Source organism: Streptomyces sp. ASQP_92 (assembly GCF_025399895.1).
GTDB lineage: Bacteria > Actinomycetota > Actinomycetes > Streptomycetales > Streptomycetaceae > Streptomyces.
Map to the genome: position 1 here is coordinate 115028 of NZ_JAODUA010000006.1, position 55117 is coordinate 170144.

Annotated in this window: 55 protein-coding genes and 4 tRNA genes (1 of these 59 only partly in view); 18 read left to right on the forward strand and 41 right to left on the reverse strand. The window is 70.7% G+C overall.

All coding sequences use genetic code 11. The features are described from left to right. Positions 1-869: the 5' portion of an aminopeptidase P family protein gene (locus tag N4G70_RS16415; protein WP_261713397.1), read on the reverse strand. The gene continues 601 nt to the left of window position 1, outside the view; the window shows 869 of its 1470 coding nt (coding positions 1-869); its start codon is at positions 867-869; the stop codon falls past the left edge of the window. Positions 870-955: 86 nt separating this feature from the next. Then, complete coding sequence (locus N4G70_RS16420; RefSeq protein WP_261713565.1) at positions 956-2443, reverse strand: PP2C family protein-serine/threonine phosphatase; 1488 nt, start codon at positions 2441-2443, stop codon at positions 956-958. 441 nt (positions 2444-2884) lie between these two features. Between N4G70_RS16420 and N4G70_RS16425 the strand changes: the two genes are divergently transcribed. Together N4G70_RS16425 and N4G70_RS16430 are read left to right on the forward strand one after the other, a co-directional pair. Beyond that, positions 2885-3547 (forward strand): bifunctional DNA primase/polymerase, encoded by a 663-nt coding sequence (locus tag N4G70_RS16425; RefSeq protein ID WP_261713398.1) that lies wholly within the window; start codon positions 2885-2887, stop codon positions 3545-3547. 200 nt (positions 3548-3747) lie between these two features. Further along, complete coding sequence (locus tag N4G70_RS16430; RefSeq protein WP_261713399.1) at positions 3748-4290, forward strand: hypothetical protein; 543 nt, start codon at positions 3748-3750, stop codon at positions 4288-4290. A gap of 194 nt (positions 4291-4484) precedes the next feature. On the opposite strand, the gene N4G70_RS16435 is transcribed toward N4G70_RS16430, so the two are convergent. From N4G70_RS16435 to N4G70_RS16445, 3 genes are all read right to left on the reverse strand, one after another. Beyond that, positions 4485-5450, reverse strand: coding sequence for a DUF5926 family protein (locus N4G70_RS16435; RefSeq protein ID WP_261713400.1), 966 nt, complete (start codon positions 5448-5450; stop codon positions 4485-4487). 162 nt (positions 5451-5612) lie between these two features. Continuing rightward, entirely contained in the window at positions 5613-6218 is a 606-nt protein-coding gene (locus tag N4G70_RS16440) for an ATP-binding protein (RefSeq protein WP_261713401.1), read from the reverse strand. A 53-nt stretch (positions 6219-6271) separates the two neighbouring features. Further along, positions 6272-7099 (reverse strand): glycerophosphodiester phosphodiesterase, encoded by an 828-nt coding sequence (locus N4G70_RS16445; RefSeq protein WP_120727964.1) that lies wholly within the window; start codon positions 7097-7099, stop codon positions 6272-6274. 258 nt (positions 7100-7357) lie between these two features. On the opposite strand from N4G70_RS16445, the gene N4G70_RS16450 reads away from it, so the two are divergent. Together N4G70_RS16450 and N4G70_RS16455 are read left to right on the forward strand one after the other, a co-directional pair. Beyond that, positions 7358-8908, forward strand: coding sequence for a S1C family serine protease (locus tag N4G70_RS16450; RefSeq protein ID WP_261713402.1), 1551 nt, complete (start codon positions 7358-7360; stop codon positions 8906-8908). A gap of 50 nt (positions 8909-8958) precedes the next feature. Continuing rightward, positions 8959-9048, forward strand: a tRNA-Ser gene (locus N4G70_RS16455). 131 nt (positions 9049-9179) lie between these two features. On the opposite strand, the gene N4G70_RS16460 is transcribed toward N4G70_RS16455, so the two are convergent. The 17 genes from N4G70_RS16460 to N4G70_RS16540 form a co-directional block, all read right to left on the reverse strand. Further along, positions 9180-10586 carry a site-specific integrase gene (locus N4G70_RS16460; protein ID WP_261713403.1) on the reverse strand — a complete coding sequence of 469 codons (1407 nt, stop codon included), beginning with the start codon at positions 10584-10586 and terminating at the stop codon, positions 9180-9182. A gap of 66 nt (positions 10587-10652) precedes the next feature. Next, complete coding sequence (locus N4G70_RS16465; RefSeq protein WP_261713404.1) at positions 10653-10841, reverse strand: AlpA family transcriptional regulator; 189 nt, start codon at positions 10839-10841, stop codon at positions 10653-10655. Between the two features lie 157 nt (positions 10842-10998). Next, positions 10999-12258, reverse strand: coding sequence for a DUF3631 domain-containing protein (locus N4G70_RS16470; protein ID WP_261713405.1), 1260 nt, complete (start codon positions 12256-12258; stop codon positions 10999-11001). Further along, entirely contained in the window at positions 12255-12620 is a 366-nt protein-coding gene (locus N4G70_RS16475; protein WP_261713406.1) for a hypothetical protein, read from the reverse strand. The genes N4G70_RS16470 and N4G70_RS16475 overlap by 4 nt, the downstream gene beginning before the upstream one ends. After that, on the reverse strand, positions 12617-13537 hold the full coding sequence (locus N4G70_RS16480; protein WP_261713407.1) for a bifunctional DNA primase/polymerase: 921 nt from the start codon (positions 13535-13537) through the stop codon (positions 12617-12619). Before N4G70_RS16480 ends, N4G70_RS16475 begins: the two co-directional genes overlap by 4 nt. 86 nt (positions 13538-13623) lie before the next feature. Further along, entirely contained in the window at positions 13624-14904 is a 1281-nt protein-coding gene (locus N4G70_RS16485; protein WP_261713408.1) for a DNA cytosine methyltransferase, read from the reverse strand. Positions 14905-14991: 87 nt separating this feature from the next. Next, complete coding sequence (gene ssb, locus N4G70_RS16490; RefSeq protein WP_120723338.1) at positions 14992-15447, reverse strand: single-stranded DNA-binding protein; 456 nt, start codon at positions 15445-15447, stop codon at positions 14992-14994. A gap of 10 nt (positions 15448-15457) precedes the next feature. Beyond that, positions 15458-15943 carry a hypothetical protein gene (locus N4G70_RS16495; protein WP_399035692.1) on the reverse strand — a complete coding sequence of 162 codons (486 nt, stop codon included), beginning with the start codon at positions 15941-15943 and terminating at the stop codon, positions 15458-15460. Between the two features lie 22 nt (positions 15944-15965). Further along, positions 15966-16157: a hypothetical protein gene (locus N4G70_RS16500; protein WP_120723336.1), complete on the reverse strand. Its 192-nt coding sequence runs from the start codon at positions 16155-16157 to the stop codon at positions 15966-15968. 212 nt (positions 16158-16369) lie between these two features. Next, positions 16370-18505 carry a hypothetical protein gene (locus tag N4G70_RS16505; protein WP_261713409.1) on the reverse strand — a complete coding sequence of 712 codons (2136 nt, stop codon included), beginning with the start codon at positions 18503-18505 and terminating at the stop codon, positions 16370-16372. Between the two features lies 1 nt (position 18506). Next, positions 18507-20102 (reverse strand): hypothetical protein, encoded by a 1596-nt coding sequence (locus tag N4G70_RS16510; protein ID WP_261713410.1) that lies wholly within the window; start codon positions 20100-20102, stop codon positions 18507-18509. Between the two features lie 88 nt (positions 20103-20190). Beyond that, a complete protein-coding gene (locus N4G70_RS16515; protein WP_162952610.1) occupies positions 20191-20514 on the reverse strand; it encodes a hypothetical protein in 324 nt (107 codons plus the stop codon). 26 nt (positions 20515-20540) lie between these two features. Continuing rightward, positions 20541-20930 carry an RRQRL motif-containing zinc-binding protein gene (locus tag N4G70_RS16520; protein ID WP_261713411.1) on the reverse strand — a complete coding sequence of 130 codons (390 nt, stop codon included), beginning with the start codon at positions 20928-20930 and terminating at the stop codon, positions 20541-20543. Further along, the gene (locus N4G70_RS16525; protein WP_261713412.1) at positions 20930-21937 is read right to left on the reverse strand and encodes a DUF2637 domain-containing protein; all 1008 of its coding nucleotides are present in this window, start codon (positions 21935-21937) and stop codon (positions 20930-20932) included. Before N4G70_RS16525 ends, N4G70_RS16520 begins: the two co-directional genes overlap by 1 nt. Then, positions 21934-22467: a hypothetical protein gene (locus N4G70_RS16530; protein ID WP_261713413.1), complete on the reverse strand. Its 534-nt coding sequence runs from the start codon at positions 22465-22467 to the stop codon at positions 21934-21936. The genes N4G70_RS16525 and N4G70_RS16530 overlap by 4 nt, the downstream gene beginning before the upstream one ends. Further along, positions 22464-22796, reverse strand: coding sequence for a hypothetical protein (locus N4G70_RS16535; protein WP_261713414.1), 333 nt, complete (start codon positions 22794-22796; stop codon positions 22464-22466). The genes N4G70_RS16530 and N4G70_RS16535 overlap by 4 nt, the downstream gene beginning before the upstream one ends. Continuing rightward, positions 22793-23059 carry a DUF6284 family protein gene (locus N4G70_RS16540; protein WP_261713415.1) on the reverse strand — a complete coding sequence of 89 codons (267 nt, stop codon included), beginning with the start codon at positions 23057-23059 and terminating at the stop codon, positions 22793-22795. The genes N4G70_RS16535 and N4G70_RS16540 overlap by 4 nt, the downstream gene beginning before the upstream one ends. A gap of 915 nt (positions 23060-23974) precedes the next feature. Between N4G70_RS16540 and N4G70_RS16545 the strand changes: the two genes are divergently transcribed. Both N4G70_RS16545 and N4G70_RS16550 read left to right on the forward strand, forming a co-directional pair. Continuing rightward, positions 23975-24745 carry an XRE family transcriptional regulator gene (locus tag N4G70_RS16545; protein ID WP_261713416.1) on the forward strand — a complete coding sequence of 257 codons (771 nt, stop codon included), beginning with the start codon at positions 23975-23977 and terminating at the stop codon, positions 24743-24745. After that, positions 24742-25215, forward strand: coding sequence for an NUDIX hydrolase (locus N4G70_RS16550; protein WP_261713417.1), 474 nt, complete (start codon positions 24742-24744; stop codon positions 25213-25215). Before N4G70_RS16545 ends, N4G70_RS16550 begins: the two co-directional genes overlap by 4 nt. On the opposite strand, the gene N4G70_RS16555 is transcribed toward N4G70_RS16550, so the two are convergent. Next, the gene (locus tag N4G70_RS16555; RefSeq protein WP_261713418.1) at positions 25203-25772 is read right to left on the reverse strand and encodes an HD domain-containing protein; all 570 of its coding nucleotides are present in this window, start codon (positions 25770-25772) and stop codon (positions 25203-25205) included. The genes N4G70_RS16550 and N4G70_RS16555 overlap by 13 nt on opposite strands. Before the next feature lie 11 nt (positions 25773-25783). Next, complete coding sequence (locus N4G70_RS16560; RefSeq protein WP_261713419.1) at positions 25784-26230, reverse strand: GntR family transcriptional regulator; 447 nt, start codon at positions 26228-26230, stop codon at positions 25784-25786. A gap of 1029 nt (positions 26231-27259) precedes the next feature. Between N4G70_RS16560 and N4G70_RS16565 the strand changes: the two genes are divergently transcribed. Then, a tRNA-OTHER gene (locus tag N4G70_RS16565) sits at positions 27260-27374 on the forward strand. A 128-nt stretch (positions 27375-27502) separates the two neighbouring features. Here the strand turns inward: N4G70_RS16565 and N4G70_RS16570 are convergent. Next, on the reverse strand, positions 27503-28366 hold the full coding sequence (locus N4G70_RS16570; RefSeq protein ID WP_261713420.1) for a bifunctional DNA primase/polymerase: 864 nt from the start codon (positions 28364-28366) through the stop codon (positions 27503-27505). An 802-nt stretch (positions 28367-29168) separates the two neighbouring features. On the opposite strand from N4G70_RS16570, the gene N4G70_RS16575 reads away from it, so the two are divergent. From N4G70_RS16575 to N4G70_RS16615, 9 genes are all read left to right on the forward strand, one after another. Next, positions 29169-29480 (forward strand): hypothetical protein, encoded by a 312-nt coding sequence (locus tag N4G70_RS16575; protein ID WP_261713421.1) that lies wholly within the window; start codon positions 29169-29171, stop codon positions 29478-29480. Between the two features lie 240 nt (positions 29481-29720). After that, entirely contained in the window at positions 29721-30884 is a 1164-nt protein-coding gene (locus tag N4G70_RS16580; RefSeq protein WP_261713422.1) for an acyl-CoA dehydrogenase family protein, read from the forward strand. A 5-nt stretch (positions 30885-30889) separates the two neighbouring features. After that, a complete protein-coding gene (locus N4G70_RS16585) occupies positions 30890-31903 on the forward strand; it encodes a bifunctional MaoC family dehydratase N-terminal/OB-fold nucleic acid binding domain-containing protein (protein ID WP_261713423.1) in 1014 nt (337 codons plus the stop codon). Further along, positions 31903-32982 carry an acyl-CoA dehydrogenase family protein gene (locus N4G70_RS16590; protein WP_261713424.1) on the forward strand — a complete coding sequence of 360 codons (1080 nt, stop codon included), beginning with the start codon at positions 31903-31905 and terminating at the stop codon, positions 32980-32982. Before N4G70_RS16585 ends, N4G70_RS16590 begins: the two co-directional genes overlap by 1 nt. Then, complete coding sequence (locus N4G70_RS16595) at positions 32979-33389, forward strand: MaoC family dehydratase (protein ID WP_261713425.1); 411 nt, start codon at positions 32979-32981, stop codon at positions 33387-33389. The genes N4G70_RS16590 and N4G70_RS16595 overlap by 4 nt, the downstream gene beginning before the upstream one ends. Next, positions 33386-34552, forward strand: coding sequence for a lipid-transfer protein (locus N4G70_RS16600; RefSeq protein WP_261713426.1), 1167 nt, complete (start codon positions 33386-33388; stop codon positions 34550-34552). The genes N4G70_RS16595 and N4G70_RS16600 overlap by 4 nt, the downstream gene beginning before the upstream one ends. Before the next feature lie 396 nt (positions 34553-34948). Beyond that, positions 34949-35917 carry a DUF1906 domain-containing protein gene (locus N4G70_RS16605; protein ID WP_261713427.1) on the forward strand — a complete coding sequence of 323 codons (969 nt, stop codon included), beginning with the start codon at positions 34949-34951 and terminating at the stop codon, positions 35915-35917. A gap of 142 nt (positions 35918-36059) precedes the next feature. Then, positions 36060-36605, forward strand: coding sequence for a SigE family RNA polymerase sigma factor (locus tag N4G70_RS16610; RefSeq protein ID WP_120722351.1), 546 nt, complete (start codon positions 36060-36062; stop codon positions 36603-36605). A 173-nt stretch (positions 36606-36778) separates the two neighbouring features. Continuing rightward, positions 36779-38437 carry a long-chain fatty acid--CoA ligase gene (locus tag N4G70_RS16615; protein ID WP_261713428.1) on the forward strand — a complete coding sequence of 553 codons (1659 nt, stop codon included), beginning with the start codon at positions 36779-36781 and terminating at the stop codon, positions 38435-38437. Between the two features lie 357 nt (positions 38438-38794). Here N4G70_RS16615 and N4G70_RS16620 read toward each other — a convergent pair whose 3' ends face one another. Together N4G70_RS16620 and N4G70_RS16625 are read right to left on the reverse strand one after the other, a co-directional pair. After that, entirely contained in the window at positions 38795-43069 is a 4275-nt protein-coding gene (locus tag N4G70_RS16620) for a PAS domain-containing protein (RefSeq protein ID WP_261713429.1), read from the reverse strand. Positions 43070-43220: 151 nt separating this feature from the next. After that, a complete protein-coding gene (locus N4G70_RS16625) occupies positions 43221-43658 on the reverse strand; it encodes a subtilase-type protease inhibitor (RefSeq protein WP_261713430.1) in 438 nt (145 codons plus the stop codon). A 203-nt stretch (positions 43659-43861) separates the two neighbouring features. On the opposite strand from N4G70_RS16625, the gene N4G70_RS16630 reads away from it, so the two are divergent. Next, a tRNA-Ser gene (locus N4G70_RS16630) sits at positions 43862-43955 on the forward strand. Positions 43956-44172: 217 nt separating this feature from the next. Next, positions 44173-44245 (forward strand) — tRNA-Arg (locus N4G70_RS16635). Positions 44246-44325: 80 nt separating this feature from the next. Here the strand turns inward: N4G70_RS16635 and N4G70_RS16640 are convergent. From N4G70_RS16640 to N4G70_RS16705, 14 genes are all read right to left on the reverse strand, one after another. Beyond that, complete coding sequence (locus tag N4G70_RS16640; protein ID WP_261713431.1) at positions 44326-45609, reverse strand: site-specific integrase; 1284 nt, start codon at positions 45607-45609, stop codon at positions 44326-44328. After that, entirely contained in the window at positions 45609-45806 is a 198-nt protein-coding gene (locus N4G70_RS16645) for a helix-turn-helix domain-containing protein (protein WP_261713432.1), read from the reverse strand. Before N4G70_RS16645 ends, N4G70_RS16640 begins: the two co-directional genes overlap by 1 nt. A gap of 184 nt (positions 45807-45990) precedes the next feature. Next, positions 45991-47154: a DUF3631 domain-containing protein gene (locus tag N4G70_RS16650; RefSeq protein WP_261713433.1), complete on the reverse strand. Its 1164-nt coding sequence runs from the start codon at positions 47152-47154 to the stop codon at positions 45991-45993. Continuing rightward, positions 47151-47507, reverse strand: coding sequence for a hypothetical protein (locus N4G70_RS16655; protein ID WP_261713434.1), 357 nt, complete (start codon positions 47505-47507; stop codon positions 47151-47153). Before N4G70_RS16655 ends, N4G70_RS16650 begins: the two co-directional genes overlap by 4 nt. Beyond that, positions 47504-48421 carry a bifunctional DNA primase/polymerase gene (locus N4G70_RS16660; RefSeq protein WP_261713435.1) on the reverse strand — a complete coding sequence of 306 codons (918 nt, stop codon included), beginning with the start codon at positions 48419-48421 and terminating at the stop codon, positions 47504-47506. The genes N4G70_RS16655 and N4G70_RS16660 overlap by 4 nt, the downstream gene beginning before the upstream one ends. An 88-nt stretch (positions 48422-48509) precedes the next feature. Continuing rightward, the gene (locus N4G70_RS16665; protein WP_261713436.1) at positions 48510-48893 is read right to left on the reverse strand and encodes a hypothetical protein; all 384 of its coding nucleotides are present in this window, start codon (positions 48891-48893) and stop codon (positions 48510-48512) included. 20 nt (positions 48894-48913) lie between these two features. Then, entirely contained in the window at positions 48914-49177 is a 264-nt protein-coding gene (locus N4G70_RS16670; RefSeq protein ID WP_261713437.1) for a hypothetical protein, read from the reverse strand. A 16-nt stretch (positions 49178-49193) separates the two neighbouring features. Further along, positions 49194-49649, reverse strand: a complete 456-nt coding sequence (locus N4G70_RS16675; protein WP_261713438.1) for a hypothetical protein — start codon at positions 49647-49649, stop codon at positions 49194-49196. Between the two features lie 205 nt (positions 49650-49854). Next, positions 49855-51972 carry an FtsK/SpoIIIE domain-containing protein gene (locus tag N4G70_RS16680; protein ID WP_399035715.1) on the reverse strand — a complete coding sequence of 706 codons (2118 nt, stop codon included), beginning with the start codon at positions 51970-51972 and terminating at the stop codon, positions 49855-49857. Between the two features lie 57 nt (positions 51973-52029). Beyond that, positions 52030-52581, reverse strand: coding sequence for a hypothetical protein (locus tag N4G70_RS16685; protein WP_261713439.1), 552 nt, complete (start codon positions 52579-52581; stop codon positions 52030-52032). Between the two features lie 24 nt (positions 52582-52605). Beyond that, positions 52606-52989, reverse strand: a complete 384-nt coding sequence (locus tag N4G70_RS16690) for an RRQRL motif-containing zinc-binding protein (protein WP_261713440.1) — start codon at positions 52987-52989, stop codon at positions 52606-52608. Then, positions 52989-53846, reverse strand: coding sequence for a DUF2637 domain-containing protein (locus tag N4G70_RS16695; RefSeq protein ID WP_261713441.1), 858 nt, complete (start codon positions 53844-53846; stop codon positions 52989-52991). The genes N4G70_RS16690 and N4G70_RS16695 overlap by 1 nt, the downstream gene beginning before the upstream one ends. Beyond that, entirely contained in the window at positions 53843-54460 is a 618-nt protein-coding gene (locus N4G70_RS16700) for a hypothetical protein (RefSeq protein WP_261713442.1), read from the reverse strand. The genes N4G70_RS16695 and N4G70_RS16700 overlap by 4 nt, the downstream gene beginning before the upstream one ends. Then, positions 54457-54726 (reverse strand): DUF6284 family protein, encoded by a 270-nt coding sequence (locus tag N4G70_RS16705; RefSeq protein WP_261713443.1) that lies wholly within the window; start codon positions 54724-54726, stop codon positions 54457-54459. The genes N4G70_RS16700 and N4G70_RS16705 overlap by 4 nt, the downstream gene beginning before the upstream one ends. Between the last annotated feature and the right edge of the window lie 391 nt (positions 54727-55117).

Consider the following 55117-nt stretch of genomic DNA (forward strand, 5'->3'; position numbering starts at 1 on the left):
CGGACCCAGTGCAGCGTGGTGGCGTGCGGGCCCGCGGCGCAGATCGAGCCGTAGCCGATGTCGTTGCCCTCGACGCGGGCGCGCAGGAAGAACGTTCCTTCGATGTAGCGCTCGCTGGTCGCCTCGGCCTTGTCGAGCACCTTGACGACGTCCTCGAAGCCGCGCGCGGTCGCGTCGCACGCCTTCTGGAGCTCGGCGATCTCGAACGCGTCCTTCACCAGGCGCGCCTCGGAGAGGTACACCCGCAGCTCTTCGTCGCGCTCGGCGGTGACCTTGTCGGTCAGCGCGGCCTCGATGGAGGCGTCGTGGCCCCGTACGCACCGGACCGGGCCGGTGGCCTCCGTGAGGGCCGCGGCCAGCTCGCGGACGTCCTTGGCGGGCAGTCCGAGCAGCTGCTCGGCCTCGGCCAGGGAGTGGCGGCGGCCGACCCACAGCTCGCCGGTGCCGGACAGCCAGAACTCGCCGTTCTCGCGGTTGGAGCGCGGCAGCAGATAGAGCGTCGCCTCGTGGCCCTCGCCCGTGGGCTCCAGGACGAGTACGCCGTCCTCCGTCTGGTCGCCGGTCAGATACGCGTACTCGGTGGACGCGCGGAAGCTGTACTCGGTGTCGTTGGAGCGGGTCCTGAGGTTGCCCGCGGGGATCACCAGACGCTCGCCCGGGAAGCGCCTGGAGAGCGCGGCGCGGCGGTCGGCGGTGTGGCCGGCCTGCGCGATCGGCTCCAGGCCGCGCAGCTCGGTGTCGGCCCAGCCGGTCTTCATGTTCTCCGCCAGCTCGTCGGAGACGCCCGGGTACAGGCCGTTCTTCCGCTGCTGGATCGGCTTCTCGTCGGTGGTCTCTTCCGGGGTCGCCGGGCTGAGCTCCTCAGACACGTCTGCTCCTTGATACGACACTGGGCCGTCCTCCATCGTACGGGCGTACGGAAGGGGGTCCAGGGTCGTAGTGCCTCTTACCTCGGCTAGGCGAAGCGGGCGGCGAGCATCACCACGTCCTCGGCGCCGTCCGCCGCGTCGAGGCCGTCGGGCAGCACGGTGCGCAGCACATGGTCGAGCACGGCGTCCGGGTCGTCCCGCAGCGACCTCGGCACGCTCGCGGCCGCCGCGTGCAGCCGGGCGAAGGCGCGGTCCATGGGGTCGCCGGTGCGGTGCAGCAGGCCGTCCGTGTACAGCAGCACCGTTTCTCCTGGCTCGGGCGCGATCTCCACGCTCGGCGCCTCCCAGCAGGCCAGCATGCCCAGCGGCGCCGAGAGCGAGGTCTCCACGAACTCGGTGCGCCGGTCCCCGATGATCAGTGGCGGGGCGTGCCCGGCGCCGGCGAGCACGATGGTGCGCCGGGCGGGCTCGCAGTAGGCGAACAGGGCGGTGGCCGAGCGGGCGGGCTCGGTCAGGCGCAGCAGCAGTTCGAGGTCGGAGAGGACGGCGACGGGGTCCTCGCCCTCCATGACGGCGTACGCCCGCAGGCTCGCGCGCAGCCGGCCCATCGCGGCCACGGCGCTCGGCCCCGCGCCGGTGACGGAGCCGACCGCGAGTCCGAGCGCCCCCTCGGGCAGGGGCAGCGCGTCGTACCAGTCGCCGCCGCCGCGCGGTGTCGTGCGGTGGCGGGCGGCGAGCTGGACCCGGGCGACCCGGGGCAGCCGGCTGGGCAGCAGTTCCTCGGCGACGGTGGCCACATGGGTACGGGCCCGGTCCAGTTCGACCAGGCGCGCCAGGTGTTCGCTCGCGTACCGCATGTAGAGACCGACCAGGTGCCGCTGGCGTTCGACGGGTTCCGCGCTCTCGTCGTAGAGCCAGACGGCGGCGCCCAGTCGACCGGCGCCCTCGGTGGTCAGGGGCAGCGCGTAGCTGGCGGCGTAGCCGAGGCGGGCGGCGACCTCGCGGTGGCGGGGGTCGATTCCGTCCGGGTCGGCCATGAGGTCGGGGCCGCCGTCCCCGTCGGGCAGGCCGTCCAGGATCCTGCCGTACGCGGTGGCGCTGCGCGGCACGGTCTCGATGTGGCCGAGGTCGGCGTGGGCGAGCCCCAGGCCGGTGGTGTTGGCGGGGCCCAGGCCGTCGGCGGGTTCCAGGACGACCAGGCCCCTGCGGGCCCCGACCAGGGCGGCGCCCGCCTTGAGGAGCTCGTTCAGGGCCGCTTCGAGGGCGGTGGTGCGGGCGAGGCGTTCGGTGAGTTCGTGCAGCGTGGTGAGGTCGGAGACCCAACCGGCGAGGCGGTCCTGGAGCACTGCTCCGGGCGGGGTGTGGGCGCTGGGTGAGGGCAGAGGCGCATGAGTGTGCGCGGGAGACGGAACGGCTGGATCGATTCCAGCCACTTTCGGCAGGTGAGGGGCGCTCATAGCAGCCGGCTTTCCGACTGGACGATTCTGCTCAATAGCATCGCAAACCCCCATGTCATTCTGCGCCGCCATCAATGCATCCACATGTACACGCACAAGTGAGGGGATGTCCAGCATTGTCATAGCGGGACTATTGGTGTCCGTGGGGCTTCCAACTTGGCCGAAAAATGGCCCTGGTGACGCAGGACTGGGGTCGACTGAAGCCGTTCAACTGCGCGTCGTTTCAACCGCGTTGGGTACGTAATCGGTGTGGTCCGGGGCAGTTGAGGATGCCCCGGAACCTTGTGGCCGGGCTCAGCGTCTTAGGAGCCGAGCGACCAGGCCGCGCCCCCGAGCGGCGGGGTTTTTGCACACAGGACGGCAAGCGCCACGTACGCGCCACCCTTCGCCATGCTTTAAATGGTTACGGGCAGTGGCCGTCGCAACTCGTGGTGACCGCCCATGTTCGGGCCTGGCGGATTTCTCCTCCCGCAGGCCCACAGAGCACGTACGCGCAGTGAAGAGATGCACACCTGTTGTGATGTGGACTCGGCGTTCAACGGAAAGGAACGAGCGCCCATGCGCGAGATCCTCGGAAGGCGACGCAGGTTCCGGCTCCGGCGCAGTGAAAGGGCTGCTCAGCTCGGCGCCGCGCTGACCTGTGCGACCCGATGGAAATGGCCCGTGCTCCCCGGTGTGGGACTGGCCGCGGACGGCCGCGGCTGTGCCTGTCCCGACCCTGAATGTGTGGTGCCCGGGGCGCACCCCTTCGACCCCGTCCTGCTCGCGGCGACCACCGACGAGCGCATGATCCGCTGGTGGTGGACGAACCGGCCCACCGCGCCGGTCCTGCTCGCCACCGGTGCCGGCGCGCCCTGCGCGATCAGCCTTCCGGCCGCCGCCGGAGCCCGGGCGCTCGCCGCCCTCGACTCCATGGGCGTACGGCTCGGCCCGGTCGTGGCGAGCCCCACCCGGTGGTCGCTCCTGGTGGCTCCGTACTCGATGGAGCGCCTGGGCGAGCTGCTCTACTCCAAGGACTGGGTGCCCAGTTCGCTGCGTTTCCACAGCGAGGGCGGATATCTGGTGCTGCCCCCGTCGCGGACCGGCAAGGGGAAGCTCCGCTGGGAGCGTCCCCCGCTGGGGGCCGCCGGGCCCTGGCTGCCGGATGTGGAGGCGGTGGTGGACGCGCTGGTCGAGGCGAGCACCAGCGCACCGGACGGCGGGAGCCGGCTGGCGTACTGAGAGCGGGGCGGGCCCGGGAGGCGTGTGAGCCGGGACGCCCAATGAGCGAGAAGGCGGTCCGGTTCCCGGGCCGCCTTCACTCTTTCGGGTGCGAGCGGGCCCTGGTTGTACGGGAATTGGGCGCGCGCATCGCGGGGCGCCCGGTTTCCGTGGATATCTTCGGCCCACCATCAGGAATTCCAGGGCAGGCGGGTCCCTCCATGAATCTCCAGCACCTCCGCATGGCCGGGCTCACCGCCGTCGTCGTGGGCACCGTTCTGCTGCCGCTGGCCGCCTCCGCCGGAGTCGCCGGGGGGCCCGAGAAGAACGGCGCCACGGATGACGCAAAAAGCCCCCTCGCGCAAGCCCCCGTACGGGTGAACAAGCCACTGGGCCGGTCCGTGCAGGACGCGGCCGCACAGTGCGGCCCCGAACTGGTCTCCCCCGAAGGGGTCGAGGCGCAGACCTGTGTGCTGGGCCGGGGGCGCGACACCTGGGCGCGTACCTACTACCGCAACGCCACCGGGCAGGAGCTGCGCGCGGTGCTGACGCTGATGGGCCCGGGCGGGCGGACCATCGAGACGAACTGCCAGGTCGAGGCCGACGACCAGCCCAATTCCTGTGAGACCCCGCGCGAGGCTTTCCCGGGCCGGCCCACGGAGGCGGGGGCGTATTCGGCGGTGTCGGAGTTCTCGGAGGCGGGAGAGGACTCACCGCTGCTCCTGCGTTCCGGAAGCAACTCGACGGAACCGGCGGCTCGTTGACCGAGCCCGCACATGGAAGGGCCCGGTCGCTGGCGACGGGGGATGCACCAGCGACCGGGCTCTTAGAACCGTAACAAGAGATCGGTCGTTCGCAAATTCGATCTCGGTAATTCGGACACCGATTTACCTGTGAGTACGGGGAGTTGTGACAGGAGTCACCTGGCGGCGGCCCCCCGTCGCACCCGCCGTCACTCTCAGCTGAGGGTCACTTGGCGGTTGGTGAGGCCGCCGCGCGCCCGGCGCTCCTCCGCCGTGAGGGGCTCCTCGACGGCGAGCGCCGCGGCGAGTCGCTCGGCGAACTCGGCGGCCGGCTTCTCGCACTCCTCGGCGCCCATCCCGGCCGGCAGGTCCCACACCGGCACGGTCAGGCCGTGGGCCCGGAAGGAGCCGACGAGACGGGTGCCCTCGCCGAGCGAGGACGTACCGGCCGCGTGCAGCCGCGCCAGCGCGTCGAGCAGCTTCTCCTCGGGGTGCGGCATGACCCACCGCAGGTGGTTCTTCTCCGGGGTCTCGCACCAGTACGAGGAGTCGACCGACGTCAGCCGCACGGTCGGGATCGCGGCCGCGTTGGCGCGCTCCAGGGAGGCTGCCACCTCGGTCGCGGCGCTCTCCGCGTCCGGCACCCAGAACTCGAAGCCGCTGTGCACCTCGGGCTCGAACGCGGCGTCCGGGTCGAGCAGGTCCTGAAGGCGTACGCCGTCGGACTCGGCGCGCTGGGCCGCGACCGGCGAGCCGGGCTCGGCGACCAGGGCGCGCCGCAAAGTGTCGGCGAGGTCGCGGCTGAGGTCGCCGGAGGGCGTGTCGTTCTGGAGGCCGAGCAGCACGGACCCGTCCTCGCGGCGCAGCGCGGGCCACGCCATCGGCAGCACGGTCGCCAGCGTCACGGACGGCACGCCCTCGGGCAGCCCGTCCTTCAGGGTCAGCGGGACGGTCGCGGCCGGGACCAGTTCGCGCAGCGCGACCCAGTCGCACTCGCCGGCCAGGCCCTCGAAGGGGCGCTGGACCAGCTCGGTCACGGCGTGCGAGGCGGCACGGCCGTGACAGGCCTTGTAACGGCGGCCGGAGCCGCAGGGGCAGGGCTCACGAGCCCCGACGACCGGGATTTCCCCGTCGCTGATCTGCGGCTTGGCGGCCTTCGCCTGGGGACGCTTCTTGGCCATGGTGGGGCTCACTCCCGACTGCGGTGGTGCGGTGTCGCTGTGTCGGGCGCGAGCCTAGCCGCACGGACCGGCCCGGGGCGGCTCCACTGTTCTCCCGGGCCCGGGACGTGCGCCCGAATCCTCGGTGCGGGCCGCGTCCGTCCGGGGCGGGCCCGCGGCTCCTCAGTCCATGTCGTCGAACGCGTCCGCGAACTCCAGGCCGGCCGCCGGGCCCGCAACGCGCGTAGCGAAATCGTCGCGACGGGGCCCCGCGATGAGGATCACCCACACGGTGACCTCGCCGGACGCGCTGTCCCGGACGCCCCAGTCCTGGGCGAGGGCGCTGATGATGTTCAGCCCCCGGCCGCCGCGCGCGGTCACCGAAGGTGTCGCGGGGACGGGCCTGGTCGGGCCGCCTCCGTCGGTCACCTCGACCGTCAGTCGTCCTGCCTTGTCGACGCGCCAGGCCGCCCGGATGTCGCCATCGCCTATGTCGGACCGCCCCAGCGGCCTGCCGTGCCGGCAGGCATTGCTGAGCAGTTCGGACAGGATCAGAACGGCATCGTCCACGACCGGCTCGGACACCCCGCTGCCGAGCAACTGCTCGCGCATCCGGTGTCTTGCCTTGCCCACGCCCGCAGGGCCATGGGGTACGGCCATGCTCGACGACGTGGGCACCTCCTGTGCCACCACCAACGCCACCCCCGAGACCTCCTTCGCCCCACGCCACGGTGTGGATGCCCCAATGGACTGGACCGGAAACCGGCCAACCATGGACGGGAGACGCATTCGTCACGGTCGAATACGGAGCGAACGCGCCGGTGCACTCCCTGTAACGGCCGTTAAATGCGGCCCAGTTGGGACAACACCTGTTTCGGGCGGTTGGTGATGATTGCCTCCACTCCGAGGCTTACGCACAGGTCCACGTCCTCGGGTTCGTTCACCGTCCAGACGTGCACACGGTGTCCCGCACGGTGCAACCGCTCGATGTACGCGGGGTGGTTGCGCACGATCCGCATGCCCGGGCCCGCGATCCGCGCCCCCGCGGGCAGCCGGCCGTCGCGCAGGCGCGGCGAGAGGAACTGCATCAGGTAGACGGTCGGGATGTCGGGTGCGGCCGCCGCCACCCGGTGCAGGGAGCGCGCGGAGAAACTCATGATGCGCACCGGGGAGGTTTCACCGGCCGGCGGCGGCTCAGTGAGGCCGAACCTCTTGAGGAGGTGCAGCAGACGCTCCTCGACCTGGCCGGCCCAGCGGGTGGGGTGCTTGGTCTCGATGGCCAGCTCGACCCGCCGCCCCGCGTCCGCGACGAGTTCGAGCAGCCGCTCCAGGGTCAGTACGGACGTGAACTCGCGGTCCCCCCAGTCCGGGCTCTCCTCGCTGTCCTTCCACGAGCCGAAGTCGAGCGCGGCGAGGTCGGAGAGTTCCAGGGTGGACACGGCGCCGCGTCCGTTGGAGGTGCGGTTCACCCGCCGGTCGTGGACGCAGACGAGCTGTCCGTCGGCGGTGAGGCGGACATCGCATTCCAGGGCGTCGGCCCCGTCCTCGATCGCCTTCACATACGCGGCGAGCGTGTGCTCGGGGGCGTCCTCGGAGGCTCCTCGGTGGGCCACCACCTGGACGGGGGCGCGGTCTGGGCTGTGCGGGCTGTGCTGCCGTGCTTGGGTCACCGCGCCATCGTGCCACCGCCGGTGCACAGGTTGGCGCACGAATACACAGCTCCTGCTTACAGTGGCCTGACGTGCGGTGGGAAAAGCTGAGCGGAGTCATCCACACGTGCGGGGTCCGATGTCGGACCCCAGGCGCACCATGGTGGTCACCGAGTCCCGCGCCGGTACCCGGTGGCGACGCCGAGCACCGCCCGCACCGCCGACACCCCGCCCGCAAGACCGTCCCCAAGACCGACTGGAAACCGAGGAGAGCAAGCTGTGAGCACCGAGAACGAGGGCACCGCGGTCCCGGCCGTCCCGCCTGCCCCGTCGTCTGCACCTGCTGCACCTCCCGCGCCCGCCGCACCCCCCGCCCCCGCGCCCGCCGAGGCGGAGCAGACCCAGGCCCACGGTGCCGTCCCGCACCCTGAAGGCTCGGCTCCGCACCCCGGCCCCGACCCGGCCACCGAGCCGATGCCCGCGACCCCGGGCACCCCGGCCCCGGCTTCGCCCCCGGCTCAGCAGGCGTACGGGGCGCACGAGTCGACGCCCTCGCAGGGCGGCGCGGGCTGGCCGCCTCCCCCGCCCACGCTCCCCTCCTACGGAGGCGGCGGCGCGGGACACGGAGGCGAGCCGTGGGGCGCCCCGCAGCCCCCGGCCCCGCGCAAGCGGGCCGGCGGACTGATCGCCGCCGTGGTCGCGGCCGCCCTGGTGGCCGGCGGGATCGGCGGCGCCATCGGTTACTTCGCCGCGGACCGCGAGGACAACGGCTCGGGCTCCACCACCGTCGCCTCCTCCAACACCCCCAAGGACTTCAAGCGCGACCCGGGCACGGTGGCGGGCGTGGCCGCCAACTCGCTGCCCAGCGTGGTGACGATCGAGGCCCAGGGCAACGACGGCGAGGGCGGCACGGGCACCGGCTTCATCTACGACAAGGAAGGCCACATCCTCACGAACAACCACGTGGTGGCCTCCGCGGCGAGCGGCGGCGGCAAGCTGTCCGCGACGTTCTCCAACGGCAAGAAGTACGACGCCGAGGTGGTGGGCCGCGCGCAGGGTTACGACGTGGCGGTCATCAAGCTGAAGAACGCCCCGGCGAACCTGAAGCCGCTCGCGCTCGGGGACTCCGACAAGGTGGCGGTCGGCGACTCGACCATCGCGATCGGCGCCCCCTTCGGCCTCTCCAACACCGTCACCACCGGCATCATCAGCGCCAAGAACCGCCCGGTGGCCTCCAGCGACGGCCAGAACTCCAAGGCCTCGTACATGAGCGCCCTCCAGACCGACGCCTCCATCAACCCGGGCAACTCGGGTGGCCCGCTGATCAATTCGGCCGGCGCGGTCATCGGTATCAACTCGGCGATCCAGTCGGCGGGCACCGGTGGCATGGGCCAGTCCCAGGCGGGCTCGATCGGCCTCGGCTTCGCCATCCCGATCAACCAGGCGAAGAACGTCGCGGAGCAGCTCATCAAGACCGGCCAGCCGGTCTACCCGGTGATCGGCGCCTCCGTCGGCATCCAGCAGGGCGGGCCGGGGGGCGGCGGCCCCGGAGGCGGTGGCGCCGGCGCGATCGACGGCGCGCAGATCTCCCAGCAGGGCAACGCGAGCCAGCAGCCGATCACCCCGGGCGGCCCGGCGGACAAGGCCGGCCTGAAGCCGGGCGACGTCATCACCAAGTTCGGGGACATGCCGATCGACAGCGGCCCGACGCTGATCAGCGAGATCTGGACGCACAAGCCGGGCGACCAGGTCCCCCTCACCTTCAAGCGCGACGGCAAGGAGTCCACGGTCACGATCACCCTGGGCGAACGCAAGGGCGACAGCAACTGACCGGTTGCCGGTAGGCTGTAGCCGCTTCCGCCGCTGGTCGGCGGGGCGTGGGTGGGTTGCCCGAGCGGCCTAAGGGAACGGTCTTGAAAACCGTCGTGGCAGCGATGTCACCGTGGGTTCAAATCCCACACCCACCGCCAGGTCAGCGTTAGCGCTGGTCAGAGGGCGTGATCCCGGTCCGGGGTCCCGCCCTCTTCTCTTGGCCTGTCTCACCCTGATTCGGGGGTGTACCGCCTCTGACCAGCGCGTGTGGGCCATGCGTGGGCCAGGATCACACTCCTTCCGCCTCCTCCAGACCCTTCTGAATCAGGCTGTTGGCATGGGCGGAACTGCCCTTCAGGAGCTTGGCGTAGAAGCGGTAGAGCACTGCGACGCTGTGGCCGGCGCGGTAGGCGACCTCCACCGGGTCCACGCCCTGTTTGATCCATAGAGAGACGGCGGCATGCCGAAGGCAGTACGGCACGGCGGCCATCTCTGACTTCACCTCGGCAGGGGTGAGCGCCGCCTCCCGAGCGACGTCCCAGACGGCGCAATACTCGTTCGAGGTGACTCGGCCGCCGCGCGCCGCCCAGAACAGCCTCCCGTCCGGGGCGACGCCGCGCGCGACGTGCGCTCGGACCATCCGGACGTAGACCGGGGGGATCGGGACGGCCCGGACTGCGTTGCGAGCACGGTGCTTGAGCCCGCGCTCATCGTGGGACTTCCCGCAGTCCGTCCATCCGGCGCCGACTTCTGGATGGCTCTCGGAGACCAGCACTTCGCCCCAAGCATCCGGCTCGTTCTCGGCAGGTAGCGTGAAGTCGTCCATCCGGAGCGACACGGCCTCGCCGGGGCGGGTGGCCAGATAGTAGATCGCGCCGAAGAACGTCTCCAGGTGCTTGCCGCGCGGGCCCTGCTCCGCGATGGAGTTGAGCAGCCGACGCGTGAGCTGTGGACCCGGGACGTACCGGAAGTCGACCTCGTCGGACGTGGCCGGAGCGGTCCAGTCGACTGCGAGGAATGGGTGGCGGTTGAGCAGCGCGCGTTCCTCGACCGCGTACCGAAAGGCGTTGCTGAGGACCATCCGCTTGCGGTTGGCCGTGTTCTCAGCGGCCGGCGCGCCATTGAGCTTCTTCGACAGAGCGGCGAACGCGGAACGGATGTGCTCCGGCTTAGCCGCCTCGCTGACCTTCAGGGAGTTGGTCGCGACCCAGTCGAGAGCCTTCCGCATGTCTTCGGGCAGAGCGTCGGTCTCGCAGCGCGGCAACCAGTCACCTCCATCGGGCTTCACGGCCCGGAACGCCCACTGGTAGAGCGCAGCGCGCAGAGTTCGAGGATCCGGCTGCCCGGCGGTAGTACGGACGAATACGGGCGTCACGACTGCCAGTGATTCGGCGATGCTCGCGCGGTGTTTTCCTGCTGCCCCCGGCCACTTCATCAGGGCGTACGCCTTTGCGTGCTCGTACCAGGTCGGCATCGCGAGTGCGGCAAGTTCCTTCTCGGGGAGGCCGGTCTCTTCGTCGAACCGTTGGCCTTCCCGCAGCGCAGCCATGAGTTCGGATCGCCGTCCGTCGGCTTGCGGCTTTGTTTGGTAGCTCTTGGACTGCGATTTGGTCCCGACCTTCCATCGCAGTTCCCATGGTTTCGGACGCCCGGAGCGGCGACGGATGGACCAAAAGATGACGTCGTACGTGAGCATGGCTCTCCAGGGCAACACGGAGCCCGCCCCGGCGGATTGCGGGGCGGGCTAGGGGAGGCGGCGGGATCAGGCGGCGTTCTGCTCGCAGGCCTCCCACCATGCGTCCAGGTCGGCACGGCTGACGCGCAGTTGGCCGTTGGGGAGCTTGCGGAGGCGGGGGGCTTGGCCGCGGGTGCGCATCCGGTAGAAGGCGGCGCGGCTCATGTCGATCTCTTCGAGGACTTCAGCGAGTTTGAGCATCTTGGAGCGAGCCATCGTTGCTTCTCCTCGTTCTCTTCCTTCTGGGGGATCCGCAACATCCGCCACGCCGCAACATTGCTGGTCAGCGGCTTGAATCTGTGGCGGATAGCGAATGTGTGGCGGATAGATGCCGCCGCGCGGGCGGCGCGGCGGCATCGGTGCGCGGCCGAGGTCAGCCGACGATCCGCATGAGGGGCGCGGGGGCGTCCGTGTCGGGCGTATCCGCCACACGACACGTATCCGCCACAGATTCACTCCCCGCGACCTGGGATGTTGCGGCGTGGCGGATGTTGCGGATTTCCTGGGGCCGGGAGCAGTAGCGGCTCCAGGCGTCTTCCAGGTCTTCCGCGTAGTACCCCTTGGGGGTGGTGCTGCCGACCCGGATGCCCCGGGGCTTGATCCGGGTGTCGTCGGGCTTCACGTACTGGCTCAAGAGCCTGGACAGTCCACGGGCCGTGAGGGGCTTGGTGCTCTGTCCGTCCTCGCTCATGTCGGACCACGGCGCGTCGTCCAGGGAGAGCAGGACTTCGAGGATGGCCGCGGTCGGCATCCGGTCCACGCCGCAGAACACGCGGTCGCGCAAGTCGGTCAACAGCTTCACCCCAAGCGAGGCTTCATCACCTTCGCTCGCGGCTTTGACGAGGGCGAGGCACGCGGCGCGGCCCCGGTCGGGCCAGTGCCCGCCGGCCGCGTCGGCGACCGCCAGGAGGGGCTCCCACACGTCGGCGGGCCGGTCGGTGACGCCTTCGGGCATCTCCGGCCAGGCTTCGGCGACTTGCTTTTGCAGGGTTGCGGTCCATTCCGCGAGCCGGTCACGCAGCGCGTGGCCTTCCTTCTCGTGGATGCGGCGCCGGTAGGGCTCGCATTTCTCGTTGGGCGCCTTCTTGCGCATGCGGATGATGACTGAGCGCGTGAGGATCGTGTCCGGGAGCGAGCCGAGTCCGGCCATGGCCACGGCGCAGAACGAAGGGAAGAACCCTGCCTTCTGGTCGTTTCCGTCGCCGATGCAGCGCAGTGACTTCGCGCCGCGCCGGTAGCCAGAGTTGAGGAACCCTCGGACCTCTTCGTTCCCACCCGCCTTGGGGCCGAAAACGGTGTCGATCTCGTCGAAGAGGAGCGTGGGCGTTCCCTCGTCGGCAGACACGAGCCGGAACAGGGCATTGGCTGAGGCGTTGACGGTGGTCGCGGCGCGCGGGGTGAGGGTTTCCACGATTTCCAACGCGCGGGACTTGCCCGACCCGGGTTCCGGGGAGAGGAAGGCGAGGCGGGCGGTGCCGTCCAGCGCGTCCATGAGGTGCGCGTGCGCGTCCCACAACGTGACGGCGGTGTAGGCGTGTTCAGTGGGGAAGACGTTGAAGCGCCGATGGAACGCTTCGACCTCATCGAGCAGGGCGGCCCCGTCGATGGGCGCGGCCGGCGTGGTGTCGTTCATGCGGCGGTCCGCCTTTCCGAGGTGTCGCGCAGGGAGCACACGGTGCGGTGGTGGGCGTGGTCCTCGATCAGCGCTCGAACTTCCTGCGCGCCGTGTGCAGTGCGGTCGCGTCCGCACGCGCAGGTGGAACGCGCAGCGGGGGTGTGGCGGAAGGGCATCTTCACATCGAGGACGTCGCCCGCCCACGCCGTGGCCGCGGGGCTGGCCTCCTGCTCGGCGAGGACGGTGAAGGGAAGGACTGAAAGGACGCCTTCGGCGTCGTCCTTCGGCCGCACGATCGGTCCGGGCGCGGGAGCGGTGGCGGCGGGCTCGCGGCCGGTCGTGGCCGGGAGAGGCAATCCAGGGGAGCAGGGGGTGGTCATGCCGCCTCCCTGGGGGTGGCGTGGGTGAGGATCCAGTCCATGGCGCTGCGGATCGTGGTGGCGCACTCGGCAGCCGGCAGTCCCGTGGACTCCCCCGCCGCCTGGATTGCCTCTTCCACGGTGGCCCGGCTGATGTTCCCCCAGGCCACAAACCGCGCCACCTTGCACGCGCTCTTGTGCAAAGTGCTGTTGCGCGAGTGGTCTCCCGCCGCACGGATGACCGCGCACTCGCGCTCCAGAGCGGTCTGCGCGGCCTTCGTTCCGTCACACACCTGCGTCATGACGGTATGGGGGCCGGGCTTGGCCCGCTCGCGCAACTCGTCTGCCAGCCAGCCGGGCAGCGGGGCGACGGGCGATTCGTCGGTGACGGTGTAGTCGCCGTGGGCGGTGGCACTGCTGGGGGCGACGACGTAGCCGCCCCAGCCGCGGGTGTCGACGTGGCGCCCCAGCCGGTTCACCGAGCAGCCCAGCCGGACCCCTTCAGGGGCGGTGAAGTACAGGTGGTGGCCCCCGCTGGGGGTCCGCACCTGGTAGGTGGCAGGCAGGGTCTGACCGGCGCGCTCGCAGAGCGCCAAAAGGCTTTCGGCGCCGCCAGGCGCTCCTTCTTGCTCTTCCGCCTTGAGCATGTCGAGGTCGACGACCAGAAGCCCAGCCGGGCCGGTCGCGATTCCGATGTTGTACGGCTGCGTTGTCCACGCAGCGGTGATCAGGTCGGGGTCGGTGGTGGCGCGCTGTTCGGGCTTACGGTGCCCGCCGGCGCACCGGCCGGTGCCGGGGCAGGATCGTTCGGCGTGCCCGGCGGGCCGCTTATCGCCGGGGCGGAGGGGGAACACCGGCCAGCCGCGGCGGGCCGTTTCCAGGGCCCAGGCGAGGAGAGCGAGATTGCACTCTCGCGGATTGAGGGTGGGTTGCGTCATGCTGGATGCCTCCAACAGGTCTGTTGTGGACTGGTTGGCAAGGGCGGCCCGTGACTTTGGCGAGACGGGGGCCGCCCTTGGCGTGTCTAGGCGATGTCCAGGGCGAGTTGGGACATGGCGGGTTCGCCCGCGACGGGCGTGAGGGTGGCGAGCAGGGCGCGGTAGGCGAGTGCGGCTTGGTGGATGACGACGCCGTTGCCGAGGATTTTGAGCTGGTCGGCGCGGGACAGGCCCAGGTCAGGGCCGGTGACCCAGCCGGGTTCGGCGCCCATCATCCATTCCACGAAGGCCGGGGACAGGCGCCGGTTGCCCTTGGTTCCCGCTTCGGTCGGCTCGGGCGCGGGGCGCCCCAGCACTGCCTCCCAGCGGCGGATGGCGGGCCCGTAGTCGGTGCCGTTGGTCGCCACCCACTGCCCGTCCAGACGGACGGCTTGGCCGGGCAGGTAGTAGGTTCCGGCCCGGTCTCGCTGGTTCGGGCCGCCGTGCGGCCCGTCCGACGCCTTCGGGGTCGGCAGCAGGTTCACCACCACCTCGTTCAGCGGGCGGGAGTTGCGGCCCAGGAGGTTGGAGGCGCCGGATTTCCAGTCGCGGGCTGCGGGGGTGGGCAGCAGCGTGACGGCGGTGCGCAGGTTCATGCCGCCCCGGCGTTTGGGGGAGGTGCCGGGGCCGCCGGTGCCGTCGGCTGCGGCCGGGGTGGGCAGCAGGGTCATGCGGCCGTCGGGGGCAGCAAGAACACCACTTCGTCCTCCAGCGTGGGCCCGTGCCCGCCGGCCTTGCGCTTGTCCGGGTGCTGCGGGCCGCCGTTGCGCCCCAACTGTGAGGTGGGGGTCTTCAGCAGCGGGATAGGCGACCGCGAACCAGCGGTCGCGGCGGTGGCAGGCGCCGACTTCGGGATCTCCAGCGCGTAGGCACATCCACCGTGCGTCATACCCGAGCGCGGCCAGGTCCGCGGCAACGACGTCGAGTCCCCGGCTGCGCAGGGCGGCGACGTTTTCCAAGAAGACGAGTCGGGGTCGTAGGTAGCGAATGGCTCCGTGGGCGATGGTTTTCCACAGTCCTGAGCGGTCACCGGCGATCCCTCCGCGAGGTCCGGCATTGGAGATGTCCTGGCAGGGAAACCCGGCGGTCAGCGCCGCCGGACGTCCCATCGAGGCCGACAGCGCGGCCCAGTCGACGGTCGTGATGTCACCCAGTTTGCGGGTGCGAGGCAGGCGGGCGGCCAGCAGCCGGGAGGCCGCCGGGTCCTTCTCGCCGACCACGGCCGTGGGAAGGCCCGTAACGGCTTCCACGGCCAGGTCCAGCGCACTGGAGCCGGTGCACAAGCTGACATTGCCGCCCTCGATCGGCAGGACATGGTGTTGGGTCATGCGGGAGTGCCTCCAACAGGTCTGTTGTGGACTGGTTGGCAAGGGCGGCCCGTGACTTTGGCGAGACGGGGGCCGCCCTTGGCGCAGCTAGAAGGGGGGTTCGTCGCTCTCCTGCTTGGCGCCCGACGCGGCGGTGTTCCACGCGTCGTCACCCACGGCGGGGGCGCTCTGCGCGGGGCGCTTGGCGTTGATGGTCACGGTGGTAAACCGGATGCTCGCGCCGATCTCGTCGACTTCCAGCACGAGCATCGACCGCTTCTCGCCCTGATCCGTCGTCCAGTCGTGCTGACGGATCCGGCCGTTGGCCACGACCCGCGATCCCTTGGCCAGCGACTCCGCTGCATGTTCGGCGAGCTGACGCCAGGCGGCGCAGCGGAAGAACGTGGCGGTGCCGTCCGTCCACTTCCCCGACTCCTTGTCGTACGTGCGCGGGGTGGCGGCGATGGTGAACTTCGCGAGCGCCGCACCGGACGGCGTGAACTTCAGTTCCGGGTCGGCGGTCAGGTTGCCGATCACGGTGATCGGGGTCTCTCCAAACGACATCGCATGCTCCTCAGTGGTGGTTGATGGTGCCGTTGGCGCGGCTGAACAGGCCGGTCGCGGTGACGTTCTGCGTGATCTGCGTGGGTCCCGTACCGCGGCGCCGCGCGCCGCCGATCAGGGCAGGGACGCCGATGACGGCGGCGACAAGGAAGGCGCCGGCCGCCCACAGGGCGTGGCTCATGGCGATCAGTCCCGGGGCTGCGTAGGAAAGCCCGATCCCGCCCGCGGCGATACCGAAGCCGACGGTCGGGGCGAGCAGGGCGGTGGTCTTGGCCCACGCCGGAACCGGTTGCGATGCAGCCGGGGCGGGCGGCGGGGTGTGCGCGGGGGGCTGGACGTAGGCGAGGGTGCGCTGCCCGCCGGGCAGGGTTACGAGCTGCACCCCGGGCGGAATCTCGCCCGGCAGCATCACCGCCCGCGCGGGGCCGGGCTGGTAGGCGAGCGGGTCGGGGTTCAGCGCGGCGGTGGTGATCTCGTACGCACGGTCATAGGGCACAAGGTGCTCCCTTCAACAGCGGTCAAGCCGCGTGGTTGAGGGCGGTGACGACGGCTTCGCACATCGAGCGGATGGGTCCGGCGGCGCCGGTGGCGGCGGTGAAGAACCCGAACAGGAACAGCACGACCGCGGCGAACGGGCCGACCGTGCGGTCGCGCAGGAACACGAAGGTGAGTACGCCGAAGAGGGCAACGGCGGACAGGGTGACGATCACGAACGGCCTCCCAGGGAATGGCCGGCGGGCGGCACGTGAACCGGGGTGCTGCCCGCCGATGGCTTGTCGTGTTGCTTGTCGTCTGGCTTGTCGCTTGTCTTGTCGTCTCGCTTGTCTTGTCGCTTGTCGCCTCCCAGGTCACAAGCCGTTTCCGGCCCCCGCGACAACCCCACTGGTGGGGTTCGTGCTGGGCGGGAGACAAGCGACAAGCGCTAGCTCGGGATGGGGGGTTCGGGGGCGTGGTCGCGGTGGACGTAGCGGGCTTTGGTGCCCTCGCCGACGCGTACCGCGGTGCCGTCCTCGGTCCATGCCTTGAGCCAGCCGACGACGGTCTGCCGGGTCGTGCCGTACTCATCGGCGAGTGCGCGGGCGATGGCGGAAGCTCCCGTACCGTCCGGCCCGGCGGCGAACAGGGCCGCGAGCGCGGCCCGCTGGGCGGGGCTGTCCTGCTCCGACTCGCCGCGCAGCGCGGACAGGTTCAGCCCCGACGTGGCCGGGGATGCGGACGGGTCGGGTGCGGTGGCGAACTGGGCGTCGATCTCCTCGCGGAAGCGCCGCAACAGCTCATCCTCGCGCGCCGCCCCGGCTTGTCCGGGCTTCCGGACGCCGCGCAGCGCGGACAGGTTCAGCCCACCACCCTCGCCGCCCGGCTCCGCAGTCGGATCGGACAGGATTCCGGCGTCGGCGGGCAGGGACCGCATCCACGCAGTGCGCTCCGCATCCCAGCGCCGGGCATACGCAGCGCCTGCCGCCCTCGCGGACACGTCATCCAGGCGCGGGTGGCGGTCGGAAGTGGCCACGGTGATATCGCGGATCTGGGAGGGCTTGATCCGCCATGCCTTGAACAGCGCTCCCGGTGATTCGGGGGTGCCCATGAAGCCGGCGCCCTTGAACGGGGCCTGGTCCACGCGCAGACCCTTGCGGCCGGGGAACATCTTGGAGAGGTCCATACCCTCGGTCTCGCCACCAGTCAGGGCGACGCGGACCTTGGCCTCGCGGCGGATAAGGAGGTTGCCGAGCACGCTGCCGGTTGCCCCGAGTGCTGTGATGACGGTGCGGCCGCCCATGGCACGCTGCATCCGGATGAACTCGTAGATCTTCTTGGCGAGTTCCTTCAACTGCCGGTCGGTGCTGACCAGGATTTCTGCGCCTTCGTCGATGACCAGCATGATCTGAGGAATTTTCGCGCTGACCGGCAAAAGGTCGGTGTCCTCGCGGGCCATGAGGTCCTGGTAGGCGCGCTTGCGGTGCAGCCCGATCGCGATGGCCGCGTTGAGCATCAGCATCGCTTCCTCGAACGTCCCCGCCAGCCAGTCGATACCGGGCCGGACCGGCTTCCCGTCCTGGCCGGTCAACTCCCCGTTCAGGGCGGGCAGCACCCAGGGCAGGCCCGCGGATCCGGCGTTCAGGTCGATGACGAACGTCAGCATGTCCTCGGCGCGGGCGAACCCGCCGAGGATGGTGTGGAGCATGTTCGTCTTGCCCGACCCTGTGGGCCCGACCACCAGCGCACACTGCTCGCGCAGGTAGGCGCGGACTTCTTCGCCGTTGGTGCGAAAGCCCCACGGGATGCCGGTGTGGACGGAGAGGGGGCTGTAGTCGTCGGGGTAGGTGCGCGGTTCCGCGAGGACGTTGGTGGTGGTCACGTCCAGGATGGCGCGGCCCTGGTGGATGCCGGGGCCAAGCGCTGCGGTGCAGCCGTGCGGCAGCTTCGCATCTGCGGAGAGCTGCGGGCCGAACTGGGCGATCCGGTCGTAGGTCACGCCGCCGCGGGGCTCCAGGTCGAGGGAGTAGCCGTTGCCCGTCTCCCACAACTCGACCGCGAGTACGCGCACGGTGACGCTGGCAATCCGCTGGATCCGCTCGATCCATTCCGCAGCGATCGCTCGGCGCTCCGCTGACAGTTCGAGGGCGATCTGCCGTTCGGCGGCGGCGATGGCTTCGTCTTCGCGGGCTTCCTCGTACAGGGCGACAGAGCGGGCACCGGCGCCGATCCCCACCCCGATGGTGGCGAGCGACCCGAGTGCGGCCCAGGACAGAGGGCCGGTGGTCATGGCCCAGGTGGTCCAGCCTGCGCCGACAAGCCAGGACGAGGCTTTGAAGGCGAGAGTGCGGCCGGCGTTGCGGACCTTGAGCCCGGCGACGGTGTGGCCGAGCGCGCCGGCCGCGCCGACTGCGAGGGCCCAGGCGGGCGGCATGCCGGTTGCGGCGCCGGTGGTGGCGATGGCGAGGGCTCCGGTGGTGGCGGACAGGGCGCCGGTCACGGGTCCGTGACCGGCGCTCCAGTCCAGCACCGGGCCACTGTCCGCCTGCTTCCTCTTCTTGTTCACGGCAGTGGTGGCGCTCATGTCAGACGTTCCAGCCCTTCTCGGCTTCGGGGCCGTTGCGGGGGTCTTCGTGGCGGGCGATGTCCTGTTCGTGGGCCTGGCGGAACAGCGGACCCATGTCCTCGGCGACTGCGACGGCGGCCATAAGGGCGCCGAAGATGTCGTTGAAGCCGTCCGCGACTTCCTTCTCCAGCGGAAACTCACTGTCGGAGCGCTCCGCGAGGATCTTCATCACGTTCGCCACCGACGTGATGGCAGCGGGCAGGCTCTCGACCATGGCCAGGATCTCCATGGCGTTCTCGGGGTCGTAGGACTGGGCGGCCTGCTCCATCTCGGCCGCGTGCTCTTCGAACCGGAATCCAGACACGATCTCTCCTCCACTGTTCGTCGACGGGCTGTCGGTGTTGTCCGGGACGGGACCGGCTGGGCGCTCGACCTGGTCCCCGAGGCCATCGGTCACGTCCTTGGCGGCCTCTTCGTCGGCCTCCGCTTCGGCGACTGCCAGGTCGTCGCGGATGATGTCGTCGCGCAGGAAGCGCCGCGCGGCGGCTTCCTCGGTCATCCGCCGGTAGAGGCGGCGTCCGGGGTGGATGAGCCAGGGCAGGCCCAACTTCCGGCCGATCGGGCTGGTCAGGCACCCCAACAGGCCCAGGGGCAGGGCCAGAAGCGCGGCCAGGATGCGGCGCCCGTTGAAGCGGGCCGCCGAGCGGCGCAGCGCCTTCCTGGCCGCCTGACGTGCCGGCGCTTTACGGACAGCGGAGCGCTGACCTGCCACGGTCTTGCCGGTGCTGGCGTCGCGGCGGGCGCGCTGCTTCGCGATCGCCGTATCCCGGACCGCACGCGCCTTACGGCCCGCGCCACCGAGCATCCGGCCCGCCAGACTGCCACCCCGACCACGCGAAGTACCCGCGCCGGGGCGGGTGTTTCCGCCGGTGTGGCGAGCGTTGGGCTTCGGAGCGTTGCGGCGGGCATCCGCGACGGCGCGGCGGGCCGCAGTGGTCTGCGCCCGCCTCTCGCCCCGCGACCCACCGGCCGCCTTCTGGGTTCCGCGCAGCGCCTTGACCTGCGACGCCTTCCGTAGCGCGCCACCGTCCGCCCCAGGCCTGTTCTTCAGTCCGGCGGTCTTGTTCAGGGACACCGGACCGCGGTGCTTACCCGCTCCGGAACGCCCCAGCCCACCGGCGCTGTAGCTGCCGCGCTTCTGACTCGGCACGCGGCCGGCGCCGGCTGCCGTACGACGCCCAGCCGAACCGGGCCCGCGACCGGCAGTGTTGATGCCGGCCGTGCGGCTTCGGGCGGCGGCGGTGCGGGCCGCAGTGCGGCGTGCGGCCTGCTTGGGCCGGGGGTTGCGGCTGCGGTAGGAGGCAATGGTGCCCAGCACGGCGGCGCCGGTTGCGGCGACCGCCGCGGCGATGGGACCACCAGCGAGCCCGGCGGCGGCGACCATGCTCACGGTCGTGTTCGCCCCGGACAAGGCCAGCGGCACCACGGGCCAGCCGCCAGGGGTGTGCTCGATGTCCGATGTGGACTTGGCGGCTGCGTCGGGGGCCGGTGCGGGGCCGGGCGGAGTGTCGGGAGCGGCGGGGGCCACTACCGGTTCGGTACTCAAGTCAGTCATGCTGAACGCACTCCTTCGCGGGAGTAAGCAGGACCCGGACGCCGCCGGCCAAAGCTTGCGTCCGGGTCCTGGCAGCGGAACATGCAGGTCAGGGCCGGTAGTTCAGTTCGTGACTGGGGTGGGATGCCGCGGCTTCCTGCCAGCGGCGCCGCTCGACCGGATCGACGTGGGTGACACGGACCTTGTAGGTGCAGCCGTCGGCCGTGCAGCGGTAGACGGTGGTGGTGAACCGGGACGTCACGGCCTCTACCAGGCTTCCGACGCCGAAACCCACGGCCAGACCGCACGGCAGAGCGAGCAGCATCGGGACGCTGTAGGCGTTCATCAGGCGCAGTTCGACCAGCGCGGCGGCGGCCAGCATGACGCCGGTCGTGGCAACGCGAATGATGGTGTGTTTGGCGGTGCTGTGCACGATCACTCCTTCAATCGACGGGGAGTTCAGAAGGTGCGCGGGCGGTCGGTGTCGGCGCAGAGCACGCACATGCCGAGCGAGACAGGGATGCAGTAGTCGTAGACCACGCCGCACGCGGGGCAGGTGCGGCGGGCGAGCATCGCCAGCGCGAGAGCGCCCCACTTGCGCGACGTCATCGGCCGGACCGGCTTCGCCTGGTCGACGCGGTAGAGGAACGCCACACTCACCCCCGCCCTCCGACGGCGGGACGTGCGCATGAGCTGGGCCGCGACTTCCTGCCCGCCGGGCCGCAGCCCCCGGGCCCGGAGCTGTCGGCGGGTGGCGTAGCCGTCCGGGGCGAACTTCCACGGGAAGGTCGGTATGCCGTAGCGGGCTCCGGACGGGTCGTAGCAGCGCGCGTACGCGGCGGTGCCCATCAGCGGCTCGCGATCGCGAGTTCAGCGCCGCCGGTGCTGGGGTCGCGGTGTTCGGCGTAGCGGGTGGAGACCCAGCCGACCGACCAGCCGCACAGCTCCGCCGCCTGCCGCACCGGCAGGGATGCCTCGTAGGCCGCAGTCACGATCCGGCGGGCTTCATCCTCTTCGAGCTTGGTTTGCGCGGGACCGCGTTCAAGCAGTTCATCGCGTTCACGGGCCGCGCGCTCCTGGCGTTCACGCCGTTCACGCTCCGCCTTCTCAGCCCGCTCCCGCCGTTCGGCTTCGGCCCGCTCACGCGCCTGCCGTTCACGGCCCAGACGCTCTTGTTCACGCTGTTCACGCTCGCGTTCAAGGCGTTCACGGCTCTCCCGCTCAGCCGCTTCCCTGCGCTCGCGCTCTTCGCGTTCCGCGCGGCGCTGACGCTCTTCCCGCTCGCCCTGTTCACGGGCCAGGCGGGCCTCGTGGTCGCGGCGTTCACGCTCCTGCGCGGCGGCGTACTCGCGTGCCTCGCGGGCGTCGGCGCGGGCCTGCTCGGCCCGCTCCCGCGCCTTCTGCTCGGCCCGGTCGCGCTCGGCCTGACGCTCAGCTTGCAGAGCAGCTTGAGCCGCTGCAAGAGCGCGCCGGTAGGCGAGGCTGGTCTCCGCAGTGACGATCAAAAGGAGCGGCGCCACGGAGTGGACCGCCACTCCCACCAGGTCTTTCCTCAACGCGGAGTCCCCGATGTTCAGGGCCCACGTCATGAGTCCGGTCATCCAGCGCAGCAGGACCGGCCACGTGCCCCCGTGCCCACCAAGCCGGGCCAGGACGTCATCGAGCTTGACCACGATGACCACCGCCGCATCGACCACCAGCGGCAGAATCGGCGCGGTCCACGCCCACTTCGGGGCGGTGTGGTCGGCCATCAACGGCGTGACCGTGAGGATCGAATAGAGCATCGCCCCGCACACGATCAGCCACGTGCCGCCCGACAGTGCCCGCTCCGCTGAACGCGTCTGAACACTGTTCACGCCGCACCCCTCACCGGCACCGCCACGGGCGGGAACGCCCGGCGGAAACCGTTAGAAGCCGCGTCATAGACGAACGCCTCGCAGCGCCACCTGAACGCGGACGCGGGGCGCTCACCGCACGGCTTCCACACCGCATCCGGGGAGGCGCCGTGGGTGGCGGTATCGGCGTGGGCGTCCCGGAGCGTGCGGTAGACGGTGTGGGGCTCGCCGAAGTGCAGCAGGACCGTGAGCGTGTCCCCACTCTTCGGCCCCTGCACCAACTCCGCCCTCGCACAGCGCAGTTCGCGGCTCAGCAGCAGGAGCTGCTCCTGCGCCGCGGCCGACTCGCGCACGGCCTCGATCAGGAGCACGCCCAGCTCCTGGCCGGTCGTCTCCGCGCGCTCAGAACGGTCGGTGGCCTCGCTCAGCTCCAGCGCGTGCCGATCGGATGCCGCGGCGGCGTCCGCCTTCGCCAGGCGGGCGCGCTCGAACGCGGCGTGGGTGTCGGCTTCGAGGAGCGCGAGGCGCTTGCGGGTGACGATGCGAATCATGCCGCCACCTCCGTCTCGCACAGACCGGCCGGGGCCGGGCCGTAGGCGACCAAGCTGAGGGTGCAGGCCCCGTAAGGGCCCTCCGCTCGCAGGTTCATCGTGCTGTCGTCCACACCCTGCGTGCCGAAGCGCACCGCGTCCGGACGGATGGCCAGGGCGGCCCGCCACTGCTCGAACGCTCCCAGGTCGTCGTGGAAGGCCAGTTCCACCCGGTCCGGGAAGAGCGTGGAGACGTGCACATCTGCGGCCGGAAGGTCCGGGAATTCGTCCACGAGGAACCGCAGCGTCTTCAGCGGCGCCCGCAGATCGTCCACAGTCGAGGCCTTCATGCCGCCTCACCGGCCCGGACAGCGCTCGTGCGGTTGGCGACCTCTGCCCGTGCGGCGAGCACCTTATTCGCGGCCCTGCGCAGCCGGCGCTGCCCGAGCCGCGTGACCGGCCGATCCAGGAGTGCGATCTGCACGTCCAGCAGTTCCTGTTCGGCGAGAATCAGCGTCTCCTCGCGGACGATGGCGTCCAGCTCCGCGTCCGTGGGCTCGATGTCCGGATCGAACGCGATGACAGCGTCCTGAACTGTGACAATGTGGTTCATGGGTCGTGTCTCCCTAGCAGTAGGTACGGCCCGAACAGCGCCCCCGGAGTAGCCGCTCCGGGGGCGCGCACCGTTGAAGTCGGATGGGCCCGGCTCCCCTCTTCCCCGCCCGTACGACCGCCCCGCAGGGCGCCCGGACGGGCGGGGGAGGCAACCGGCGCGGCGATGGCCGCCGCGAATCGGTAGAAGGCGACCGGTTGGCCGCGGCGCTTGCTCACGCTCGCGAACCTGGGGTGGAACGGCGCCGCCGTGCCGGTCGGTCACGGCGGCGCCCACAGTTGTCGTTTCACGCCGGCTCCCTGAGAGAGGGCGGATGCGGCTTCGCCGGTAGTCCGTTGCTGCGGAGTACCGGCCCCGAGCCGGGAAATCCGGGTGCGTCATCGTCACTGCTCTGACGCCAGCAGGGCGGCGCGCACCAGGTGGCAACCAAGGGGCTGACCTCCCGCAAGGAAGGGATGATCCCCAGGGCCGTTCTCCAGAGCTGGCACGCAGGACAGGACAGGTTCACCTGCCACGAAGTGGCCGCCGGCGGCCATCACCCGGGCCGTTGCGGGGACGGAGCCCGAAGCCCCGTCGACACTTCACTGTTGAGTTCTCAAGCAACGCAGTCGCTTCCTTCGAGGCGATCCGCCGATACGGACCTCTCCGGGCGTTTGTGCAGGTCAAGCACGTTGATCAAGCGCCCAGCGGGACGCCACCCCAATGAGGGACATGTATTACGTGTTCCTCATCATGTAGTGACGAGTTCGCCCCGTCAAGCCCTTCGGCTCTTCGGTTCTGCGAGTCCCTTACTGTCGATGTGCTTCCAGCTTGTCCTCGGCGGCGAAGACGATCGACCCCGCACCTGTACGACCTGTGCACGACTTGGCTAACTTGAAGTCGTCCCAAGTCGTCCCAGTCCGGAGAGAGTTCGACATGGCGAACGAAAGGCTTCGCGGCGCGATCGTCGAAAACGGCATGACGCTCGATCAAGTAGGCGCGCGATTAGGGGTGTCCGCGAAGACAGTTGAGCGCTGGATCGGAGACCCGAAGCGCAAGCCCTACCGGCGCTTCCAGTACGCCGCAGCCTCGCTGCTGCAATGCGAAGTGTCTTACCTGTGGCCGGAGGAACGGACATCAGCAGAGGTCACCGAGGCGGGCAACGCGGAGCTGATCAAGCTATATCCCCACAGGTCGGTCGTGCCGAACAGGCTGTGGTCGCAGCTTTACGCGCAAGCGCGCGAGCACTTCGACGTGCTCGTCTACTCGGGCTTCTGGCTCACTGAGGACCCCGCCTTCCACAGGATCGTCAAGGAGAAGTCAGCGGCCGGCGTCCGCGTCCGCTTCATGCTCGGTGACCCGGGTAGTCCCGCCGTGGCCGTGCGGGGTGAGGATGAGGGCATCGGCCCCGCCATGGCCAGCAAGATTCGAAACGCCCTCATCAACTACGGCTCGCTCTTCGGGCTCCCCGGAGTCGAGTTCCGGCTGCACAGCACGACGCTCTACAACTCGATCTACCGGGCCGATGAGGAGATGCTGGCCAATGGCCACCTGTACGGGGTCGGGGCGTACATGGCCCCCGTGCTGCACCTCCAACGCGTGCCAGGGGGCGAGCTATTCGATGCTTACGCTGAGAGCATTGAACGGGTCTGGGAGTCGGCCAGGCCCATCTCTTCACCCGCCGATTGCGGAGGTCTCCACGCGTGAGTCGAATCGACTATTTCCGCGACCCGAACGCCCCCAAGGCCAACTCCGTCGTGCCGTCGGTCACGGCAGTCGTCCGCGACGATGACGGACGGCTTCTGATCATCCACAAGACGGACAACGACCTGTGGGCGCTCCCGGGCGGCGGCCATGACATCGGTGAGAGCATCAGCGACACGGTCGTTCGGGAGGTGCTGGAGGAAACCGGGATAACCGTAGAGATCGACAGCGTCGTGGGGCTCTACACCAACCCTGAGCACGTCCTGGCCTATGACGACGGAGAGGTGCGGCAACAGTTCTCGATCTGCTTCCGGGCGCACCCGACCGGCGGGGCTTTGCGCACCAGCAGCGAGTCGAAAGAGGTCCGTTGGGTTGACCCAGCGGACCTCGATGACCTGAACATCCATCCGTCGATGCGTTTGCGCATCCGGCATGGCCTGGACGACTCCCGGCAGCAGCCCTACATCGGCTGAAGTCCAGCAGCCGCCGCGGCTAGGCGATTCTCCACCCTGTCGGCGGCGGCGTAGATCTCAGGCGCCGCCCGTTTGATGAAACGGCCAACGATCGTGTCGGGGCCGTAACGCTGCACGATCTCACCAACCCGATCGGCAGGCGTGGTCTGCCCCCCGTCCGGCGTGGTCGTCATATCGCAGAACACCAGCGCGTCAACCAGGTCGGGACGCTCCAGCTCGAACTCGCTCTCAAGCTCATGCCGGATCCCTCGCTCCTCAGCCTCCAGGAGAGCGCAGGAGTGGTGGGCCACGAGCCGCACGACCCGTTCGTCGGCCCCTTCCTCGTCACGAAGAAAGCGCGCCCCATCCAGCGGGTGAAAGCCGGTGGTGGCGATGCGCGGCGAGTATCCGATGTCATGCAAGACTGCCGCCGCTTCCAGCAGCTCGGCATCGTCGCCCAGGATCGGGCTCAGCGAGCGAGCACACTTAGCGACCCCGAGGGAGTGCGCCCACCTTCGCGGCAGCGGTTCGGCCAGCAGAGAGTCGGAGGTCGCGTAAGCCCACTCGTTAAGTCCCATGGGTGCCAAGGCTACGACCGGCCGCGGTCCGGCGGGAGGGCGCGTACCGTGCGCCCCTTGCCGTGCACGGTGGCAAGCAAGCCGGTTCCCTCCATGTTGGCGAGTACACGACGCACCGCCGTACGCGATACGCCGAACCGCTCGCAGAGCTTCGATTCGGACGGGTAGGTGTCACCAACCGCGAGGGAGTCTTCAGCGATCACGTCAGTCATCCGCTCCGCTAGAGAGCGACGGTCGCCGGTTCGGATCACGCGCCAGCCCACTCCAGGCGCAGACTCAAGTACACCCGCGGCTTCGAGCACCTTGAGAGCTCGACGGATCGTATTGCGAGCGACGTCGTGCGCTCGCATGAGATCAGCCTCGGACGGCAGGGTGCCGGTGATCTCGCCTGCCTCGATTCTCTTCCGCAGTGCCTCCGAAATGACCAGATAGGTTCCTCGCGGACTGGCCTCCGACACTTCGGCTCCTCTCACCTTGCTCCGTTGCTCGATGCCCAGGGTCCCACGGCCACCGGGAGCGACGGCAGGGTCGGTTCCACATCCGATTCTCCAATCTGCTTCCGCCATTCAGCTCCCGCTCGATGTCCCACCGTTTCGGATGTGCGTGGACCATGTGTGGGCCAGGCATCCTCGGCAGGGGGCTGGGACAGCCTCTGACCAGCAGGTACGGGCTGTCTGCGCGACGGTCTGGCGGCCAGTGCCGGAAGTGTCGAGGTCGATCGAAAGCATAGGAGAGTGGCAGGGCGTGATCCCTTCAGCCGGTACGGAGGCCGCGTACGCGCCCCCTCTTACAGCGGTTCAGCGTGGGCTACAGCCTGGGCTGCTGCCCGAGCGAAGGCTGTGTACAGAGCACCGCTACCTCCAAGCCGTAGCCAGTTGGTTCGAGCCTGGTCCACCGCCCCCGCGTCATGGCGAAGGAAGGCCTTTCTCCATTTTGATAAGCACTGATACCTGTCGTGTACCCCTTCCCAGAGGTTCGTGGCAGCCAGGCGGACATCCTCCGGTCCAAGCAACTCAACGACGACGTAGGCTCTCGTGACCTCGTTCACTGGCGCACCAATGTCGACAGGACTCGGATCAGCGTCCGTCCGCGCGTAGTCGAGCATGCGGCTCATCTGCGTGGATGCAGTCGCCCAATGGTTGTAAGCAACGATCAGTTCTCTGTAGGTCTCCAGTCGTTGCTGACGCAGCCAGTGGGCGTGCTCGTTTTGCGCCTGATCCCTTACCTGTCTCGCTGCGGTCAGCGCGGCCGTGTTGGCCCCGAGACGCGTTCCGCGCATTGCTGCCAAGCCGCCGATGGCGGCACCGCCAATCGCCCCAGCTAGCCCGAGCCCAGCGGCCGCGAGCGCAGCTATCTCCGCATCCATAACGACAGAATGCCGCCTGGCTCGGCACAGCGGATCCGCTCGAAGGAAGCAGTAGGAATCTGCCGCGCATGCGACGGAACGGGAGACCTGGTGTGGAGCCTATGGGCCATACATGGGCCAAGGGGAGCTTGGTGACCGCCGGAAGCGCGGATGACCAGCACGTTAGTACCGGATCCGTGCCGGTCTTGAAAACCGTCGTGGCAGCGATGTCACCGTGGGTTCAAATCCCACACCCACCGCAGGCTCAGTGAACGCGCTGATCAAAAGGGGCGCCCCGCATCGCGAGGCGCCCCTTTCGCATGCCGCCCGGCGAAGGCCGCGGTGGCGGCCCCCGGTCAGCGGGCGCCGCGGTGGCGGCCCCCGGTCAGCGGGCCGCGTTCATGCGGGCCGCGGAGGCGATCGTCGCTCGGGCCTCGTGTTCGGTGAGGCCGGTGCGGATCGCGGCGGAGGTGAGCGCGGCCGTCAGTTCCTCGCCGATGCCGTTCTCGTACGCGCGGCACGCCGCCCAGAACAGGCGGGTGTTGCGCTGCCCCTCGTGGGCGGCCAGGACGAACTGGACGAGGCCGTGCCCCTGGTGGTCTCCGTGCGGCTGGGCGTGGCTGGGCCGGCTCGGCGGGGTGAGGAGGTCGAGCAGGGCGCGGGGGCAGGGGGCCGGGCCGAGGTGGGCGGTGCCGGGGGCCAGCCGGTAGACGCCTCGACTGCTCAGCGAGCCGGGGCCGACCAGATAGCCCCCGGCGCCCCGGATGTCGATGCCGGGGGCGAGCCGGCTCGCGGAGTTCGGTACCACCGTGCCGGGCGGTCCGGTCAGCCAGATGTGCCGGCCCCCGCTCGGGGTGATCACCACCACGGTCTCCGGGATGGTGAACAGGTGGCGCAGCGCCAGGTGTTGGAGCGCGGCCGTGGCATCGGCCTCCGGGGGTTTGGTGTCGAGGTCGATCCCTATGAGGCGGTGCGGCGGCCGGCCGCAGGCGATCCCGTAACCGGTCGCCCAGGGTGCGGCGGCGAACAGCGCGCGTACCGCCGCTGGGTCGGTGCTGGCGTCGTGCACGCCGTGCCCCGGCAGCCCGCACTCCCCTCGGCAGATCGCGGGCCGGGGGTCGTTCCGGTGGGGCGAGGGCAGGGCCGGGAGCTTGGTGCGGGAGAGCGGGATGACGGGCAGGCCGCGTTCGGCGGCGGACAGGGCGTGGGCGAGGGCCAGGGTGGCGGCCTGCCGGTCGATGGTGGCCATGGCTCCATGTTCGTACGAATGTTCGAGAAAGGGAATCCCTTTCGGTGGTGACCGGCGGGACCCGGCCGGGTTCGGGGGCGTGGATTGACCGGATGTGAGCGCCGCCGGGCCCGGTGCGGGTGCCGCGCGCTCAGGTGAGGGTGCCGATTCCGCCTCCTCTGCCGTCACTCCCGGCCCCCCTCCCGGCGGACCCCCTCCGTCCCTTCTGTCCCACCCCCCTCCCCGGTACCGACCCCATCCCCGCTGGGCGACGGGCGGGTGGCGGGCAGGTGGCGTCCGGATGACGCCTTGGGGTCCTGGGGTCGAGCGCGAGGGCGGGTCTGAGTGGTGGGCCGGGACGGTCGGTCGAGACGGTGGCCGGTACGCCCGCCAAGGTTGGCCGAATCCGAGCCGAAACGGTTCTCCCCTTGGGGGAGAGCGGCTCTCTCGGCCACCGCCCAGCCCTGGCCAGAGCATTGAGGGCGCCTTGGGGGTTTATCGACATGTCCTCACGCTTGCGGGCGAAAGGTTCCCCAATGCCTGGTTCGCCGGGGATTCGGTGGGCAACTCTGATCTCGCGACGTCGTCACCGAGCGTCCGGGGCGGTTGGCCAACTGCCTTGGAACAGGCCGTACTTGAGTCACGCGAGTACGACTCGGAGCGAGCCGGAACCACTTCGGATCGCCCGTACCGCTCGCACCAACCGAACCACTCGTACCAACCGAACTGCCGGCACTACCGGCATCACCCGCATCACCCGCATCACCCGCACTACGTGAACCACTCGCATCACTCGCCACTTCTGGTTCCTGGAGGAATTCACATGGCACGCATCCGTACCGCCCGCATCCTCGCCGCCGTTGCCGCGCTGCCCCTGGCCGCCGCCCTCTGCTCGGGTGTCGCCTCCGCCGACAACGGCTCCATCGCGGGTCACGGATCGAACGCGGCGGTGGCGACCGTCAGCGGCAGCGGGGTCGGCCACGACAACCGCGGCAACTCGTCCACCACGCAGCAGCAGGCGGTGGGTTCCGGCGCCACCAACCAGAGCAATACCGCCCAGGTGAACGGCTCCGCCTTCACCTCGATCAACCAGGGCAACGGAAACGTCGCCGTGAACTTCACCCACCTGTGGTGATCCGCCGGCTTCCCTGCCTCGGGGACGGGTCCATAGCGTGAACGGCGGCCCGGGTGCCCGTGCTTCGGCACGGCCACCCGGGCCGCCGGCATGCGTGCGGGGGCACCGGCGGGACCCCGTGCTCCAGGGGCATTGACAGCGAGACCGTATCTGACGGACAGTCAGAAACCCGACTCGGGGGCCGGTCCGCACCTACGGGCGGGCCCGCCGACGTGTCCGTACGCACGGAAGGCCGCCGTCGTGCACCTCGCCCCGACCCAGCGCCAGGAGCATCTGCGCGCCGAACTCCGGTCGTACTTCACCGCTTTGATGCCCGAAGGGCCGCCCCCCGGGACGGACCCGGACGGGCAACGGGCGGTGCTGCGACGAATCGGCGCGGACGGGCTGCTCGGGCTCGGCTGGCCCGTCGAGTACGGCGGTCAAGGGCGGGGCGCCGACGAGCAGTTCGTCTTCTTCGACGAGGCCTACCGCGCGGGCGCGCCCGTCTCCATGGTCACCCTGAACACGGTCGGGCCGACCCTGATGAAGTACGGGACCGCCCAGCAGAAGGCCTACTTCCTGCCCAGGATCCTGCGCGGGGAACTCGTCTTCGCGATCGGCTACAGCGAGCCTGAGGCCGGCACCGACCTCGCCTCCCTCCGCACCAGGGCCGTACGGGACGAGGACTCCTGGGTGATCGACGGGCAGAAGGTGTTCACCTCCAACGCCCAGCACGCCGACTGGATCTGGCTGGCCTGCCGCACCGACCCCGACGCGCCCAAGCACCGGGGGATCTCGATCGTCCTCGTGCCCACCGACGCGCCCGGCTTCTCCTGGACCCCGATCGAGACCGTCGGCGGCCTGACCACCACGGCGACCTACTACGACGGCATCCGGGTGCCGCTCGGGAACCTGGTCGGGGCGGAGAACGAGGGCTGGGGCCTGATCACCAACCAGCTCAACCACGAGCGGGTCGCGCTCGCCGCCATCGGCATGCAGGCCGAGGATTTCTACGAGGCTGCCCTCGCCCATGCGTGTACGCCCGATCCGGTGAGTGCGCGGCGTCCTGTTGACCACGAATGGGTGAAGGCAAAACTGGCCGCCGTGCATGCCCGGCTGGCGGTGAATCGCCTGCTCAGCTGGCGTTTGGTGGGGGATGTGGGGGCCGGGGTCCTGGCCCCCGGCGACGCCAGCGGCGTGAAGTTCACGGGAACGGAGTCCGCGGTCGAAACGTATCGAATGTGTCAGGAGATCGTGGGGGACGCGGGCCTGATCCGGGGTGGTTCGCCCGGCGCCTTCGGGGACGGGGAGCTGGAGCGGATGAACAGGGCGGCGCAGATCAACACGTTCGGGGGCGGGGTGAGCGAGGTGCAGCGGGAGATCGTCGCGACGATGCGGCTCGGCATGAAGCGGGGGAAGCGGTGAGGGGGGTGGAGAAGGTGGAAGAGGCCGAGTTCGCGGGCCGGTTGAAGAAGTTCGAGGGGCGGCCGGCGGCGACCGGCGGTGTCGGCAAGGACCTCGTCAACGCGCCCATGATCAGGCACTGGTGCGAGGCGATGGGCGACACCCACCCCGCCTACACCGGGCCCGACGCCATAGCGCCGCCGACGATGCTCCAGGCCTGGACGATGGGCGGGCTCTCCGGTCACGGCGACGGCACGGGCCGCGCCACCGGCTACGACGAGCTGTTCGAGCTGCTCGACGGCGCCGGGTTCACCTCGGTGGTGGCCACGGACTGCGAGCAGGAGTACCTGCGTGATCTGCGGCCGGGAGACCGCGTCACCTATGACGCGGTGATCGAGACGGTGTCGGAGCGCAAGACCACCAAGCTGGGGACCGGGCACTTCGTCACCACGCGGATGGATGTGCACGCCAATGGGGTACTGGCGGGCATGCATCGGTTCCGCATCCTCAAGTACGCGCCCGCACAAGCGAGTTCAGACGCTGCGGACATCGTACGGGTGGGTTCGAGCAGCCAGGGACAACCCTCCTCCTCGCGGGGGCGGGCGGCGCCCGAGCCGGGGGCGGGTGGGACGGCGGCCCGGGTGCTGCGTCCGAGGCCCGTCGTCAACCGGGACAACGCCGGGTTCTGGGCGGGGGTCGCCGAGCACCGGCTGCTCATCCAGCGCTGCGACGACTGCGCCGAGCTGCGTTTTCCCTGGCTGCCCGGCTGCCACGCCTGCGGATCGGGCCGGTGGGACACGGTCGAGGCGAGTGGGGACGGGAGGGTCTACTCGTACGTGGTGATGCACCACCCGCCCTTCCCCGCCTTCGATCCGCCCTACGCGGTGGGCCTGATCGAGCTCGCCGAGGGGGTGCGGATCATCAGCAATGTGGTGGGGGTGGCGCCTGACGCGGTACGGATCGGCATGCCCGTGCGTCTCGAATTCCTGCGCGCGGACCATGAGTTGGAGCTTCCCGTGTTCCGGGCGGAGGCGGCCTGATGGACTTCACGCCCACTGAGGAGCAGGGGGCCGTGCGCCGGCTCGCCGGGCAGATCTTTGGCGACCTCTCGACGCACGAGCGCCTAGCGGCGGCCGGTACGGGGAGCGATGCCGCGCTGTGGAAGGCGCTGTGCGGCGCGGGCCTGGTGGCGGCGATCGAGGAAGTCGGCCTTCTCGGCCTGGTGCTCGCCCTGGAGGAGCAGGGCAGAACCACGGCGCAGGTCCCGTTCGCGGCCCACTGCGTCTACGGAATCCTCGCGCTCACCGCCCACGGCACGGCCGAACAGCGCGAGCGGCTGCTGCCGGACCTGCGGGCGGGCGAGACCGTGGTGACCGGCGCCTTTCCCGCGTGGGAAGGCGGTGTACGGGCCACGGGGAAAGGGGAGTTGAGCGGTTGCGTGCCGCTCGTGCCCTGGCTGCGGGACGCCACCCATGTGCTGGTCCCGGACGCGGCGGGCGGCCTGTGGCTCGTGCGGGTCGCCGACGCGCGGGCCGAGCCGGTGGAGACGACCGCGCCCTGGTCGGCGGGGCGGCTCACCCTGGCGGCGACCCCGGCCGAGCGGGTGGGCGGGGCGGAGGCGTACGCGGACGTGCTGGCGACGGCCCGCACCGCGTTCGCGGGGTTGCAGGCCGGGGTCTGCGCGGGCTCACTGGCCAGGGCGGTCCACCACACCACGACCCGCGAGCAGTTCGGGCGCCCCCTCTCCACCAACCAGGCCGTGCTGATGCGCGCCGCCGACGCGTACATGGACACCGAGGCGATACGGGTCACGTCCTACGAGGCGGCCTGGCGGCGGGACGAGGGGCTGCGGTACGGAACGCACGCGCTGACGGCGGCCTGGTGGGCGTCCGAGGCGGGCACCCGTGTCGTGCACGCGGGCCAACATCTGCACGGCGGCCTCGGCGCGGACCTGGAACATCCCGTCCACCGGCACTTCCTGTGGGGCCGGCAGCTGGATGCCTATCTGGGCTGCGGGGCGCGGCTCCTGGCGGAGCTGGGTGAGGCGATCGTCGCCGAGAGGGTGGCCGAGCGGGGCCCCCTTGAGGGCGCGTCGGGGCACGAGGGAGTGCGGGCATGAAGGCCGGAGACGAGCTGGCGCCCCTGGAGATCCCGATCACGCGGACGCTGATCGTGGCCGGGGCCGTGGCGTCCCGCGACTACCAGGACGTCCACCACGACGCGGTGCTGGCGAGGGAGAAGGGGTCCCCGGACATCTTCATGAACATCCTGACCACCAACGGCCTGGTCGGCAGATACATCACCGACCACTTCGGCCCGGCAGCCCGGCTGCGGTCCGTGCGGATACGGCTCGGTGCGCCCAACTACCCGGGCGACACCATGACGTTGACCGGTACGGTCACGGCGGTGGACGGGGAGGTGGCCGAGGTGCGGGTGGTCGGGGCCAACCGGCTCGGCCACCATGTGACGGGCACGGTGCGGGTGGCCGTCCCCGATGCGCGCGGCACCGGCGGGGTGGTGGCATGAGCGTGCGGGGGGCCGACTCGCTCGGCAAGAGGGCGGCGATCGCGGGGATCGGCGCGACCGAGTTCTCCAAGGACTCGGGGCGCAGCGAGCTGAAGCTGGCCGTCGAGGCGGTGCACGCGGCGCTCGACGACGCGGGGCTCACGCCCTCGGACGTGGACGGCCTGGTCACCTTCACCATGGACACCAGCCCCGAGATCACCGTCGCGCAGGCGACCGGCATGGGCGAGCTCTCCTTCTTTTCGCGCGTCCACTACGGGGGCGGTGCGGCGTGCGCCACCGTGCAGCAGGCCGCCCTCGCCGTCGCGACGGGCGTCGCCGAAGTGGTCGTCTGCTACCGGGCGTTCAACGAGCGATCGGGCCGGCGCTTCGGCTCCGGGGTGCAGCACCGCGAGCCGTCGGCGGAGGGCGCAGCGCTCGGCTGGTCCCTTCCGTTCGGGCTGCTCACGCCCGCCTCTTGGGTCGCCATGGCCGCCCAGCGCTATCTGCACACCTACGGTCTGACGCCCGAGGCCTTCGGCCATGTCGCCGTCACCGACCGGCGCCATGCAGCGAAGAACCCGGCGGCCTACTTTTACGGCAAGCCGATCACCCTGGCCGACCATGCCGCGTCGCGGTGGATCGTCGAGCCGCTGCGGCTCCTGGACTGCTGCCAGGAGACCGACGGCGGGCAGGCCCTCGTCGTCACCACCACCGAGCGGGCCAGGGACCTGCGGCAGCGGCCCGCCGTGATCACCGCGGCCGCGCAGGGGGCCGGGCGCAGACAGGAGGCGATGACCAGTTTCTACCGGGACGACCTGACCGGCCTCCCCGAAATGGGGGTGGTCGCCCGGCAGCTCTGGCGCACCTCGGGGCTCACCCCCGCCGAGATCGACGTGGCGATCCTGTACGACCACTTCACGCCGTTCGTGCTGATGCAGTTGGAGGAGTTCGGGTTCTGCGCGCCGGGCGAGGCGGCCGCTTTCGTGGCGGCGGACGCGGTGCCGCTCAACACCCATGGGGGGCAGCTGGGGGAGGCGTATCTGCACGGAATGAACGGCGTGGCCGAGGCGGTCCGCCAGCTCCGGGGCACCTCGGTGAACCAGACGGAGGGCGCGGCGCACGTCCTGGTCACGGCCGGCACGGGCGTGCCGACCTCGGGTCTTGTGCTGGGCCGGGATGGCTGAGGTGTTGTCAGACCTTGGGCTTTGTGCTGGGCCGGGACGGTTGAGGTGTTGTCAGACCTTGGGCTTTGTGCTGGGCCGGGATGGCTGAGGTGCCGTCGAACCTCGGGTCTTGTGCTGGGCCGGGGAGGCCGAGGCCCCGTCAAACCTCGGGCTGGGACGGCTGAGAGGTGTCGACAAACCTCGGGCCTCGTGGTCGGCCTCGATGACTGAGGCGCCGTCAAACCTCGGGCCTCGTGGTCGGCCGCGGCGGCTGAGGTGTCGTCAAAGGGCGCTCCGCGCAGGCGGGGTGGGGCAATCGGTGGTGGCGCTGGGTCGGACGGCTGATCCTGCGCCCGTACGGCGCAGGGCGTGGGCCGAGCGGTGGCCGGTGGGGGCGGGGGCCCGTTCACTCGGGCCATGCGCCGCTTCAAGCTGACCTCCGCCCTTCTGACCACGACCCCCGCCCGTCTGGCCAAGACCTCGGCTCCTCTGACCACGACCTCGGCCCCTCTGACCGCGACCTCGGCCCCTCCGGCCAAGACCGCCGCCCCCCTCACCACGGCCTTCCTCGCCCTCGTCACCGCCCTCCTCGCCCTCGCCACCCTGCTCGCCCCCTCCGCCTCCGCGGACGACGGGTGGGAGTGGGAGGACAGGGTGGCGGACGCGGACGCGGTGTCGTTCAGGGGTGCCGCCTTCGACACCTGCAACACGCCCCCGCTGGACACGATGCGAGCCTGGAGGAAGAGTTCGCCGTACCGCGGCGTCGGCGTCTACTTCGCGGGGCGCGGTCGGCACTGTCCGGTCCAGAAGAACCTGAACGAGAGCTGGGTGGGCCAGGTGCACGACATGGGCTGGCAGGTGCTGCCCATTTTCGTCGGATCGCAGGCACCGTGCGTGTACGCCGAGAACAAGAAGAAGGTGAAGATCGGCAATCAGCCCGCCAAGCAGGGCAGGTCCGAGGCGGAGCAGGCGGTCCAGGAGGCGGCGCACCTCGGCATGCGGGAGGGCAGCGCCCTCTACCTGGACCTGGAGGCGTACAACGCGAACAACGCGGCGTGCGCCAGGACCGTGCTGGACTTCGTGCGGGCCTGGAACCGGGAGGTGCGCGAGCTCGGCTATCTGCCCGGGTTCTATAGCAGCGCCGAATCGGGCGTACGACAGATCGAGCAGGCCAGGGTCGCGGGCAAGAGCGACCTTCCGGCGGCGATCTGGTTCGCCCGCTGGCGCTCCGGCCCCGCCCTCTACCAGGAGGCGGCGCTGCACAGGGACGCCTGGCAGCACCGCCGGATCCACCAGTACGCGGGGAACTCCGCCGAGACGCACGGCGGGAAGCGCCTGGTCGTGGACCGCAACGACGTCGACGCGCCGGTCGCGTACATCGGCTGAGCGCCGGCTGAACCCTGAGGCCCGGGGATGCGTCCTCCACCTTCAGGAGGTGCAGCCAGCCCTACCCCTACAACCTGAGGCGGACATCGCTTCGGGACCTGGGGCCGATCCCGGGGGCTCTTCGCGCTCATAGCGTGGAGCCATGACAACGCCCGTCTGCACCAGCGCCTCCCGAGCGGCGACGCCCTACCACGCGTACTCGTCGTTCTCGTCGTACGTCCGCGCCAGGGGCCCCGTGCTGCTGCGCACCGCGCGCTCGCTGACCGCGAACGCGAGCGATGCGGAGGACCTGTTGCAGACGGCCCTCACCAAGACCTATGTCGCCTGGGACCGGATCGAGGACCATCGGGCCCTCGACGGCTATGTGCGCCGCGCCCTGCTCAACACGCGCACCTCGCAGTGGCGCAAGCGCAAGGTCGACGAGTTCGCCTGCGACGAGCTGCCCGAGCCAGAGATCGTGCCCGGTCCCGACCCGGCCGACCAGCAGGTGCTGCACGACGCGATGTGGCGGGCGGTCATGAAGCTCCCCGACCGTCAGCGGGCCATGGTCGTCCTCAGGTATTACGAGGACCTGAGCGAGGCGCAGACCGCCGAGGTGCTCGGGGTCTCGGTGGGCACGGTCAAGAGCGCGGTGTCGCGCGCGCTCGGCAAGCTCCGCGAGGACCCGGAGCTGGAGCCCATCCGGTGACGGGTGGTGACGGCCGGGGCTCCATCGGTCGTCCTGGCGCGGGTTCCTCCAGGTAACTTCACGGAACCGCGACCGAAACTACTCTCGGGTAGTGACATACCGCGCGGTACGTGAGCAGAATCGGCAGACCCTATCGCCATGGAGCGCGCCGTAGCGCTCACCGGGAGGACGCCGTGCTGAGCACCATGCAGGACGTACCGCTGCTGATCTCGCGGATCCTGACCCACGGGTCGACGATCCACGGCAAGTCCCAGGTCACGACCTGGACCGGCGAGGCCGAACCGCACCGCCGCAGCTTCGCCGAGGTCGGTGCCCGGGCCGCCCAGCTCGCTCACGCGCTCCGTGACGAGTTCGGCGTCACGGACGCGAGTGCCATCGGCACGCTGATGTGGAACAACGCCGAGCACGTCGAGGCGTACCTCGCGATCCCCTCCATGGGCGCCGTGCTGCACACCCTCAATCTGCGGCTGCCCGCCGAGCAGTTGATCTGGATCGTCAACCACGCCGCCGACCGCGTGGTGATCGTCAATGGTTCGCTGCTGCCGCTGCTCGCGCCGCTGCTCCCCCACCTGCCGACACTGGAGCACCTCGTCGTGTCCGGCCCGGGCGACCGCTCCCTGCTCGACGACATCGACGGCGGCGGCCCTCAGGTGCACGAGTACGAGGAGCTGATCGCCGGGCGGCCGACCACTTACGACTGGCCGCAGCTGGACGAGCGCAGCGCCGCCGCCATGTGCTACACCTCGGGCACCACGGGCGACCCCAAGGGCATCGTCTACTCCCACCGCTCGATCTACCTGCACTCCATGCAGGTCAACATGTCGGAGTCGATGGCGCTCACGGACCGGGACACGACGCTGGTGGTGGTGCCGCAGTTCCATGTGAACGCCTGGGGACTGCCGCACGCCACGTTCATGTCCGGGGTGAGCATGCTCATGCCCGACCGCTTCCTCCAGCCCGCGCCGCTCGCCGACATGATCGAGCGGGAGCGGCCCACGCACGCCGCCGCCGTCCCCACCATCTGGCAGGGCCTGCTCGCCGAGGTCACCGCCCGCCCCCGCGACCTCACCTCGATGCGGAACGTCACGATCGGCGGCGCGGCCTGTCCGCCCTCGCTGATGGAGGCGTACGACAAGCTCGGTGTGCGGCTCTGCCACGCCTGGGGCATGACGGAGACGTCACCGCTGGGCACCATGTCCAACCCGCCCGCCGGGCTCAGCGCGGAGGAGGAGTGGCCCTACCGCATCACCCAGGGCCGCTTCCCGGCCGGCGTCGAGGCGCGGCTCGCGGGGGCCGGCGGCGCGTTCCTGCCCTGGGACGGGGTGTCGGCCGGCGAGCTGGAGGTCAGGGGCCCCTGGATCGCGGGCGCCTACTTCGGCGGCGCGGGCGGCGAGGACTTCCGCCCCGACGACAAGTTCAGCCCGGACGGCTGGCTGCGGACCGGCGACGTCGGTGTCATCAGCCCGGACGGCTACCTGACGCTCACCGACCGCGCCAAGGACGTCATCAAGTCCGGCGGCGAATGGATCTCCAGCCAGGAGCTGGAGAACGCGCTGATGGCCCACCCCGAGGTCGCCGAGGCGGCCGTCGTCGCCGTCCCGGACGCCAAATGGGGCGAACGCCCGCTCGCCACGGTCGTGTTGAAGCCCGGCGCCACCGCCGACTACGCCGCCCTGAAGGCCTTCCTCGCCACGAGGATCGCCAAGTGGCAGCTCCCGGAGCGGTGGGCGCTGGTCGAGGCGGTGCCGAAGACCAGCGTCGGCAAGTTCGACAAGAAGGTCGTCCGCAGGCAGTACGCGGACGGCGAGCTGGACGTGACGGAGGTGCGCTGACCCGGCCCGATCCTGTGCCGGCCGTCCGGGGTCCCTCGCCGGGGCCCCGGACCGGCCCAGGGACGCGGGCCGCGCGGCGGGCCGGGTCGGGGGCGCGGGTTGGGTGGGCGTCGGACTGGGTCAGGGGCGCGCGCGTTCCCTGGTTCGGACCGCGTTCTGCCACGGCTCGCGGGTTCCGGTCCGTCCCGCCGTTGGGCGCGGGCCCGACGGCGGGACGGACGAGGCGCCGGCGGCGCGGACGCGACGGCGGGACGGACGCGACGGCGAGGCGGGCCCGACGGCGGGACGGACGACGCGACGGCGGGGCGGACGCGATAGCGGGGCGCACCCAGGGCGTCAACTCGCCCCGGAATCGGGCTAGTTCGTGCCGATCTTCGCCAGGAGATCCACGATGCGGCCCTGCACCTCGGTGCTGGTGGACCGTTCCGCCAGGAACAGGACCGTCTCGCCCGACGACAGTTTCGGGAGGTCCGCCTGGTTGATGCCGGCCGAGGTGTAGACGACCAGCGGGGTGTGGTTCAACTGCCCGTTGGCGCGCAGCCAGTCGACGATTCCGGCGCGTCGGCGGCGTACCTGCATGAGGTCCATGACCACCAGGTTCGGCCGCATCTGGGCGGCCAGCGTGACCGCCTCGGAGTCGGTGGCCGCCCGGGCCACCTGCATGGCACGCCGTTCGAGCGTCGCGGTGAGCGCGAGCGCGATCTCCTCGTGCTCCTCGATCAGCAGGACCCGGGGCGGGTGCTGCTCGCTGTCGCGCGGAGCGAGCGCCTTGAGCAGGATGGCCGGGTCCGCGCCGTACGCCGCCTCCCGGGTGGCCTGCCCGAGACCCGCCGTGACCAGCACGGGAACCTCGGCCGCGACCGCCGCCTGACGCAGGGCCTGGAGCGCGGTACGGGTGATGGGGCCGGTCAGCGGGTCGACGAAGAGCGCGGCGGGGAACGCGGCGATCTGCGCGTCGACCTCCTCGCGGGAATGCACGACCACGGGGCGGTAACCCCGCTCGCTCAGCGCCTGCTGGGTGGAGACGTCGGGCGCGGGCCACACGAGCAGCCGACGCGGGTTGTCGAGCGGCTCGGGGGGCAGCTCGTCGTCGACGGGCTGCGGCTGCGGCCGGTTGGCCACCTCGACGGCGCCGCCGGGCCCGTCCAACGGCTCGGGCCCCTCGGCGCCCTCGTCGGGCAGCCCGATGGCGTACGCGCGACCCTGACCCTCCGAAGGAGGCGACGGCAGTACGGGGTGCGGCCGGGCGGCCGGTTCGGTGGGGCGCTCGACCCCCTCCGGGGGCGTGCCGAGCTTGCGCCGCCGCCCCGAGCCGAGCGATCCGCCGGACGTCTGGGTTGCCGGGGCCGCGGGGGCCCGACCCTGGCCAGGCGTCTGCGTCTGCGGCTGGGTCTGCGTCTGCGTCTGGCTGAACGGGGCGCCCTGCCCGAGCGTCCGCACGCTGAACGCCCGACCCTGGGTGTCCCCGCCGGCGGCCGGGATACCTCCGGGCGGCGTCTCGGCGGGCAACGGCTGCCGAGCGGGCTGGGACGCGGCCGCACCCCGCCCCTGGGCCGGGGTCGGGTTCTGGCCGGGGTTCTGGTTCTGGCTCTGCGGGGGTACGGGGCCGACGGCACCCGGCACCGGCATCGCGCGGGCCGCCCACTCGGGCCGCTCGGCGGGGTGCGGCTGGGGCGGGGTGTGATCGGCCAGGGGGTCGCCGGGGGCGGCGTTGTCCCGAGCGGGCCCACCCGGGTGCGCGCCAGCCGGGTTCGGGCCACCCGGGTTCAGGCCGTTCGGGTTCGGGCCGTTCGGGTTCGGGCCGTTCGGGTTCGGGCCGTTGGGGTTCAGGGCGCGAGGGTCGGGGGTGGGCCGGCCCGGGGCGTTCCCCGGAGCGATGGGGGCGCCTTCGATGGGTGCGGCTGCGGCGGGGGCGGCGGACGGTGTGGGCGCAGAGCCCATGGTTCCGGGAGCCGTGGTGCCCACACCTACGTGCTGCGCACCCACAGAACCCGCCGCATCCGCAACACGCGCGGGCCCTTCGGGACGTGCGGAGCCGGGACGTACGGGGCCGGGATGTACAGCTTCGGGACGTACAGCGTCGGGACGCGCGGAGTCAGGAAGTACGGCGTCGGGACGTGCAGCCTCGGGACGTCCGGAGTCAGGAAGTACGGCGTCGGGACGTGCAGCCTCGGGACGCGCGGAGTCAGGAAGTACGGCCTCGGGGCGGCCCGGTGTGGAAGCGGCGGAGGTGTCCGGAGTGGGCGGTACCGGGGTGGGCGCGGGATACGGCGCGCGGTCCGCGTCGGCGGGCGGCAGCGCGAACGCGGTCCGCACCGACCCCTCCTGGCCGCCCGCACCACCACTGCCCCCGCCCGGGGCGGCACCCAGGGCACGCCTCGCCCGGCGGCCCGTCGGCTCGGCCGCGTTCTCGGTGGAGGCGGAGGCGGTGGAGGCGGTGGACGCGTCGGCGGAGGCGGGCGCAGGCAGGGCGCGGCGGGCGCGGCGCCCGGTCGTCTCGGTCGGTACGCCCTGCGGCGGCACGGTCTCGCCCAGCGCGGCCCGCCCCATGCCGGACGACTCGCGTGCGCTCTCCGCACCGGTCACGACGGACCCCACCGATCCCTCGGCAGCCTGCTCGGCGGGGCTGGGCCGCCCACGACGCCGCCCGGAACCGGACGCGCCCCCCGGACCGGCACCCTCGCCCGAGGAAGCACCCCCGGCCGCGCCCCCGGAGACCTGACCGCTCCCCGCGTTCTGCTGGGCCGGAATCCGGGCCCGCTCCCCGTCCGGCCCGCCCTCGCCCACACGCGTACCGGCACCGGCACCGCCCGGCGCCCCAGCCTCAGCAGCCCCGGACCCAGAACCGGACGCCGACCCAGACCCGGAACCACCTTCAGACCCAGACCCAGACCCAGACCCAGAACCGGAACCGGCACCAGACCCGGAACCGGAATCCGTGCGGGCCCGGCGGCGGCCGGTCGGGGATGTCTCCTCGCTGACCGGGCTTTCGAGGAAGGCGTCCATGGAAGCCCGGCGACCGCGCCTGCGGCCGCCGCCGTCCTGCTGGGCGGGGAGCAGCGCCTCGTCGGCCTGCGGGGCCGGGGGCGCCTCGACCGTTCCGGCGCCCGCGCCGAGCGGCACTTCCAGGACGTACGCCGAGCCGCTCATGCCCGGCACCGCGACGGTTTGCAGCACACCGCCGTGCGCCCGCACGATGCCGCGGACGATGGGCCCGTGGACGGGGTCGCCGCCGGGGTAGGGGCCGCGCACCTCGATGCGTACGACCGTGCCGCGCACCGCGGCCGCGACGACGACGGTGGAGTCCATGTAGCCGCCGGCGGCGACCGGCGCCTTGCCCGTGGCGTCGACTCCGGCCACGTCCGCGATGAGGTGGGCGAGCGCGGTCGCCAGGCGCGGGGCGTCGACCTCGGCCTCGATGGGCGGGGTGTGCACGGCGAACTGGGCGCGCCCGGGCCCGATCAGCTCGACGGCGCCCTCGACACCGGCGCCGACCACCGAATCGACCAGCACCTTGGCCTTCTTGAGCTCCTCGCCGCCCGCGTCGAGCCGCTGGTAGCCGAGGACGTTGTCGACGAGCGTGGTGATGCGCGAGTACCCGGCGGCCAGATGGTGCAGGACCTGGTTGGCCTCGGGCCACAGCTGGCCCGCGTCGTCGGCGGCGAGCGCGGCGAGTTCGTGGCGCAGTTCGTCGAGCGGCCCGCGCAGCGAACCGGCCAGCACCGACAGGAGCTGCTGGTGCCGGGCGGCGAGCGCGTCGTAGCGCGCGGTCTCCCGCTCCAGGACCTCGGCGTGCTTGGCGGCCTGCTCCTCGTAGGGGCGGCGGTCGGTGAACGTCATGACGGCGCCGACGAGCAGATCGCCGTCGCGCACCGGAGCGGTGGTCAGGTCGACCGGCACCTTGGCGCCGGACTTCGTCCAGATGACCTGCCCGCGCACCCGGTGCTTGCGCCCGGACTTGAGGGTGTCGGCGAGCGGGCTGCCCTCGTACGGGAACGGCTCGCCGTCCTCGCGGGAGTGCAGCACCAGCGGATGGAGTTCCTGCCCGCCGAGGTCGCTGGCCCGGTAGCCGAGGATCTGCGCGGCCGCGGGATTGACCAGGACGACCCGGCCGTCGGTGTCGGTGCCGACCACGCCTTCGGACGCCGCGCGCAGGATCATCTCGGTCTGCCGTTGCGAACGGGCGAGTTCGGCCTCGGTGTCGACGGTGCCGGAAAGGTCCCGTACGACCAGCATGAGGAGTTCGTCCCCGGAGTACGAGCCGGGTCCGCCGCCGCTTCCGTAGGAGGCGTACGCGTCCCGCCCGTCCTCCAGGTTGGCGCTGGTCACCTCGACGGGGAACTCGGTGCCGTCGGTGCGGCGCGCGACCATCCGGGTCGGCTTGGTGCGGCCCTGGTCGTCCTCGCTCTCGGGCCGGCGCATGGAGCCAGGGATGAGCCGGGAGTCGAAGGAGGGCAGCAGATCGAGAACTCCCCGCCCCACGAGCCCGGTACCCGGCGCCTCCAGCATTTCCAGCGCGACGGTGTTGGCGTTGACGACCGTGCCGTTGCAGTTGACGAGCAGGAGCCCGTCCGGAAGAGCGTCAAGTATGGCTGCGAGGCGAGCAGCGCCTCGGGATGGCCTGCTGCTCACGACGACGCTTCCTCCCTGAACCACTGCACCTTGCGGCCTGTCACTGGGAGGGAGTCTAAAGGCTGGGGATGCGCGAGCGGCGGCGGATGAGGGGGAGCTCTCACCAAGGTTGTGTGATCACGACGTAGGTGAGGGGGCCCCACAAGGTGCCCTACCTGGCGCTCGGCAGCACCGGCTCCAGCTTGTCCCACCGCGAGATCTCGCACCCATTGGCACGGCTGTACGTCGCGTCCACGGGCCGCCCGGCCCAGCTACCGGTGATGTGGGCGGTGGCGGGACCGCCGTAGACGAACGTGCACATCGCGCCCGCCGGTGTCGGCGCGAAGGGGTCCTTGCCCCAGGTCGTCACCGAGTCCAGCTTGTCGCAGGCCTGCTGAGCGCGGGGGTGGTTGCCGGCGGCGGGGTGGCACTCGAGGGTGTACGTCCCCTCCACGCCGGGGACGTCCGTGACGGTGACGGTGAGCCGGTCCTCGGTCTGGCCGTCCCCGAGCAGCGGGAGCGGGACGGGCAGGGGGCCGGCCAGGGCGGTGGGGGCGGTGGCGAGCGCGGCCAGGGAGGCGGCGGCGGTGACGGCGAGGCGACGCAGCATGAGTCTCGTACTCCAGGGCGGTCGGGCGGACTTTCGCGGACTTCGGTCTCCGCGGGGTCTAACGCGCGTCAACGCCCGGCGTTGCGCCGCGTAACGCCTTTGCCCTGGCGGCCACCTGCCTAGTACCGTGGGGTGCGATTGGTGACGGCCCGCAAGGCTGTGTCATCATCTGCACGCACCACTCGCACACGCGACGGTGTGCTGGAGGCGTCGCCTAGTCCGGTCTATGGCGCCGCACTGCTAATGCGGTTTGGGTCTTAAAGCCCATCGAGGGTTCAAATCCCTCCGCCTCCGCCAGCATCACCCGAAGCCCCGGCCCCACGGCCGGGGCTTCGCCCGTTCCACCCCCACTCCACCGGCTCCCACGCCCGGCCGGATCCCCTCCCACCCTGCTCACGCAGAGGCATTTCCGCAGGTCGGAGGGGGTGAGGGCAATGGATTTCGCGTCACGGCGCAGGTCATGTAATGTTGTTCTCGCAACGCCGACGGGGCAGAAAAAACCCCGGAAGCACAAGCACTCGTAGCTTAACGGATAGAGCATCTGACTACGGATCAGAAGGTTGCAGGTTCGAATCCTGCCGAGTGCACACAGGTCAGAAGCCCCCTGGACATTGTCCAGGGGGCTTCTGACATCAACGGCTGACATCAACGTCCCCGTTGGGTGGCCTCAGGCTGCGGCGTCGGGCTCGGTGTCGTCCCCGTCCGCTTCTTTCTCCTCGGCCAGACCCAACGCGTCGTCCATACGGTCAGCAGCCGCGCGCAAGGTCGTCTGCATGACGTGCGCGTAGGTGTCCAGCGTCATGGTGATGGTGCTGTGGCCGAGCGTCTCCATGATCGTGCGCGCGTCGACTCCCTGAGCCAGGAGCAGCGATGCGCACGTGTGCCGAAGATCGTGCACCCGCACCCGCCGCACCTTGGCGTCCCGGCACAGGATCGTGAGCATCCGGTTCAGGCTGCGCGGGTCCGTCGCCCGGCCGGTGGCCGTGGTGAATACCAAGCCGTTGGGCTGCTCGGCCGGGGGCTTCCACTTCTCGCCCGCTACCGCCCGCTCGCGCGTCTGCTGAGCCGCATGGGCGCGCAACGCGGCCACGCAGTGCTTGGGCAGAGAGACAGTGCGGATAGACCGCGCGGTCTTGGGCGTGCCGAACAGCAACTCGCGCTTGATCCGCTGAAGGTTCCGGCGGACGCGGAGTTGCCCGTTCTCAAGGTTGATGTCCGACCACGTGAGGGCCAGTGCCTCACCGCGCCGCAGGCCCGTGCTGATCAGCAGTAGCCATAGGGCGTAGAGGCGGTGCGGCCGGGCGGTCTTGAGGAGCAGTCGGGCTTCTCCTGCGTCCAAGGGGTGTACCTCCTGGCGTTCGATGGTGGGGGTCTCGACGATCCGGGCGACGTTGCGCGCGATCAGCTCTTCCCGGACAGCCTGTTGGAGCGCGGAGCGCAGTACGGCGTGCGTGTACTGGACCGTGCGGGCCGAGGGCCGCCGCTTGCAGCACTGCCGGACCGCGCAGCACGTCCGCTCACCTTCGGGGCGTGCGGCGTCAACGCCCCGAAGACAGCACAGGCAGCCGGACTTGAACTCCAGCAGGAACAGCCGGACATCGGCCGGAGAGAGCCGGTTGAGCTTCTTCTTGCCGAGTGCCGGCCGAATGTAGAGGCGGGTCAGCCCCTCGTAGCTGTTGAGCGTCGCGGGCTTCAGCCGTGCCGGGGCAACGGCACTCAGCCAGTACGTCAGGTAGTCCCCGAAGGACATCGCGGACGTGGCAGCCGGGATGCCCTGCCGGGTCTTCTCCTGGATCTCGGTGAGCTTGTCCGCAACTTCGTCGCGGGTCTTGCCGTAGACGAACTTCCGGACCCGGGTGCCGTCGGGCCGGTAGACGTAGGCCGCCGCGTGATAGCGGCCGTCCTTCCGCTTGGTGATCGTTCCCTCACCGTTTGCGCGGCGCTTGGCCATCAGGCTGCCTCCTCAAGCTTGTTGTGGATGTAGGTCTGAAGCGCCTCGGCGGGGATGCGGCGTGCACGGCCTTCGGTGTAGCTGCGGAGCACTCCCGAACGGATGAGGTCGTAGATCTTGCTGCGGCTCAGGCGCAGGGCCGTCATCGCTTCGGGAACGGTGACGACTTCGTGTGACGCGGGCAGCGCGGTGCTCACGGGTGTCTCCTCGTGTCTGCGAGGGGGAGAGGGGGGGGGCGGACCCCTTCTCTGGGGTCCGCTACATCCGCTACGCCGCTACATCGCAGGTCAGCGGCATGATTTTTGTAGCGGAGGGGTGGAATGTAGCGGCTACGGCCGTCTCAGGGGGTGGGGGCCGTAGCCGCTACATCTGGGTTTGCCGCTACAGATTCAGGGGCTCTGAGCTGGGATGTAGCGGCGTAGCGCTTGTAGCGGACGTGGGGGCGGGGCAGTAGCGGGCCCACGCGTCGGTGAGGTCTTCGGCGAAGAAGCCTTTGAGGATTCCGCCACTCGTGCGGATGTTGCGCGAGGCGATGGGGTCGCCGTCGGCGGTCACGTACTCGCCGAGCATCTTGGACAAGCGCCGGTTGTCGAGCGGCCGCCCGTTGAGGTCGGCCCACGGCGCGTCGTCCAGGGCGTTGAGGCGGTCCAGGATGGCGACGGTGGGCAGGCGGTCGATGCCGATCAGGACGTGGTCGCGCAGATCGGTGAGCAGCCGGATGCCGAGACTGCCTTTGTCGTTGGCGCGGGAGGCTTCCACGAGGGTCAGGCAGGCTTGGCGGGCGCGCTTGGGCCAGTCGCCCCCGGCCGCGTCCGCGATGGACAGCAGTCCTTCCCACACGTCGGCGGGCCGGTCGCTGACCCCGTCGGGCATCTCGGGCCACGCGCCCATGACCCAGCCGCGTGCCTGCTCGGCCCACTCGGCAAGGCGGTCCCGCAGCGCGTGGCCTTCCTTCTCGTGGAGGCGGGCGCGGAAGGGTTCCACCTTCTCGTTGCGGGCCCTGCGCCGCATGCGGATGATGACGGCGCGGGTCAGGATCGTGTCCGGCAACGAGCCGAGACCGGCGACCGCGACGGCGGCGTAGGACGGGAACGGGGTGACGGTCTGGCTGTCGCCCACGCACCGGTAGGTGACCCCGGTCCGGCGGTGTCCGGCGTTGAGGAACCCGCGCAGTTCCTCGTTGTCCCCGGCCTTTGGACCAAAGACGGTGTCGATCTCGTCGAACAGGATCGTGGGCCGACCCTCGGCACCGGACACCGCCCGGAAGAGCGCGGCGGCGGACGCGTTCACCGCGACCATGGGGCGCGGGACGAGGGTTTCCACGATTTCCAGCGCCCGCGACTTGCCCGACCCGGGCTCCGGGGACAGGAACGCCAGACGCGGGGTGGAGTCGAAGCAGTCGAGCAGGTGGGCGTGTGCGTCCCACAACGCGACGGCGACGTAGGCGGCTTCACTGGGGAAGATGTTGAAGCGGCGGTGGAACGCTTCGACCTCATCGAGCAGGGCCGCGCCGTCGATGGACGGCGCGGGCGGGGTGGTGGTCATGCGGCGGTCCTGCCTTCCCGGGGAGCACAGAGCGGGCAGCGGTCAAGGTGGGCGGTGTGGTCGTCGATGAGTGCGAGCACCCGGCGGTGGCCGACGGCGCTGCGGTCCCGGCCGCACAGGCACTTAGAGGTCGCCGTGGGCACGGCGCCGCGCGGGGCGCCGATGTGGAGCCAGGCCACGGGGCGGCGCCCGTCGTCGTAGTTGTGCCGGCCAAAGCGAACCGATGAAGCGGACGCCCTGCGGGCGACGTCCCGCTGGGCACCCACGACCGGCCGGGGTGGGGCGGGTTCGGCGGCGTGCGGGCTGGTGGTGGCCGGTTGGCCTTCCAAGGGGAGATGCAGTCGCGGGCTCATGCCGCATCCCGGGAACGGGCTTTGCGCAGGGAGCTGTTGAGGGCGCTCGCGATGGTGGAGCGGCACTCCGCAGCGGTGAGTCCCCGCGCCTCCCCGACCGCTTGGAAGGCTTCTTCCACCACGTGCCGGGGGATGTCGCCCCACGCGACGAACCGCCCCACCTTGAACGCGCACCGGTTGAGCGTGATGTTGCGCTGCTTGTCCGGCGACGCGGTAACCACGGCGCACTCCGCCGTCAGAGCGGCCCGTGCCGCGCGGCTTCCACTCACCACGGGCAGCCGCAACGGCCCGACCGTGCTTGCGGGCGCCGGTTGGAGCTGCTGCACCAGCCATGCGGGCAGCGGAGCTACCGGAGCGTCGCCCACCGCCTCGTACGGGCCGGTCGGCGTGATGCTGCCCGGAGCGACGACGTACCCACCCCACGCCCGGGTGTCGACCAACGGGGCCAGTGAGCCCGCCGTGTTGGCCAGCCGGACAGCTACCGGCGCGGCGAAGTAGAGGTGCTGTCCGCCGCTCGCAGTCCGCACCCGGTAGGTGTCGGGGACGGCGTGGCCGGTGCGCTCGCAGAGCGCCTTAAAGGTCGTCACGCCGCAAGGCGTGTCCGCACTGCTGTTGTCGTTCTGCTTGGGCACGTCCAGGTCGACGACGACCAGCCCGGAAGGACCGGTGGCGATACCGATGTTGAACGGTGCCCGCTCCCACGTCACCCGGATACGGTCGCCGTCGGTGGTCGCGCGCTGCTCCCACTTGCGGTGCCCGCCCCCGCACGGGCCCGTGCCGGGGCACGCGGCTTCGCCGTGCAGGGCCGGGCGCTTGGTGGCGGGACGCAGCGGGAAGACGTGCCAGCCGCGTTCGGCAGCCCGGAGGGCCGCATCGAGTAACGCTTGCTTCACGTCGGGGTCGTGTTGGGTCATGCTGGAGACCTCCACAGGTCTGTTGATGGCAGGTGGACAAGGGCGGCCCCGCGACTTTGGCGAGACGAGGGGGCCGCCCTTGGCGTAGCTACAGGTCGTCGGCGGTGTCGGGTAGGGGCCCGGACCAGCCGAGCGGGGAGAGCGCGTTGTGTGCGCGGTCCAGGTGCTCGGTGAGGGTCTGGGCGATGAGCGAGCACGAGGCGAGGGCGGAACGGGCCTCTGCGAGGTGTTCGTCCGGGGCGCCGTGATCGGCGGTGACCGCGTCCGTTTCGCCGAGCGCCTCCAGGAAGAAGGCGAGTTGCTGGAAGGTCTGTGGCAGGCGCTGCGTGAGCGTCTTGAGCGAGGCGACCACGTCGTATGCGTCGCCCGGGTAGGTCAGCTCTCCCTTGGCGCTTTGTGTGGCGTGGTTGAGGCTGCGCACCGCCTCAGCGGCCTTGTTCGCCAGGGCCCCGGGGGTCAGATGGGTCGGCATGGGTGTCCTCTCGGCTGAGGTCAGAACGGGGGTTCATCGGTGGCCCACGGGTCGCGGGGCTGGCCCCAGGGGCGGCGACGAGGCAGGGCGAGGAGGAGCCAGCGGGCGTTGTCGTGCCAGCAGGTGCACGGCCACCAGTTGGTGCCCGCGTAGTCGCCGGTCTCGTCGCCGTAGTCCTCTTCGATCCCGCCCTCTCCCTGGCACTGCGGGCAGTCGGGGCGGGGGGTGTCGGTCAGGTACAGGCCCGGGCGGGGCCAGTCCGTTCGTTCAATGCGCAGTCGCATGAGACGGGCCTCCCTGTCAGCCGTTGAAGTGGTTGCGCTTGAAGACAGCGCGGCGGATGTTGACGACCGTGCCGCCCTGGCCGTGGCGGGGCCCGAGGACCTGCACGGCGATGAAACCGCCGAGGATGACGGCCGCCAGGATGATGAGCTGCTGGATCAGCGCGGCGAGTGCGGCGATGAACGTGGTGAGCAGGAGCAGCCCGCCGCACGCGGCGGCGAAGCCGATCCCGCCGAGCGCGACGTTCACGGCGGTGCGGGACACGGCCGGTTTGGTGGCGATGGGTTCGGGCTTGGCGGGCTCGATGGCGTAGCCGGTGACGACGCGCCCGTCCGGCAAGACGATGCTCGCGACCGCCGGGACAGTGCCCGGCTGGACCGGTACGAGCGGCGCCGCAACCGGCTGGATCGGGGCGGGGTGGTGGACTTCTATGACCCGCTCAACAGGCGCGTGCCGGGGGTGTTCGGGGTACATGCGGAATCCCTTCCGGGGAGGTTCAGGGAGGCAGGGGCACCCCCTGCCGGGTGGCGTGTGGAGGGGGCTTCGGGGGTGTTGACCTGCGGGCCTCCCTGACTCCCTGGCAGATCATTTGTGCAGGTGAGGGGGAGGGAGGCGGGTCAGGGAGGGGGTCAGGGAGTTCTCCCTGCATCCCTGACCCGCCAGGGGTTCGCTCCCTGATCTATGCGGCGGAAGCGGAACCATCTGCGTCGCGGTTGGCGAGCGCCCGGGCGACGCGGTCCCGGGCGACGACCATGACGCCGTCGGACTTGTAGGGCTCAGCCCCGGTCCCATCGAGAACGCGCTTGAGGTCGAGGAAGGACCACTTGCCGTAGGCGTCCGCGTTGCGGGCGGCGAGCCGGGCAAGGACGTCCTTCGTGCGGACCCGCTCGGCTGTCCCGACCACGGAAGCGATGTCGGCGAGCGGGTCACGCTCCTCACCCCGCTCGATCACGGTCACCGTGGTGACGCCATCGCGCAGAGCCTTCGCGCGGTCAGTGATGGCCACGGCCGCGTCGTCATCGATGTAGTGCGTGCGCACCGTGATCGAGGCCTGCCCCGCGGGAATGGCGATGCCGTCGGACGCGACGACCAGCGTTCCCCGGTCGAGGCCCGGACGGAGCAGGTTCGGGGCGGCGCCACCGTCAACGGCCTTGTCTCCGAGCGCCATGCGGGCTTGGGACTCCGTGCCAAGCGCGAGCGAGGCCCGGGTGTGGGCGCCTTCGCGGACCAGCTTGGGAAGATTCTGGTCGGTGGGGTCCTGGGTGCCCTGCCACATCAGCACGTTGACCGCACGCCCCTGATTGTGAATCTTGCGGACCGCCATGAAGTACCGGGAGTTGGCCTTCGAGCCGCCATACGGGCGCTTCTCGTCATCCTTGACCGGGCACATGAACGCCACCTGCGCCTCATCCACCAGCACGATCAGAGCGGGGAACACGGTGCCGGGCGGGGCCTGGAGTCGGCGGTTCATCTCATCCACCGCACTCTCGACCATCTCCGTGACCTGGATGACGTGGTCATCGGTCGGGCCCTGGATCAGGACCTTGGCCAGACCCTCGAACATCGCCCAGTCACCCACGCCCTTCAGGTCACCCATCAGGAACTGCACCGACCGGTCCAACGCCACCCACAAGGCGAGCGAGCGCAGCGCCACGGTCTTGCCCTGGTTCGAGAGACCCGTGATCAGCAGGTGGCGCTGATACAGGCTGATGGCCGCAGCGTCCCCGCGCAGGTCCTGACCCCAGGGGGCGCGGCCCTTGGCGTAGTCGGCGGTCATCGTCTCGTCCGTGACCAGCGGGGACGGGCCGATCGGCTCGTCCAGCGCGCCACTGTCGGCCACCCACAGGCGGACGGTGCGGGCGGCTTGCGGGATGGTGATGAACACCTCGTGCTCGTGACGGGAGAGGTTTTCGGCGAGCTTGCGGCGCCGGTTCTGAACCTCGATGGTCGAGACGCCGGACGGCAAGGTCACGTCGACTTCGACGCCGCATCCGGCGATGCGGATCGGTCCGAGCATCGACGCCCCTGCGTCGCCCATCTCCTTGATGGCCCTGCCCAGTGCGGGCACGCCGAGGTCGCGCAGGGCCTTGACGACGATGGACGGAGTAATCGGCTCACCCTCACCGTTGCGGACCGCTGCCGGGAGTGCCCAGTTCGGGGCGGCTTGCTGGTGCCGGCCGACCGCCCACAGGGCGAGCAGCGCGAGGAACGGGCCGATCGTGATGGCCGGACCCCACACGACGGTGACGATGACGATGAGCAGCCGGACCAGTTCGACCACGGCCATCAGCGGGGTGACCACGTCGGCGGCGTCCTTGTTGGCGATGGCCAGCACGACCCCGAGCGCGACCAGCGACCCGATGCCCATCCCGGTACCGACCAGCACGCTCTTGGCGGCGTCGACGGGAGCGGCGAGCAGGTCCATGCGGCGGCGGTGGCGGGCCTCGCGGAACCGCTGGCCGCGCTCCTCCCACTCGGCCGCGACCTCGTAGTTCCCGGCGGCTTCGGCGGCGCGGAGCATACGTTCGTAGCGGGTGGCGGTGCGGCCCTCCCACGTGCGGCGGGCCACGATGCGGGCGCCACCGACCGCGTACATGCTGTGCCGTACCGCCAACCGTCCGGCGGTGCGGGTGTGTTCGTGGGTGACGATGCCGCGTACGGCCCGCCCGGAGCGCACCCACAGGGGCACAGGCGGCTTTTCAGCGTCCAGCGCTGCTACAGCAACGCCCGGCGCACCGGACGGCTCCACAGAGGCGCCGGTGGGGTTCTTCGTGAGGTGAACGGCGTTGAATGTCACGGGAGTTGACTCCTGACTGCCCCTGACCGGGGCGGCAACGGGAAGGTGCTGCCCCGGTCAGGCAGCGGCAGCGGTGAGCTGCTTGGCGAGGAATTCGCGGCCGTAGGCCTCGTTCTCTTCCTGATCCATCAGGCGTTCGTGTTCGCGGGCCTGGCGGCGGGTCTGGCGCTCGACGCCGAAGCAGTGGCGGCGGTCACGGATGATGCGTTCGCGCACCCCCTTGCGGCTGAACTGCATCGCGTGGACCAGCTCATGCACGAGGGTTACGGCGAAGTCCTCGGGGGTGCGGTGCTGGTCGATGTTGACCAGCACCAGCACCGACCCGTCCGCGCGCGCCACCGCGCGTCCGGCCGCGTTACGGGCCTCGCGCACGGCGTGGCGCATCACGCGATCCAGGGCGCGCCTGTCGACCCCGCCCGCCAATTCGGCTTCGGCGGCGGTCGCCAGCTCAGCCAGGCCCCGGGCGTTGGTCAGGACGATCTGAACGTCGGGCATGCGGCCCGGCACCGAACGCGCTACCAGCCGTCCGGCCTGGTCGGCCAGGTACTGGGCGGTGCGCTGAGTGGCACGGTGGCCGAACACCTTGTGGGTGGTGACGGTGAGCTTCACAGCATCTCCGTTCATCGCCGCATCTCAAGCGGCGGCATCAGCGGGATAAGCGCAGGACACGCACATGCCGAGCGAGGGCGGGATGACGTACCCGGCATCCCGTTGGCACTCGGGGCAGGTGCGGCGGGCGAGCATCGCCAAAGCGAGCGCACCCCACTTGCGCGACGTCATCGGGCGTACCGGCAGGGCCAGTTCGACCCGGTACAGGAACGCCACACTCACCCCCGCCTGTCGGCGGCGAGAGCGGCGCATGACCTGTCCCGCAACCGGCTGACCACCGGGACGGAGCCCCAGGGCCCGTAACTGTCGGCGGGTCGCGTAGCCGTCGGGGGCGAACTTCCACGGAAACGTCGGTATCCCGTAGCGCGCGCCGGACGGGTCGAAGCACTTTGCGTACGCGGCGCCCATCACGCGGCCCGCTCAGCGAGCAGCGTGTCCCGCAGACCGCGCGCCTTCTCCGCAGACGTATGAACCGCCTTGCGGAGCCGTTCGGCCGTCAGATGGTTGTCGGGCCAGTCGGCCGACGCCGACCGCGCCTCAGCGAGGAGTTCGGCCGGGGTGCGCTTGGGTCGGGCAGACCGGGCGACGTCGGGGACTCGACCAGTCGCCCGGCGGGGCCTGGTCGAGTCCGCCGCCACCGTTGAGACGGAGCCGACCGGAACGGGTGCGATCGCAGGTACCGGCTTGAGCGCGACAGTCGGCTTCAGGAAGCCGACCTGAACCGGACGCGGGATCGGCACGGCGTTCACGATGCGAGGCTCCGGGGCGGGTTCGGCCTGGTCAGCCATCGACCGATTCCTCACGCTCTCGGCCGTTTCATCCACATTTACGGTCGGGGTGGGCTGGTGGTGGAGGACCTTGGCGACCAGGTCGGACCCGAAGTAGATCGAGCCGACCGGAAGCGATGTGGCGAGCAGTACGAGCGCCCAGTTAGCGGGGTCCCAGTCGGCAAGCCGTCCCCAGTCGACCGACCCTTGATGCAGCGCCGGGACCAGACCGTGGACGTAGTTGAGGACGAGGGAGGCGGCGGTGTAGGTGCCCAGCACCCGCAGGGCGAAGCGCCGGGCGTCGGCGGTCAGCACGAGCGTTGCGACCAGTGCCAGCGCCATGAGTCCGTCGACAACGAACGGGTAGAGCGTGGCGGCGGTATGGTCCGCGCCGATCGCCCGAGCCACGTCCCGCAGTGCGTTCCAGGAGACCCGGAACGCCATGCCGACCACGGCGACCAGTGCGAGCACGAGCAGGGCTTTGGGGGTGCGGTTCATGCTCCCGCCCCCTGCTCTGCGACTGACATGGGCGGGAGGGGACGGCTGAACAGAGCGGCCACGTCCGGCCCGGTCATGTCCTCGCGCTGCATCAGAGCGCGGGTCAGGGTCGTGATGTCCGCCCACTGGGCGTCCACGTCTACGTCGGCGTACTCGATGACTTGCGACCAGCGCATACCCCACGCGCCTTTGGGGACCGGGCCGTCCACAGCGATGTGGAAGCCGGACCGTCCGCAGCCCTCGACGGCCGACAGACGGTCATGGTCGGCGCGGACCAGCTCGATGTCCTCGGGCTCCCACACGCCCAGTTCCTTCACGTAGCGAGCAGCGGCCCGCTCACCGGCCGCGCACATCGTGGCGTAGCCCAGGAGGGTGGTGTCGCTCAGGTCCCAGGACACGCAGCCAGTCCACGACCGCCCCACTTCGGCGGGCACTTCGCGGCTCCACACCCGCCGGACCCGCATACCGTGCTGCCACCCGACCAATACATGGGCCGCTTCGTGCACGGCCGTCAGGTAGGCGACCTGATCGACGTCCAGCCGCGAACCCCAGGACGCGCGCTTCTTGGGGTTGCCCTGGTTGTCCCGGTCCCAGTTGTCCGGCAGCGCGCTCATGCCCCCACCTCCGACGTGCCGGGCGTGGTGTTCTGGTTGGCGAGCGTGCGGTGGGCCGCGAGGATCTTGCGGCGTGCCCGCCGGATGCGGCGGGCGTCCAGGTCGTTCGGGGTGCGGTCGAGCGTGATGATCTGCGCGTCCAGCAACTCGACCCGCGCCAGGATCAGCGGCATCTCAGCCTCGATCGCGTCCAGTTCGGCCGGCGTCGGCTCGATGTCCGGCAGTACGCCGGTAACACCCGTCTGAAGTGCAGCGATGTTCTTCATGAGTCGTGGTCTCCCTAGCAGGTGAAACGGCTCGAACAGCGCCCCCGGAGTGCCAGCTCCGGGGGCGCGCGCCGTTGAAGTCGGTCAATCCGGCTCCCCTCAGCCCCGCCCGTACGACCACACGGGCCGGACGGGCAGAGGAGGCAACCGGCCGCCGCAGAAGCGGCGAATAGCTGAGTTGTGCGAGTCCCCTTTGGGAGCGGAGCTCCCGTTGAAGGCGTATGGGGACGTGACCTTTCGGTCTCAAGCCCTCCGGCTGACAAGGCGCCGGGAAACCTCGGCCCGCTCTGTCCCGGGCCCCTGGTCATGCAGGTTCAGCGCAACCGGAGCAACTCGAAGGAATTGAACCGCTTGCTCAGCTTGTTGGTACAAGCTGATGCAGTGATGCTGC

Excerpts from the sequence above, each read along its gene's own strand:
- N4G70_RS16420 (WP_261713565.1), bottom strand. The coding sequence starts at position 2,443 with ATGCTGGACATCCCCTCACTTGTGCGTGTACATGTGGATGCATTGATG.
- N4G70_RS16425 (WP_261713398.1), top strand. The coding sequence starts at position 2,885 with ATGCGCGAGATCCTCGGAAGGCGACGCAGGTTCCGGCTCCGGCGCAGT.
- N4G70_RS16430 (WP_261713399.1), top strand. The coding sequence starts at position 3,748 with ATGAATCTCCAGCACCTCCGCATGGCCGGGCTCACCGCCGTCGTCGTG.
- N4G70_RS16435 (WP_261713400.1), bottom strand. The coding sequence starts at position 5,450 with ATGGCCAAGAAGCGTCCCCAGGCGAAGGCCGCCAAGCCGCAGATCAGC.
- N4G70_RS16440 (WP_261713401.1), bottom strand. The coding sequence starts at position 6,218 with ATGCGTCTCCCGTCCATGGTTGGCCGGTTTCCGGTCCAGTCCATTGGG.
- N4G70_RS16460 (WP_261713403.1), bottom strand. The coding sequence starts at position 10,586 with ATGCTCACGTACGACGTCATCTTTTGGTCCATCCGTCGCCGCTCCGGG.
- N4G70_RS16465 (WP_261713404.1), bottom strand. The coding sequence starts at position 10,841 with ATGGCTCGCTCCAAGATGCTCAAACTCGCTGAAGTCCTCGAAGAGATC.
- N4G70_RS16470 (WP_261713405.1), bottom strand. The coding sequence starts at position 12,258 with ATGAACGACACCACGCCGGCCGCGCCCATCGACGGGGCCGCCCTGCTC.
- N4G70_RS16475 (WP_261713406.1), bottom strand. The coding sequence starts at position 12,620 with ATGACCACCCCCTGCTCCCCTGGATTGCCTCTCCCGGCCACGACCGGC.
- N4G70_RS16480 (WP_261713407.1), bottom strand. The coding sequence starts at position 13,537 with ATGACGCAACCCACCCTCAATCCGCGAGAGTGCAATCTCGCTCTCCTC.
- N4G70_RS16485 (WP_261713408.1), bottom strand. The coding sequence starts at position 14,904 with ATGACCCAACACCATGTCCTGCCGATCGAGGGCGGCAATGTCAGCTTG.
- ssb (WP_120723338.1), bottom strand. The coding sequence starts at position 15,447 with ATGTCGTTTGGAGAGACCCCGATCACCGTGATCGGCAACCTGACCGCC.
- N4G70_RS16505 (WP_261713409.1), bottom strand. The coding sequence starts at position 18,505 with ATGAGCGCCACCACTGCCGTGAACAAGAAGAGGAAGCAGGCGGACAGT.
- N4G70_RS16510 (WP_261713410.1), bottom strand. The coding sequence starts at position 20,102 with ATGACTGACTTGAGTACCGAACCGGTAGTGGCCCCCGCCGCTCCCGAC.
- N4G70_RS16520 (WP_261713411.1), bottom strand. The coding sequence starts at position 20,930 with ATGGGCACCGCCGCGTACGCGCGCTGCTACGACCCGTCCGGAGCCCGC.
- N4G70_RS16530 (WP_261713413.1), bottom strand. The coding sequence starts at position 22,467 with ATGATTCGCATCGTCACCCGCAAGCGCCTCGCGCTCCTCGAAGCCGAC.
- N4G70_RS16535 (WP_261713414.1), bottom strand. The coding sequence starts at position 22,796 with ATGAAGGCCTCGACTGTGGACGATCTGCGGGCGCCGCTGAAGACGCTG.
- N4G70_RS16540 (WP_261713415.1), bottom strand. The coding sequence starts at position 23,059 with ATGAACCACATTGTCACAGTTCAGGACGCTGTCATCGCGTTCGATCCG.
- N4G70_RS16545 (WP_261713416.1), top strand. The coding sequence starts at position 23,975 with ATGGCGAACGAAAGGCTTCGCGGCGCGATCGTCGAAAACGGCATGACG.
- N4G70_RS16555 (WP_261713418.1), bottom strand. The coding sequence starts at position 25,772 with ATGGGACTTAACGAGTGGGCTTACGCGACCTCCGACTCTCTGCTGGCC.
- N4G70_RS16570 (WP_261713420.1), bottom strand. The coding sequence starts at position 28,366 with ATGGCCACCATCGACCGGCAGGCCGCCACCCTGGCCCTCGCCCACGCC.
- N4G70_RS16575 (WP_261713421.1), top strand. The coding sequence starts at position 29,169 with ATGGCACGCATCCGTACCGCCCGCATCCTCGCCGCCGTTGCCGCGCTG.
- N4G70_RS16590 (WP_261713424.1), top strand. The coding sequence starts at position 31,903 with ATGGACTTCACGCCCACTGAGGAGCAGGGGGCCGTGCGCCGGCTCGCC.
- N4G70_RS16595 (WP_261713425.1), top strand. The coding sequence starts at position 32,979 with ATGAAGGCCGGAGACGAGCTGGCGCCCCTGGAGATCCCGATCACGCGG.
- N4G70_RS16600 (WP_261713426.1), top strand. The coding sequence starts at position 33,386 with ATGAGCGTGCGGGGGGCCGACTCGCTCGGCAAGAGGGCGGCGATCGCG.
- N4G70_RS16605 (WP_261713427.1), top strand. The coding sequence starts at position 34,949 with ATGCGCCGCTTCAAGCTGACCTCCGCCCTTCTGACCACGACCCCCGCC.
- N4G70_RS16610 (WP_120722351.1), top strand. The coding sequence starts at position 36,060 with ATGACAACGCCCGTCTGCACCAGCGCCTCCCGAGCGGCGACGCCCTAC.
- N4G70_RS16625 (WP_261713430.1), bottom strand. The coding sequence starts at position 43,658 with ATGCTGCGTCGCCTCGCCGTCACCGCCGCCGCCTCCCTGGCCGCGCTC.
- N4G70_RS16640 (WP_261713431.1), bottom strand. The coding sequence starts at position 45,609 with ATGGCCAAGCGCCGCGCAAACGGTGAGGGAACGATCACCAAGCGGAAG.
- N4G70_RS16650 (WP_261713433.1), bottom strand. The coding sequence starts at position 47,154 with ATGACCACCACCCCGCCCGCGCCGTCCATCGACGGCGCGGCCCTGCTC.
- N4G70_RS16655 (WP_261713434.1), bottom strand. The coding sequence starts at position 47,507 with ATGAGCCCGCGACTGCATCTCCCCTTGGAAGGCCAACCGGCCACCACC.
- N4G70_RS16660 (WP_261713435.1), bottom strand. The coding sequence starts at position 48,421 with ATGACCCAACACGACCCCGACGTGAAGCAAGCGTTACTCGATGCGGCC.
- N4G70_RS16665 (WP_261713436.1), bottom strand. The coding sequence starts at position 48,893 with ATGCCGACCCATCTGACCCCCGGGGCCCTGGCGAACAAGGCCGCTGAG.
- N4G70_RS16670 (WP_261713437.1), bottom strand. The coding sequence starts at position 49,177 with ATGCGACTGCGCATTGAACGAACGGACTGGCCCCGCCCGGGCCTGTAC.
- N4G70_RS16675 (WP_261713438.1), bottom strand. The coding sequence starts at position 49,649 with ATGTACCCCGAACACCCCCGGCACGCGCCTGTTGAGCGGGTCATAGAA.
- N4G70_RS16690 (WP_261713440.1), bottom strand. The coding sequence starts at position 52,989 with ATGGGCGCCGCGTACGCAAAGTGCTTCGACCCGTCCGGCGCGCGCTAC.
- N4G70_RS16695 (WP_261713441.1), bottom strand. The coding sequence starts at position 53,846 with ATGAACCGCACCCCCAAAGCCCTGCTCGTGCTCGCACTGGTCGCCGTG.
- N4G70_RS16700 (WP_261713442.1), bottom strand. The coding sequence starts at position 54,460 with ATGAGCGCGCTGCCGGACAACTGGGACCGGGACAACCAGGGCAACCCC.
- N4G70_RS16705 (WP_261713443.1), bottom strand. The coding sequence starts at position 54,726 with ATGAAGAACATCGCTGCACTTCAGACGGGTGTTACCGGCGTACTGCCG.